Consider the following 56,077-nt stretch of genomic DNA (forward strand, 5'->3'; position numbering starts at 1 on the left):
GACGCTATGCGACGATCAACACGGCCGCGCCGTACTATGCGATCGCGTTTGCCGTGCAGGTTGGGCTGCTGCTGTGGCTGGCCAGCCGGCGGGCTGCGCCACGGCTGACGCAGCCCGTCGGCACCCTGGCTAAACTGGCGCTGGGCATCGCGCTGCTGGCGCTCGTCGTTTATCCGCTGCTGGCGCCGCTGGGCGGGCGTCCGTGGACACAGGCTGAGCTGTTCGGCCTGGCGCCCGACCCGACGGTCGCGTTCACGTTCGGCGCCTTGTTGCTGTGGCGCGCGGGTTGGATGTTGTGGATCGTGCCGCTGCTCTGGTGCGCGGTCACGGGCGCGACGCTGACGGAACTGGGTTCACGACAGGCGTGGGTGCTGCCTTTGACGGGCCTGATGGCGCTGGCCATTGGTCTTACAGCCAGCAGGCGCGCCCGCCTTGCCTCCCGTTAGGGATTACGAACTCAGCAGGTTCCCCGCCCGGAAAGCCGTCTCGCCCGCGATCTTGCACACATGCATGCCGCGCAGCAGGTGGCGGTGCGCGGTGCTGGCGAAGAACACGCCGGGACGTTGCGGCTGCACCGGCGTGACCGTCCCGGTGACCGGGTTGACGATCTCGGCCACCGTTTCCCCGGCCTCGACTCGGTCGCCGAGCTTTTTCAGGAAGACGAGCACGCCGGAATGGGGCGCCGACAGCGGTTCGACCGCTTCCAGCGGCGTCGGCGCGCACAGCGCCTGCGGCAGCGAGGCGAGCGGGATGTCGAGGACCCCTTCGCGCGCCAGGTATTGCAGCAGGGCGGCGGCGTCGGGCCGGGCCAGATCGTAGCGCACGTCGCTCTCGCCGCGCAGCTCGACCGTAATGGCGGCGCAGGCCGGCGGGATCGCCACATCGGGCCCGAAATGGTCCAGCAGGTCCCACCACAGGCGGCTGCAAGCTTCGTCGAAGGGCTCGCCGCCGGATTCGCGCGCCAGCAGCACCGCATGCGCCCCCATCAGGGTCGCCAACGGCTGCACGGCGTCGGCCAGCGGTTCGCCGGCATACATGTGCAGGACGGCTTCGTTGTCGCAATGCAGGTCGAGCATGATGTCGGCGTCGATCGCCATCGACAGCAGGATCTTTTTTAACAGTCCCCCGCTGGTCGTCGGCGCCCACTCGGCCAGCGAGGCACGCGCATGTTCGCGGATCAGCGCCACGTTGGCCTCGGCATCGAGGCCGAGCTTGCCCTCGAGCGACCTTTTCAGATCGTCGGCCACATGCTTGTAGGCGCGGTTGAAGTTCACCCCGGTCGACAGGTCGTAGCGCCCGAACGGGGTACCATGGATCGTCTGCGACAGCCCGATCGGGTTGGCCGCCGGCACCAGGATGATTTCGCCACGGATGCGTCCCTCGGCATCGAGCCGGTCCAGTTCCTGGCGCAGGAAGTGCGCGACCAGCATCGCCGGCACTTCGTCGGCGTGCAGCGACGCCTGAATATAGACCTTCTTGCCGGCGCCCGGCCTGCCGTAGTGGAAAGAGGTGAGCTGGAAGGTGGCGACGTTGTCTTCGATCGCGATCGGGTGTTTGGTGGAATGCACGGCGCTCTCGGGATGATGGGTACGCAAAACCCGATTATGGCGTAGATTGCCTTATTGACCACACTGATCACATTTCAATGCAGCGGCGCAACAGGCGGCCAGGCCGTGCAAAAGCCGTAGGCTATAATGTCCGCCGTTCTTTCCTCACTCTCATTTCCCATGTCCGAAGACACGACCAACAACGGCCCGGCCCGTACGATGCTGTACGACCCTACCGAACATCGCATCCGCAGTTTCGTCACCCGCGCCGGCCGCCTGTCGACGGGGCAGGCGCGCGCGCTCGAGGAATTCGGGCCGCAGTTCCTGGTCGCGTACAAGAAGGAAATGCTCGATTACGCCGCGGCCTTCGGGCGCCAGGCGCCGACGATCCTCGAGATCGGCTTCGGCATGGGCGACACCACGGCGCACATTGCGCGCCAGATGCCGGAAAAAGATTTCATCGGCGTCGAAGTGCACACGCCGGGCGTGGGCAGCCTGCTCAAGCAGATCGGCGAGCAGGGCATCACCAACCTGCGCCTGATCCAGCACGACGCCTTCGAAGTGCTGAACAACATGATCCCCGACGCTTCGCTCGCGGGCGTGCACATCTTCTTCCCCGACCCCTGGCACAAGGCGCGCCACAACAAACGCCGCCTGATCCAGGCGCCGTTCGTACAATTGCTGTGCCAGAAGCTGGCAGCCGGCGGCTACATCCACCTGGCGACGGACTGGGAAGATTACGCGGTGCAGATGCTCGAGGTGCTGGGGGCGGAGCCGCAGCTGGCCAATACCGCCGAGGGCTATGCGCCGCAGCCGGCGTACCGGCCGCTGACCAAGTTCGAGAACCGTGGCCTCAAACTCGGACACGGGGTGTGGGATTTGGTGTTTACCAAAAAGTAATACGTAGGGTGGACGGGGTAATTTCGGCCAATGGCCGGAATTACATCCACCCACGGTTCACATCATCTCGCTGATAATCCCGACAATCTCATCCCCATACGACACCAGCTTCTTCTCACCCACCCCGGTCACGCCGCGCAGCTGGTCGAGCGAAGTCGGCTTGACCTTGGCGATCTCGCGCAGCGTGGCGTCCTGGAAGACGACATACGCCGGCACGCCGTGCTCGCGCGCGCAGCCCATGCGCCAGGAGCGCAGGCGCTCGAAGATGGCCTGTTCCGACTTCGACAGTTCCATCTCTTCGTAGCCCTTGGACGACGTCACCGCGCGCTTCGGCTTGACCGGCTTCTGGTACTGGCGCAGCTGCACCTTCTGCCCGCCTTTTAATACCGGGCGCGCCGCGTCGGTCAGTTTCAGGGAGCTGTAGGACTCGTGGTCCACGGTGATCAGGCCGAGGGCGATGACCTGGCGCACGATGGCGCGCCATTCCTGCTCGCTGCGGTCGTTGCCGATGCCGTACACGGACAATGCATCGTGGTGCCACTGGCTGATGCGGTCGGTCTGCACGCCGCGCAGCACGTCGATCACGTGGCCGGCGGCGAAGCGCTGGTCGACCCGGTAGATGGTCGAGAGCAGCTTTTGCACGGGCACCGTGGCGTCGAAACTGACCGGCGGAATCAGGCAGGTGTCGCAATTGCCGCACGGCCCCGAACGCTCGCCGAAATAGTCGAGCAGGCGCATGCGGCGGCAGGACAGCGTCTCGCACAGGCCGAGCATGGCATCGAGCTTCACCCCCAGCACGCGCTTGAAGGTTTCGTCAGCCTCGGATTCGTCGATCATGCGCCGCTGCAGCACCACGTCCTGCAAGCCATACGCCATCCAGGCGGACGCCGGCATGCCGTCGCGTCCGGCACGGCCGGTCTCCTGGTAATAGCCCTCGATGCTTTTCGGCAGGTCGAGGTGGCAGACAAAGCGCACGTCCGGCTTGTCGATGCCCATGCCGAAGGCAATCGTCGCCACCATCACGATGTTTTCTTCGCGCAGGAATTTCGCCTGGTTGTCGGCACGTTTCGCGTACTCCATGCCGGCGTGGTATGCCATTGCACGGATGCCGTTTTCGTTGAGGAAATCGGCCGTTTCCTCGACCTTTTTGCGCGACAGGCAATACACGATGCCCGAGTCGCCCGGGTGCTCGGTGGTAATAAAATCGAGCAGCTGCTTGCGCCCGGTCGTCTTCTCGACGATCTGGTAGCGGATGTTCGGGCGGTCGAACGAGGACACGAACTTGCGCGCGTCGTCCAGCTGCAGGCGGTGCGCAATCTCGTCGCGCGTTTGCTGGTCGGCCGTCGCGGTGAGCGCAATGCGCGGCACGTCGGGAAATTGCTCGTGCAGGATCGACAGGCGGATGTATTCCGGGCGGAAGTCGTGGCCCCATTGCGAAACGCAGTGCGCCTCGTCGATCGCAAACAGGGAGATGCGCGAATCGTGGAACAGGTCGAGGCAGCGCTGCGTCATCAGCCGTTCCGGCGCGACATAGACCAGGTCGATTTCGCCGGTGCGCACCAGGCGCTCGATGCGCAGCGTTTCCTCGAAGGTCTGGGTCGAGTTCAAGAAGGCGGCGCGTACGCCGACTTCTTCCAGGGCATCGACCTGGTCCTGCATCAGCGCGATCAGCGGCGACACGACGACGCCGACGCCGTCGCGCAGCAGCGCGGGAATCTGGTAGCACAGCGACTTGCCGCCGCCGGTCGGCATCAGCACCAGCGCATCGCCGCCGCCGGCCACGTGATGGACGATGTCGGCCTGGTTCCCGCGGAACGCGGGATAGCCGAAAACGGTCTGCAGCAGGTGAAGTGCGCGCGCTTCCAGTTCGGTGTTCATTGAATTGCTTTCGGCCTCATTCCGTCCAGTTCACCAGCCCGTAATGGGCGGTGACGAGCACGATCACGCCGAACACGATACGGTACCAGGCGAAGATCGTGAAGTCGTGCGTGCTGATGTAGCGCAGTAACCAGCGCACGCACAGGAAAGCCGAGGCGAAAGCGGCCAGGCCGCCGAGGCCGAACATCGGTATATCGGCTGCGGACAGCAGCTCGCGTTGCTTGAAGACAGAGTAAGCGGTGGCGCCCAGCAAGGTCGGGATGGCCAGGAAGAACGAGAACTCGGTGGCGGCCTTGCGCGACAGGCCGAACAGCATGCCGCCGATGATGGTTGCGCCCGAGCGGCTGGTGCCCGGGATCAGGGCGAAGGACTGGGCGCAGCCGACCTTCAGCGCGTCGAGCATGGTCATGTCGTCCACGGTTTCGATACGGGCGGTAGCCGGCATGTTCTTGTGGCGGCGCTCCGCATACAGGATGATGAACGCGCCGATGATGAAGGCCATGGCCACTGGCACCGGCTTGAACAGTTCGGCGGTGATTGCCTTGCTGAACATCAGGGCGAGCACGACGGCCGGCAGGAAGCCAATAAGGACGTTGAGGGCGAATTTCTGCTGCTTGCGATCCGAAAACAGTCCAGTGAGCAGGCGCGCGATGCGCTCGCGGAATTCCCAGATCACGGCCAGCATGGCGCCGGCCTGGATCGCGATCGCGAAGACTTTAACTTTCTCGCCAGTAAAGTCGAGCAGGCTGCCTGCCAGGATCAGGTGGCCGGTGGAGGAAATCGGCAGGAACTCGGTAAAGCCCTCGACCAGGCCCATGATGATCGCCTTGACGGCCAGAAGAATATCCATGAATCGCTTGTTTTGTTAAAGAGGAGTGCGGTGTGGAAGAACTGCGCGGGGTCGAAGCTTACCATGAGCAAGCCGTCCCCCGTTGAGCCGGCTCTCTCGTATCAGGCAATTTTGTGGGCGATTTGTTGTGATTTGTTATCCTCGCCTGCGCCGCCGCGGCGCGGCACAATAGCGCAGGGAGGCCGTGCCAGACCGCGTTTCACGTGCTAGACTGGATCGCATGAGTAACGCTGCCGTACATCGATGAGTATTGTTGCAATCCTGATCTTGCTGGCGCTTGCATGGTCGGTCCTGTCGTCCGGACAGGTCGCCAATCCTTTCCGTACCCGCACATCCCAGCGGCGCCTCTGGCGCCGTGCCTTCCCCCGGGCTTCACAAAGGCAGATCCGTGAATTCCTCGCCGTGTGTGCCGAGGCTTTTGCGTTCCGCGACACCGAAAAGCTGAAGTTCCGTCCCGACGACCAGTTGCTCGGCATTTACAAGACCCTGCACCCATCGAAGTGGATGTCCGATGCCGCGGAAATCCGCAAGCTCGCCAGCGGGCTGCGCGCGCGCTACGGCGTCGCACTCGAGGAAATCTGGGACGAGCACATGACCCTGGGTGCCCTGTTCGCCCATGTGCAGGGGCGCAAAGAGGCTGCCGGGAAATAAGCGACAGCCTGGTCATGCTTTCAGGGTATTTACGCGCGCCTTCTTGAAAGGGCGCCGCCAATGCTCATCTGTTGGCAATGCTAAAACGCCAACTCAACTGGAAACGCCCGCTGTTCTTCCTGCTGCTGCCGGTCTTCCTCATCATGATTTTCCTCGGCTTCCCCATGCCCGTCGCGCCACCCCCGGCAACCAAACCGGCGCAGGAAATCTCGGTCATCGTGAAAAAGAAGAAAAAGGTAGGCCTGCGCACGGGGGCGCCGGAATAGCGGGACCACTCAGCCGGCGTCATCGCCCGTTCCGCTGTAATTGGTGTTGACAACCGGATATGATGGACGCTGCGTCAACTGACAGGGCGGGTGAGATGGAAGGGTTTCTTTGGATTCCGGGGGATGGTCTCGACCCCCTGGCCTTGGGGCGGCTGCGAGCACATTTTCCAAGGCCGGCCGAGCCGATGGGAGAGGCTTGGTTCATGGGAGATGAACGACGCATGTTCCATGAACTGCTGGGGAGCCTCGACGAGATGACAGCGGAGAACCTGCAGGAGCCTCTCGCGGAGATTGCCACCGGTACCCGTTCATTCGGTCCAATGGAGGAGTGGAGCACCTGGTACCTGCTTGGAGCGCTCCTCCCGCGTAGCCATGAGGCGTTCGTCTCGTATCTACTGGAATCATTGCTGACCGGGTTCATGGCCATCTATCCGAATGGCATTTACCGGGAACCATACAAGGGGTTTCGGGAAGACGTGCTTCTCACCCTGGGGCGGTGCATGATGGACAGCATGTGCTGGAACGGCTCGGACATCGCTATCGGGAAGGTTTTGCGCCAGTCGAACAACAACCCGAACCAGGTCTGGGTCTGGTGGGATGCAAGCGGGGATTTCACCGCGTCGATGTTCTTCTGCCTGAAGTACCTGCCTGAATCTTCAGTCGAGCCGTGGCTACGTTCCGTGTTCGATATTCCTTCACCGCACTGGCGCGCACAAGTCATCGTTTGGTTGGTGGGTGCGCATGGGATTCTGAATAACGTCATACGGTGGCCATCCGAATTTTCGATGGAGGCTCGGCCATACATTGGCTGGGAATGGTCGCATTGTCTCAAGGCCGAGATGGCCGCTGCGGACGACAGTGGCGCGCCGCCGGTGCCGACATTCATCCCGGAGGGTGCTCGAACCTCGGCATTGAACGTGGTCCGGTCGTATTTCAGCGAAAACCGATTCCCGGAATGGCTCGACTGCATTTCCATTTCCACTGTGCCGTATCTCGAGGCGGAACTGGCTGAGATTCCTTCGACGTTCGAGGCGCTCTACGTTCACTAGGCCATTCTGACCGCCGACCGGAAAGCGTAGCGCGAGGTCAAACACGGCTCATGGCCGAGTTTCGCGTTCCAAGGTCGCAAGCCATCTCATTGCCTGCTCGCGGCTGTCCCCGCACATTTCCATCGACGGCTGCAAGCCGCCGCAAAACGCCGGCCGCTCGGGTTTGCCGAAGACGCGGCAGCGGTTGTTCCCGTCCAGTTGCACGCAACGCACGCCGGCCGGCTTGCCGTTTGGCATGCCGGGAATCGGGCTGGTGATCGAAGGGGCGGTGCAGCAGGCACCACAGTTGTCGCGGCAGTTCATGAATGTCGGTTGCGGCTTGGCGGAGCGCGCAGTATAGCCGGAGGCGCGCGCTGCCGGCCTGGCCTCCCTGCTATGGTTGACGCATACCCACAACACGCAGAACGGAGCATCGCATGGCAGCGTCCCTGAAACCACTCGACCAGCAAATCATCGTCCTCACCGGCGCCTCCAGCGGCATTGGCCTGGCCACCGCGCAGGATGCGGCGCGCCGTGGCGCGAAGCTGGTGCTGGTGGCGCGCAGCGGCGACGTGCTGGAGGCCATCGTGCGCGGCCTGGCGGCAGCCGGGCACGAAGCCATCCACGTGGTGGCGGACGTCTCGGACCGCGAGCAGGTCGAGCACGTCGCGCGCCAGGCCGTGGCCCGCTTCGGACGCATCGACACCTGGGTCAATTGCGCTGGGAGCACGATCTACGGACGGCTGGATGAAGTGTCGGAAGCAGACAGCCGGCGCCTGTTCGACATCAATTTCTGGGGCATGGTCCACGGTTGCCTGACGGCGCTGCCGCACCTGCGCATGACGGGTGGCGCCCTGATCAACGTCGGCAGCGAGGCCTCGGAGCTGGCCATTCCCCTGCAGGGCATGTATTCGGCCAGCAAGCACGCGGTCAAGGGCTTTACGGACGCACTGCGCATCGAGATCGAGCATGTCGATGGCGCACCGGTATCGATTACCCTGATCGAGCCAACCGCCGTCGACACGCCGCTGCCCCAGCACGCGCGCAACTATCTGGCGCACGAACCGAAGCTGCCGGCGCCGCAGATCGACCCGCACCAGGTGGCCGAGGCGATCCTGAACGCGGCCACGACGCCGATGCGCGACGTGAAGGTCGGCGCCATGGCCAGCCTGGATGTGGCGATGGAAAAGCTGGTGCCGGGATTGGTGGACGTATTGTCGGTATTCCAGGTGCCACGCCAGCAGACCGATCAGCGGCCGGCCAACCCCGAAGGCTCGCTCTACAAGCCGCGCTCGGAAGGGCGTATTTACGGTTGCGGGAACGGCAAGGGGCGGTAGGTCGACAGACGGTATCGAACCGCCATGCGCTGACATGCACCGCAAGCGGGAGTACCGCTTGACTACCCCCGAGTCCGGGTCTATATTCGATGACTTATTACTAAGTTGTCGGACGGAAGCATGGAATGCTCACTTGACACCAAGCCGCGCTGGGAGCGCCGTAAGGATGCTCGTCCGCAAGAACTGCTGGCGGCGGCCATCGACCTGTTCGTCGAGCGGGGCTTTGCCTCGACCCGGCTGGAAGATGTCGCGCGCCGTGCCGGTGTCTCGAAAGGCACCCTGTACCTCTACTTCGAGAACAAGGAAGAGCTGTTCAAGGCGGTGGTGCGCAACAGCATCGTGCCCGTGATCGGGGACGCCGAGTCCTCGGTCGCCGAATTCGATGGCCACAGCGCCGAGCTGCTGCGCAGCGTGATGATGGGCTGGTGGGACCGCATCGGTGCCCACAAGGTGTCGGGCATCATCAAGCTCGTCACGGCCGAATCAGGCAATTTCCCCGAGCTGGCCGCGTTCTACCAGGAAGAAGTCATCAACCGCGGCACGCGCATGATCTCCAGCATGCTCGAGCGCGGCATCGCCAGGGGCGAATTCCGGCCGGTCAACGTCACCCAGGTTACCCAGGTGCTGATCGCGCCGATGCTCATGCTCGTCACCTGGAAGCACTCGGTCGGCCCCTGCGAGCAGGGCTCGCTCGAGCCGCTGGCCTTCCTCGACGCTTTCCTCGACATCGCCCTGCATGGGCTGCTGCCCGGCACCGGCGCTACGCAGTCCACGGCGGCCTGAGTCTTTTTGGGCGTTCAGCCCCCTCAAACTGCAGACTGTCGCAATTTCGCGCGATCTGGATGCTGTCCCGATAAGATGTGCGTGTTGAACCAGTTCAACGATAAAATATCGGATTATTTCTTTTCCACCGAGTATTAAGATGAATATCGAACAAGCCCGCTTTAACATGATCGAGCAGCAGATCCGTCCGTGGAATGTGCTGGACCAGGAGGTCCTCGATCTGCTGCACGTGGTCAAGCGCGAACAGTTCGTGCCGGCGGCCTACCAGAACCTGGCGTTTGCCGACGTCGAGATCCCGCTGCCGGGCGGCGAATCGATGCTCGACCCGAAAGTCGAAGCGCGCGTCCTGCAGGAACTGAACCTGAAAAAACACGAGAACGTGCTGGAAATCGGCGCCGGATCGGGCTACATGGCCGCCTTGATGGCGCACCGCGCGCGCCACGTGACCACCGTCGAGATTTCGCCGGAAATCAAGGCGCTGGCCGAGCAGAACCTCGCCCGTGCCGGCATCACCAACGTGACCGTGGTCGAAGGCAATGGCGCCGCCGGCTGGGAGCAGGGCGGACCGTTCGACGTGATCGTCATTTCGGGCGGCCTGGAAAGCATTCCGGAAGCCTTCCTGAAGCAGATCAAGGTCGGCGGACGCATCGCCGCCTTCGTCGGCCGTTCGCCGGCGATGAGCGCCGTGATCGTGACGCGCGTGTCGGAAACGGGCTATGACACGGTCAAGCTGTTCGAGACCAACGTCAAGCTGCTCTCCGGTGCACCGACCGTGTCGCGCTTCACCTTCTGAGAGGCAGGCGATGCAGCACATGACCGCGCCCCAACTGGCCGAACGCCTGGCCGACGACAGCCAGCCGCGCCCGCTGCTGCTGGACGTGCGCGAGAACTGGGAATTCGAGACCTGCCATATCGCGGGCTCGACCCAGATCCCGATGCACCTGATCCCGATCCGCGCCGGTGAAATCGACGACGGACAAGAGATTGTCTGCATCTGCCACCACGGCGCGCGCAGCATGCAGGTGGCCGCTTTCCTCGAGCGCAACGGGTTCGAGAACGTGACGAATTTGACGGGCGGAATACACGCCTGGGCCTTGCAGGTCGATCCGGCGATGCCGAAGTATTGACCTGATTCCTTAACTTTTGATGACTCCGACGGAGACCGCAATGCAGAAATCCCTCATCGCCATGCTGCTGGCCAGCGCTTTCGTGTCGCTCAATGCGCACGCGATCGACCTGGTCCAGGTTTACCAGCAGGCCCTGGCCAACGACGCCACCTTCGCCAGCGCGCGCGCAACGCTTGCCGCCGGGCGGGAACGTGTCACCCAGGGGCGGGCGGGATTGCTGCCGACGGTCGGCCTGTCGGGCGCGGTCACCCGCGATGACAGCGATTTTTCGCCCTTCAATGAAGGCGAGACCGTGGTCGTGGGCGGCGTGCCGACCCTGGTGCGCGCGGGCGGCTCAAACCTGACCACCAACGAATACACGCTGGCGCTGAGCCAGCCGCTGTTCCGCTGGGACCGCTGGCAGACCTATGAGCAAAGCAAGCTGGCGCAAGCCATTGCCGAAGCCCAGTTCGCCCAGGCCCAGCAGGACCTGATCACGCGCGTGGCGCAAGCCTATTTCGACGTGCTGTCGGCCCAGGACACGCTGGAATCGACGCGCGCCCAGAAGAGCGCCGTGACCGAGCAGCTGGCCTCGGCCAAGCGCAATTTCGAGGTCGGCACCCAGACCATCACCGATACCCACGAGGCGCAGGCCGCGTATGACCTGGTGGTGGCGCAGGAATTTGCCGCCGTGAACGACCTGGACAACAAGCGCAGCGCGCTGCAGGCGATCATCGGCACCGAACCGGGCGCGCTGGCGCCGCTGCAGTCGGGCGTGACGCTGGCGCCGCCGCAGCCGGCCCTGGTCGATCCGTGGGTGTCGTCGGCGGAGAGCCAGAACTATGGCGTGACGGTGTCGCAGCTGACGCTCGAGTCCGCCAAGCGCGACATCAAGCGCAACCGCGCCGGCCACCTGCCGACGCTCGACCTGGTCGCCGCCTCGTCGCGCCGCGACACCGGCGGGCGCGTCCAGAACTCGTCCGGCGACAGCCGCAGCAACTCGATCGGCGTGCAGTGGTCGGTGCCCATTTTCAACGGCTTTGCCGTGACCAGCCGTGTGCGCGAATCGATCGCCCTGGAAGACCGCGCCCGCAACGACCTGGAAGCGACGCGCCGCAACGCCGCGTTGCAGGCACGCCAGGCCTTCCTCGGCGTGAACAGCGGGCTGGCCCAGGTCAAGGCGCTGCAGGCCGCCGAAGTGTCGAGCCAGTCGGCGCTCGAATCGAACAAGCTGGGCTACCAGGTCGGCGTGCGCATCAACATCGACGTGCTCAACGCCCAGCGCCAGTTGTACTCGACCCGCACCGACCTGGCGCGCGCCCGCTACAACACCATCCTGAACGGCCTGCGCCTGAAGGCCGCGTCCGGTTCGCTGCGCGAGACCGACCTGCTGCCGGTGAACAACCTGCTGCAGAAGTGAACGCGCAAACAATGTTTGTACCCTGCACAGGGATGCAAATAAAAAACGGCGCCGGTTGTTCCGGCGCCGTTTTGCATTGCGCGGCAGTCTGCGTGACGGTCTTCAATTGCGCGGCCGCAGCACACCCAGTCCCTTGTTGGTCAGCACCGCGATGCCGCCGTCGTCGGCGACCGCCAGCGCGCTCACCAGGACGATTCCTGCAGGCAGGTTCCTGACCCGGGTATTCAGGTCGACCATGCCATAGCTGCTCGACCAGACCACGGCATGCTCGGCATTCGCAGCCGGGTTCACCGATGACCCTACCACCAGGCCCGCGCCGTTGATGGCGACCGCGGTCGACCGGCTGCTGCCGCCCAGGGTCCCGAGCTCGCGCAGCGTGGTGCCGTCGTGCAGGAAGGCGACCTGGCGCCCGTCCGGGTAGGTCATGTTGCCCACGATGAGCCCGGCGTCGTTGATGGCGCGCGCTTCGGCGCTACGCGCGCCCGGCAGCAGGCCAAGGTTGTGCATCGTGCCGGCCTCCCAGCAGAAAGCGTTGAGCACGCCGTCGGCGACGCGCGAGTTACCGACGATCTTGCCGGCGTCGTTGATGTCCACCGCCATCGACGTGTCACCCAGGGTACCGAGGTCCTGGATCGGCGCGCCGGTGCGGGCGTCGTAGAGGAAGGCGTGGTACCAGTTGTTGCCCGGGCCATAGGCGTAGCCGACCACCTGGCCGACCCCATTCATCGCCAGCGCGTACGAAGCATTGCCGCCCAGGGTGCCGAGGTCGCGCATGCCGGCATTGTCGTTGTAGAAGGCATGCGTTTCGCCCATGCTGGTGCGGGACCAGCCCGCGACCTTGCCACAGGTGCTGATCGCAAAGCCAAACGATTCGGTGCCGCCCAGCGTGCCCAGGTCGTTCAGCGTACCGTCGTAGTGGAAGGCATGCGCGAGGCCGTTCTTGTCCTGCGCCCAGCCCGCGATCTGGCCGCAGCGGTTGAGCGAGTAGGCTTGCGCATCGCGCCCGCCGAAGGTGCCGAGATCGATGGTTTCCTTGCCGTTGTAGTAGAAGGCACGCGCGTTGCCGGCGGCGTCGCGCCCGGTGCCCGTGACGCGCATGCTGGTGGCAATGCCGCGCCGGTCGACTTCACCGTAGGTCATGCCGGGCAGGCCGATCGGAGCGAAATCGTAGAGCGGGCCGAGTTCGACAGGCGGCGGAGGCGGAGGAGGAGGGGGGGGCGCCGGGTGTCCCCCTCCGCCCCCACATCCTGCCAAAAGGGCCGCGAGCGCGAACGCCACCGCCGATGCCGCGCAACGCGGCGTTGTTGGGAAATAAGCCAAACGGGATGTGAACATGGCGCGCCTCCGTGGAAGAGTTGACAGGTTCAGTCTAGAACCGGGGGCGCAAAACGTTCGCTTAAAGATGAGTTAGCTTGGCGGCGGTCAAATCCATCGTTGACCATCGGCAAGACAGGAAATTTTTTCTGAAAAGAAAAACGGCGCCGGAGCGCCGTTCGTGTCACCAATCACGCTGATTTTCAGCTGATTTTCAGTTGCTCAGGCCAGCACCCATTTCGCTGTCCTTGCGCTGGATGAACTCGATCTTGTAGCCGTCCGGATCGGTGACGAACGCGATCACGGTGGTGCCGCCCTTGACCGGGCCTGGCTCGCGCGTGATGTTGCCGCCGGCCTGGCGCACGGCGTCGCAGGTGGCGTAGATGTCTTCGGCCGACAGGGCGATGTGGCCGTAGGCGGTGCCCATGTCGTAGCTGTCGACACCGTAGTTGTAGGTCAGTTCGAGTTCGGCATGGTCGGGATTGCTGCCGTAGCCGAGGAAGGCCAGCTTGTACTTGTATTCGGGATTGTCGCTGGTGCGCAGCAGTGTCATGCCGAGCACCTTGGTGTAGAAGTCGATCGAGCGCTGCAGGTCGCCGACGCGAAGCATGGTGTGCAGGAGGCGCATGGGGTATCTTTCTGGTGAAATCGGGAAACGGCAATTTTATGCGCTTGGACGATTTCCTGCCGGGGCGGACGGCCAAGCCGTCCACCCTCAATACTCCGGCCTCAGTTTTCTAGGCGTGAGCTCAGCGTGATGTCGGCATTCAGCAGTTTCGACACCGGGCAGTTTTCCTTGGCCGTGTTGGCCGCCGTGTCAAAGGCTTCCTGGCTGGCGCCGGGGATCTTTGCCACCAGGTCGAGGTGGACGGCGGTGATCGTGAAGCCGTCGCCTTCCTTTTCCATCGACACCGTGGCGGTGGTGCGCAGTTCCTGGGCGGTCATGCCGGCCTTGCCGAGCTGGCCCGACAAGGCCATGGTGAAGCAGCCGGCGTGGGCCGCGCCGATCAGTTCTTCGGGATTGGTGCCGGGGCCGTCTTCGAAGCGGGTATTGAAACCGTACTGCGCATCCTTGAGCGCGCCGCTGCCGGTTGTCACCGCGCCCTTGCCGTCCTTGATGCCGCCGCTCCAGACGGCGCTGCCATTGCGTTTGATTGTCATGTCATTCCTCTCAGCGGTTGTCGTTCGGCAGGGGCTCGACCGAGTCGTGATCGCGCATCGAACGGTGGCGGTCGGGTTGCGGGTTGGCTTGGCCGGTGGCGCCGGGTGCGGGTTCGACCGCTTCGCTGATGCCCGGCGTGTTGCGCGCATCGGTATCGACCAGCCCCTGCGCCAGGTCTTCGGCGGCCTGCTTCATGATGCCGCGCGGCTCGGTGTCCTGGCCGTCGGGCGACTCGTCGCGCTCGTGCGGCTGGCGCTTGATGCCGTCGTTTTCGATCTTCGCATCGGTGTTGACGAAGCGATCTTTAGTTTCGGTAACCATAAACTTCTCCTGTGACTGTTGCATGAATCCTAACCGCTCGAACCATGCAGGGTCGCGCAATTGGATGATGCTTTTTTGCAATTAAATAGTTACTATGGTGTATTCGACATCTTGACCGGAAGTAAGCGTGAAAAACGACATCCAGCCGATCCATGGCGCCACCCATTGCCCGAACTGCGGCACGCGCATCGCCGGGGAGTTCTGCCAGGGCTGCGGACAGCCGGCGCACCTGCACGTGCCGAGCGCGCGCGAGTTCCTGCATGAATTCATCGCCCACTACGTGGCGCTCGAGGGCAAGCTGTGGAAGTCGGTGGCGCTGCTGCTGTTCAGGCCGGGCCGGCTGACGCGCGACTATATCGAAGGCAAGCGCGCGCGCTATGTCGAGCCGCTGCGCCTGTACCTCAGCTTCAGCATCATCTTCTTTGCGATCTTCAAGCTCGGCGGCGGCGGATTCAATGTCGGCAATAACCAACCAGAGTCCCGTCCAGCACAACGGGCACAGGCGCAAGCGCCGGGCAAGGCTCCTGCAAAGGAAGCGCTCTCCGCACCGCGGGCCGCCGTGGAGAGCGAAGCGCGGCCTGCGGCGAATGACCGGCCGCAAATGAAGAAACACGGCGGCCTGGTCACGCTCGACGAGGGCGATGACGTAAGGGCAATCAGAATTGCGACGTCGATCCATCCGATGCTGGGCAAGAAAGTGGAGAGCTTCAACGCACTTCCGGAGAAAGAGGCGACTGCCGCGGTGGTGCGCGCCCTGTCGAGCTACACCCCCTACGCGATCTTTGCGGTGATGCCGGTCTTCGCGGCACTGCTCAAGCTGCTTTATCTCGGCTCGGGCCGGCGTTATGGCGAACACCTGCTGTTCGCGCTCCACACGAATGCCTTCGCCTTCCTGACGCTGAGCCTGTGGCTGCTCATACCGGACTTTATCCCCCTGGTCGGGTTCGGTCTCGGGGTGTGGCTGGTGTTCTACCTGCCGACCGCGATGCGCAAGGTGTATGGCGGCAGCCGCCTCGTCACCGCACTGCGCTGGATCGTGCTGATGGCCATGCACCTCGGCTGTATCGTGCTGGCGATCCTTGCCGTTGCGGCCCTGGCCGTGGTCGCCTGATCTTGCCCTCCGGCCCCTCGGGCCTCTATACTGTGATTTTGTACAGTATTTGATGCGCGGCCGGGTGGCAGGCACGGGGATTATCGGTTAATCTCCAGCGTGTCCGCCCATCCATCCCCGAGAGACTTATGCCCCTGACACCCGCATCGCAATCGACCATCGCGCTCGTGGTGCGGCAAAACACGGCCGGCATCGAAGAACCCGTCACGAATATCCTGGCCTTCCTGCAGGAGGCCGGCCACCGCGTGGTGTTTGAAACCGACACGGCCGCCTACCTCGGCATCCCCGGCATCGAGGCGATGACGGCGAGCGAAATCGGCGAGCAGGCGTCGCGGGTCATCGTCATGGGCGGCGACGGCACCATGCTCGGCATCGCGCGCCAGCTGGCCAGGTACGACATCCCGCTGATCGGCATTAACCTGGGCCGGCTCGGCTTCATTACCGACATCCCGGTCGAGCGCATGCTGCCGGCGCTCGGCGAAATCTTGCAGGGCAAGGCCACCGTGGAAAAGCGTACGCTGCTCGAGGGGCGCGTGATGCGCGGCGGCGAAATGATTTACTGCGGCGCGGCCGTCAACGACGTCGTGGTGGCGCGCGGCAGCGGCGCCGGCATGGCCGAGCTGAAAGTCACGGTCGATGGCCACTTCATGTACAACCAGCGCTCCGACGGCCTGATCGTCTCGACGCCCACCGGTTCCACCGCCTACGCGCTGTCGGCCGGCGGCCCGCTGCTGCACCCGAGCCTGCAAGGCATCGTGCTGGTGCCGATTGCGCCGCACGCGCTGTCGAACCGGCCGATCGCGATTCCCGACACCAGCGAAATCGTGGTTGAGATCGTCAGCGGGCGCGACATCTCGGTGAACTTCGACATGCAGACCTTCGCCTGCCTGCAGCATGGCGACGAAATCGTCATCTCGCGTTCGCCGAACACCATCACCTTCCTGCATCCGGAGGGCTGGAGCTATTACCATACGCTGCGCGAAAAGCTGCACTGGCACGAGTACCCGTCGAACGACGGCAAGCTGAAGTAATACATCCATTTCGGGAGACCTGTTTTTTCATGCTGCGCACACTGACCATCCGCGACTTCGTCATCGTCGACGCCATCGAACTCGAATTCGCCCGTGGATTCTCGGTCCTCACCGGCGAGACCGGGGCCGGCAAGTCGATCCTGATCGATGCCTTGCAGCTGGCCCTGGGCGGGCGCGGCGACGCCAGCATGGTGCGCGAGGGTGCGACCAAGGCCGACATCACGGCCGACTTCGCCCTCACCGATGCGGCCCTCAGCTGGCTCGAGCAGCACGAGTTCGCCACTGAAGAGGGCGGGGCGCTGCTGCGCCGCGTGATCGACAACGCCGGCCGCTCGAAGGCCTATATCAACGGCATCGCCGCCACCGCCGGCCAGTTGCGCGAGCTGGGCGAGATGCTGGTCGACATCCACGGCCAGCACGCGCACCAGAGTTTATTGAAATCCGACGCCCAGCGCGCGCTGCTCGACAACCAGATCGCGGTGCGCGATCCGGCGGCCAGCGCCGAGGCCCAGGAAGTGGCCATCGCCTGGCGCGCCTGGCGCGCGCTGTCGCGCCAGCGCGAGGAATACGAAACCAACGCGAAAAACGTGCTGATCGAGCGCGAGCGCCTCGAGTGGCAGGTGAGCGAACTCGACAAGCTGGCGCCGAAAGCCGGCGAGTGGACCGAGATCACCAACGAGCACAGCCGCCTGTCGCATGCCGCCAGCCTGATCGAGGGCGCGCAGGAAGCCCTGAACGCGATTTCCGAGGCCGACCACCCGATCCTGTCGCAGCTGTCCTCGCTCAATACCAAGCTCGGCAAACTGGTCGACGTCGACGCCGAGCTGCAAACCGTGCTCGACTGCATGGAGCCGGCCCGCATCCAGTTGCAGGAGGCCGTGTATGCGCTCAACAGTTACATTGACAAGGTCGAGCTCGACCCCGCCCGCCTGCGCGAAGTCGATTCGCGCATGGACGCGCTGCACAGCGCCGCCCGCAAGTACCACGTCACGCCCGAAGAGCTGCACGAAGAGCACGCGGCGCTGGCCCTGAAACTGCGCCAGCTGGCCGACGCTTCCGATATGGAGGGCTTGAAGCGCCAGGAAGCGAAGGCGGAAAGCGCCTACCGCGAAGTGGCCGGGCGCCTGTCGAAGCGCCGCGCAGCCGCCGCCAAGGCGCTGGGCGAGCAGGTGACGAACGCGATGCAGGAACTGAGCATGGGCGGCGGGCGCTTCGAGATCGCGCTCAATCTCGGCGAACCGGGCGCGCATGGCCTTGAACAGGTCGAATTCCTGGTGGCCGGCCACGCCGGCGTGGCGCCACGTCCGCTGGCGAAGGTGGCCTCGGGCGGCGAGCTGGCGCGTATCTCGCTCGCCATTTCCGTCATCACCTCGAACGCCACCACCACGCCGACCCTGATTTTTGATGAGGTCGACAGCGGCATCGGCGGCGGCGTGGCCGAAGTGGTGGGACGCCTGTTGAAACGCCTCGGCCAGCAGCGGCAAGTGCTGTGCGTGACCCACCTGCCGCAGGTGGCGAGCCAGGCGAACCAGCACTTCCAGGTGGCCAAGGGCACAACCGGGGAAGGCCGCACGGTCTCGCGCATCGAAGTGCTCAACAACCGGGCGCGCGTGGAGGAAGTGGCGCGCATGCTGGGCGGTATCGAGATTACCGAGACGACACGCAAGCATGCGCGGGAGTTGCTCGCTTCCTGAGCACTGCCACCCCCTTGCTGACCCTTTGCCGTCAACGATACCGGCCTGGCAGCTCGATCGCCGGAGGCAGCAGGGATGCGGCTTCGTATGACAGGTCGATGCGGGCTTCCGCCACGTTGATCGTCTGGCCGGCGGGGGGATTGTCGCCGTTGACCCGTACCCAGGATAAGGACAAGTTGGACACGTCCTCGACCTTTTGCTGCAATAACAAACCGACCAGGTCGAATTCGAGCTTGGCCGGGCCATGGTGGGAAGCGGCCGCAATCTCGAACGCGCCCAGGGTGCCCAGGAAACACTTGTTATAGGTGCTGTCCGACTCAATGACGGGCGGCATGTTCAAATACAGCGCATAAAAGTAGCCTCCGCGACTCCCGACCTCGCTCAGCCGTGCGCGATCGACGACGAGTTTGATCGTTCCCACGCGTCCCTCGCCTGCGCCATCATCGCCCGCCCGTCGCGCGGCAAGGATGGCCGCGATTTCCGCCGCGTCCTTCTTGCTGAAATTCAGGCTTGTGGAATACGACTGTTCATCGAAATCGATCTGCGCGGCCCCGCCCAGCGAGCGGCGGGTTGCCGAGATCAGGCGCCCCGGCACGCGGGCGAACTGCTTGAACGGTGGCCGCCGATTCGACGAGCGGCCGAGCGACACCAGCTGCGTGGTCTTGGCAGCGGCCTGCATTGTGCTGCCCGCCTGCGTTCCGCCAGCCGGGGGCAGCGTGGTCGGCACAGTGTTATCGGCGTAGTCATAGCCAAGCCAGCCCGGGTAATAGGTCCGGTACCGTTCGATGCTCAATTGCGGTGCGTAGAGGTTGCTGCCAGCCCAATAGGCACTGCTGTTCGTCGACGAATAAGGGTTCGCCGTACCCGGAATGCCCTTGCCGTCCGGGAGTGCCCAGGCGTGCGTCAAGCGGTCGATATTTGCGTGATGCAAATAAAAGATCGGATCGAAAGGCGATTGCATCGTGCTCATGATGCCGCCAATCAGGTTATGCACGGGATTATGGGGAGCGCTTTCGAGCCTGGCCTCGAACGAATTGGTCGTCCCGCGCTGGAAGTTAAATACCTCGGGCGCAAATGGCGATAAGGTCAGCGCATTGTGAACATTCGCCCCGGAGCGCTGCAGATAAAGAGGATTGCCGGGCGTGGGATCGGTAAATTCGCTCGGCATTGTCGCGTAGGAATAATAGTCCCAATACGGAAGATTCAGGGTGGGGTCGCCCGAGGAAATGCGAAGCTGCTGCTCGAAATAATACAAATATCCCCGGTGCCAGGAAATGAAGTACGCGACATCGTGCGGGCAATACGTCTGGTGGGCCCTGACCCAATAGTGGAGCGAGCCTCTGTCGGAAGGATTCGTATTCTGGCGCATGGCGGCAATCGCATTCAGGAACGACTGATACTGACTGGTTTCCTTGAACTGCTGCCATTCCATGCGGATTCGAGGGCCGGTATTCGCGAAGGCAATATTGGGAAAGCCTTGTATGGCAGCGGCGCCTAAAATGCCCTTCATCAATTGCCTACGGTGCTGATCAGCGCGTTTCATATCATTTCCTTTAAGCGAACAATGATGAAAAATTTGTAGCTCAAGTGTAGGGTGATGCTGGCGCGCAGTGCCGAGCACGACTATGAAGATTGATAACGGTCAGTTAGGTAGGGTAATTATTGCTGCCTGCTATCAATTTACTTGAAACGGTGCAATTTATAGGTCTTCGTTTGATTGACTGAGAGAATTTCTGAAAAATGGATCTTCGAGAATATAACTATTTCAATCGGTTATTGAAGGAAGCCGGGTGAATTGGCATCCGGACACCGCCATTTACCAGGCGCTGCACCGCGTACGCATCTGTGCCAGAATCTCTGTCCAACCAAAACAAAGGAGGTTCGCATGAGCATCGAAAAAGTCCTGTACCGCGCCAAGGCCACGTCTCAGGGCGGCCGCGAGGGCACCTCGCGTAGCGACAATGGCGTGCTGGACGTGAAACTGACGACGCCGAAGGAACTGGGCGGCAACGGCGCCACTGGCACCAATCCCGAGCAACTGTTCGCGGCCGGCTATTCGGCCTGCTTCCTCGGCGCACTGAAATTCGTCGCCGGCCAGCAGAAAGTGACCCTGCCGCAAGACCTGACCGTGACCGGTGACGTCGGCATCGGCCAGATCCCGACCGGTTTCGGCATCGAAGTGGACCTCACCATTTACGGTCCTGGCATGGAGCAGCAGCAGCTGCAGGAACTGGTCGACAAGGCCCACATCGTCTGCCCGTATTCGAACGCGACCCGCAACAATATCGACGTGCGCCTCAAGGTGACGACCTGAGCGGGGAATGGGGTAACGCCGATGTAGCGCGGATGTAGCGCATGCCAGCGTGGCGGCGACGAGACGCCGCCACGGCCCCGGCATTGCCAAACGGCCCGGTTAACGCACCATTCGTAAATATCGGCGCGGGGCCGCATCCGGCACACATATAATGGAGACCCGCGCCGCCTCCCGTTTCCCCATGCCTTTTAGAAAAGAACCACCCCACACCCACGGTAGCATTGCCCAGAGCGCCATCGTCCTTGTCAACCTCGGTACGCCCGACGCGCCCACCCGTGCGGCGGTCAAGCGCTATCTGAAACAGTTTCTGTCTGATCCCCGTGTGGTCGAGATCCCGCGCCTGGTGTGGTGGTTCATCCTGAAGTGCATCATCCTGCCGTTCAGGTCCGGCGCCTCGGCGAAGAAATACCAGATGATCTGGACCCGCGAGGGCTCGCCGCTGAAGGTGCATACCGCGAAGCAGGCCAGCCTGCTGGCCGAGGCGCTGGAAGAGCGCGGGCACGAAGGCGTGCAGGTGCGCATGGCGATGCGCTACGGCTCGCCGTCGCTGCCGGAAGTGCTGGACGAACTGAAGGCCGCCAATTGCGACCGCATTGCGATCCTGCCGGCCTATCCGCAGTATTCCGGTACCACCACCGCCTCGATCTGGGACGCCGTCTTCGCCCATTACAAGGACGTGCGCAACGTGCCCGAACTGCGCCTGGTCAAGCACTACCACGACCATGACGGCTATATCGATGCCCTGCACGACATCGTGCAGGCGCACTGGGACGCCCACGGGCGCGGCGGCAAGCTGGTGATGAGTTTCCATGGCGTGCCCAAGCGCACGCTGCTGCTGGGCGACCCGTACTACTGCGAATGCCAGAAGACGGCGCGCCTGCTGGCAAGCCGCCTGCGCCTGGCGCCCGACGAATACGTCGTCACCTTCCAGTCGCGTTTCGGCAAGGCCGAGTGGCTCCAGCCATACACGGCGCCGACCGTGCAGGCGCTGGCGCGCGAGGGCGTGGCGCGCGTGGACGTGATCTGCCCGGGTTTCACCAGCGACTGCCTGGAAACCCTGGAAGAAATCTCGATGGAAGTGAAGCATGATTTCGAGGCCGCCGGCGGCAAGGAATTCCACTACATCCCCTGCCTGAACGAGTCGCCGACCTGGATCGTCGGCCTGGCCGAAATCGCCGAACAGCACCTGATCGGCTGGCCCACCATCATGAGCCCGTCCCAGAGGGACGCCGAGCGGCGCGATGCCCAACTCGGGCGCGACCACGCGCTGCGCCTCGGCGCCTGACGGACCGCTTTGCCCGGCCTGCTAGAATGGCCGGCTGTGGACAGCGGACTCTACAGTCCGGCGCAGCAGATGCATGCGGTGGCCAGTGCGGTGTACACCACGACGGCGCTGCTGATCAATTGCAATTTCATGATGCTCTCCCAGGGACGATTGTTCTTGTCACAACGCTGTCACGCGTCTGTAGAGCATGGTAAAGCTTCCCCTTTCGGAAAGAACTACCTCATCGGTAAGACTTGTAACGAATGTTGTCACTCTTTCTGCTCGCAGCGCTGCAATACCCCTTGAAGTTGTAGGAGAACGCCCCATATGGTCCGCTGTACGACAAGCAGCATCTGTCCAATCATTCAGCCAAGTACTTGATTTCAGGAGTTTTTCGATGCAAGACCAAGAAAATCCAGAGGTGATTTCCCAGCCAGAAGGCGAAGCCGCTTCCGCTGACCAGGCCACTCAGCCAGCAGGCGAACCGAGCCTCGAAGAACAGCTGAGCGCGACCGAAGCCAAGCTGGCTGAAATGCACGACGCTTTCATGCGCGCCAAGGCCGATGCCGAAAACATCCGCCGTCGCGCCCAGGAAGATGTCAGCAAGGCGCATAAATTCGCCATCGAAAGCTTCGCCGAAGCCATGGTGCCGGTGCGTGACAGCCTGGAAATGGCGCTGAAGGTGGAAAGCCCGACGGTTGACTCGATCAAGGAAGGCGTCGAAATGACGCTCAAGCAGCTGACCTCCGCCTTTGAAAAGAACCGCCTGGTCGAAGTGATGCCGCAGCAGGGCGACAAGCTCGATCCGAACAAGCACCAGGCCGTGGCCGTGGTGCCGGCCGACCAGGAAGCCAATACCGTGGTGACGGTGCTGCAGAAGGGCTACATGATCGCCGACCGCCTGCTGCGTCCGGCCATCGTGACCGCTGCTGCGCCCAAATAAGCGCCGAAACAAGAAAAATCCCGTGCTGAGCGGCAAGGCCCCTTGAAAGCACGCAGTTTTTCCCAATATTACAAAACATCCGAAACTTAGCATCTAAAGGAAAAAAATCATGGGCAGAATCATCGGTATCGACCTGGGCACCACCAACTCGTGCGTTGCGATCATGGAAAATGGCCAGCCTAAGGTCATCGAAAACGCGGAAGGCGCGCGTACCACGCCGTCGATCATCGCTTACCAGGAAGATGGCGAGATCCTGGTTGGTGCGCCTGCGAAGCGCCAGGCCGTCACCAACCCGAAGAACACCCTGTTCGCCGTCAAGCGCCTGATCGGCCGCAAGTACGAGGAAAAGGAAGTCCAGAAAGACATCGGCTTGATGCCGTACGCGATCGTCAAGGCCGACAACGGCGACGCCTGGATCAGCGTACGCGACAAGAAGCTGGCGCCGCAGCAGGTATCGGCTGAAACCCTGCGCAAGATGAAGAAGACCGCCGAAGACTACCTCGGCGAAGAAGTCACCGAAGCGGTCATCACCGTGCCGGCCTACTTCAACGACTCGCAGCGCCAGGCCACCAAGGACGCCGGCCGCATCGCGGGCCTGGACGTCAAGCGCATCATCAACGAGCCGACCGCGGCCGCGCTGGCTTTCGGCCTGGACAAGACCGACAAGGGCGACCGCAAGATCGCCGTGTATGACCTCGGCGGCGGCACCTTCGACGTGTCGATCATCGAGATCGCGGACGTCGACGGCGAGAAGCAGTTCGAAGTGCTGTCGACCAACGGCGACACCTTCCTCGGCGGCGAAGACTTCGACCAGCGCATCATCGATTACATCATCGACGAATTCAAGAAGATCAACGGCCTCGACCTGTCGAAAGACGCGATCGCCCTGCAGCGCATCAAGGCATCGGCCGAGCGCGCGAAGATCGAACTGTCGTCGTCGCAGCAGACCGAAATCAACGAGCCGTACATCGCCATGGCGAACGGCGCGCCGGTCCACCTGAACCTGAAGATGACCCGTGCCAAGCTCGAGTCGCTGGTCGAGGAACTGATCGCGAAAACGATCGAGCCATGCCGCATCGCGATCAAGGATGCGGGCGTGAAGGTCTCGGACATCGACGACATCATCCTGGTCGGCGGCATGACCCGCATGCCAAAGGTGCAGGAAAAAGTGAAAGAGTTCTTCGGCAAGGATGCACGCAAGGACGTGAATCCGGACGAAGCCGTCGCCGTCGGCGCCGCCATCCAGGGCTCGGTCCTGTCGGGCGAGCGCAAGGACTTGCTGCTGCTGGACGTGACCCCGCTGTCGCTGGGTATCGAAACCCTGGGCGGCGTGATGACCAAGATGATCCACAAGAACACCACGATCCCGACCAAGTTCTCGCAGGTGTTCTCGACCGCCGACGACAACCAGCCGGCCGTGACCATCAAGGTTTATCAGGGCGAGCGTGAAATCGCAGCGGGCAACAAGGGCCTGGGCGAATTCAACCTCGAGGGCATCCCGCCGGCACCACGCGGCACCCCGCAGGTTGAAGTGACCTTCGACATCGACGCCAACGGCATCCTGCACGTGGGCGCGAAGGACAAGGCCACTGGCAAGGAAAACAAGATCACCATCAAGGCGAACTCTGGCCTGACCGAAGCCGAAATCCAGAAGATGGTGAAGGACGCCGAGCTGAACGCCGAGGAAGACAAGAAGGTCAAGGAACTGGCCGAAGCGCGCAACCAGGCCGACGCCCTGGTCCACTCGACCCGCAAGTCGCTGACCGAATACGGCGACAAGCTGGAAGCGGGCGAGAAGGAAAAGATCGAGGCAGCTATCACCGACCTCGAAGGCTCGATCAAGTCGGGCGACAAGGCCGACATCGACAACAAGACGGCCGCCCTGTCGACCGCTGCGCAAAAGCTGGGCGAGAAGATGTACGTCGACATGCAGGCGCAGCAGGCTGGCGGTCCGGGCGCTGAAGGCGGCGCCCAGCAGGGCGGCGAATCATCGGCCCAGGCTGACGACGTCGTCGATGCCGACTTCAAGGAAGTGAAAGACGCGAAGTAATTCCTGCGTTGAAGGGGGCCCGATCAGGGTCCTGAAGGACCGAGCCGACGCTACTTTTCCTGCGCGGCTCGGTTTTTTTGCTCAGACAGTACTTAGTAGATAACAGCAAGGTGCCAAATGGCAAAGCGTGATTTTTACGAGATCCTTGGGGTCGCAAAGGGTGCTTCGGAAGAAGAGATCAAGAAGTCGTATCGCAAACTGGCGATGAAGTACCATCCTGACCGCAACCCTGACAACAAGGAAGCGGAAGAGAAGTTCAAGGAGGTCAAGGAAGCCTACGAGATGCTGACCAATCCGGAGAAACGCGAGGCGTATGACCGTTACGGTCATGCCGGCGTCGACCCGAACATGGGTGGTGGCGGCTTCGGTGGCGGCGCCGGCGGTTTCGGCGATGCCTTCGGCGACATCTTTGGCGACATCTTCGGCGGCGGCCGCGGCGGGCGTGGCGGCGGCGGACCGCAGGTGTACCGCGGCGCCGACCTGCGCTACAACCTCGAGATCTCGCTGGAACAGGCGGCCAACGGCTTCGACACGACGATTCGCGTGCCGAGCTGGGACAAGTGCGACACCTGCCACGGCAGCGGCGCCAAGCCGGGCACCCAGCCCGTCACCTGCACCACCTGCGCCGGCCACGGCCAGGTGCGCATGCAGCAGGGCTTCTTCAGCATCCAGCAGACCTGCCCGAAGTGCCACGGCAGCGGCAAGATGATCCCGGAACCATGCGCAGCCTGCAGCGGCGCCGGACGCATCAAGCGCAACAAGACGCTGGAAGTCAAGATTCCGGCCGGTATCGACAACGGCATGCGCATCCGCTCGACCGGCAACGGCGAGCCGGGCACGAATGGCGGCCCGTCGGGCGACCTGTATGTGGAAATCCACATCAAGCCGCATGCCGTGTTCCAGCGCGAAGGCGACGACCTGCATTGCGAAATGCCGATCTCGTTCTCGAAAGCGGCCCTGGGCGGCGAAATCGAAGTGCCGACGCTCACCGGCAAGGTCTCGTTCACCGTGCCTGAAGGCACCCAGACCGGCAAGACCTTCCGCCTGAAGGGCAAGGGCATCAAGGGCGTGCGTTCCGGCTACGCGGGCGACCTGTTCTGCCACGTGATCGTCGAGACGCCGGTCAAGCTGACCGAGAAGCAGAAAGACCTGCTGCGCGAGTTCGAACGCTCGACCAACGAAGGCGGCGCCAAGCACAGCCCACAAAGCAAGGGCTGGATGGACAAGGTGAAGGACTTCTTCGAATAAGAAGGTCCGCATGAACCGCTGACGGCGCGAGCCCTCGGCGGTTTTTTTTCGCCGGTGCGGTCCAGTGTTGCGTTTACAATACAGGATTCTCACCAAACGTCACGGCGATGCAGATGTCGTGGCACGCACCAGATAGGGGAAAGCATTGGAAAACAAAACGACTGGCCTGACTGCGGCCGATCTGTTCGAACGCAACCGCCATTGGGCGGCTTCGATGGTCGACAAAGACCCGAACTTCTTCAAAGCGCTCGCTGCCCAGCAGGCGCCGGAATACCTGTGGATCGGCTGCTCCGATAGCCGCGTACCCGCCAACGAACTGCTCGGCATGGCGCCGGGCGAACTGTTCGTGCACCGGAACATCGCCAACGTGATTGTGCATTCCGACCTGAATGCGCTCAGCGTGCTGCAGTTCGCCATCGACGTGCTCAAGGTGAAGCACGTCATCATTTGCGGCCACTATGGCTGCTCGGGCGTACATGCGGCCTTGACCAATGGCCGGGTCGGCCTCGCCGACAACTGGCTCGGCCATGTGCGCGACGTACGCGAAAAGCACGGCCAATACCTCGGCAACGTGGCAGGCCCGGCGGCGACGAACCGCCTGGTCGAACTGAACGTGGCCGAGCAGGTCATCAACGTGGCGCAGACGACGATCGTGCGCGACGCCTGGGAACGGGGACAGCCACTGACGATTCACAGCTGGGTCTATGGCGTGCATGACGGCCTGCTGCGCGACCTCGGCATCACGGTCAGCAGCCACGCCGAGATCGCGCCGAAGCTCGAGGTGGTGCTGCAGGGCTACCGCGACGGGGAAGCAAAGTGAATCCCGAAGCGGCTGCGGGCGCAGGGCAGGGCGACCTGGCGCGCCTGCGTGCACTCGTCCGCCAGTTCGTGGACGAGCGCGACTGGGACCAGTTCCATACGCCGAAGAACCTGTCGTCGGCGCTGGCGGTCGAAGCGGCCGAGCTGCTGGAGCACTTCCAGTGGCTGCACCATGGCCGCATCGATGAGCTGGGGGCGGACAAGCTGGTGCAGGTGCGTCATGAGATGGCCGACGTGCTGGTCTACCTGGTGCGCCTGGCGGATAAACTCGACGTCGACCTGATGGCGGCAGTCGAGGAAAAGATGGTGCTCAACCGCGCGAAGTACCCGGCCGATAAAGTGCGCGGCGATGCGCGCAAGTATCACGAGTACAAGGACGCTTGAGGGGGCTGTCTTCGTAGTCGTCGTAGGGTGGGCACTCCGTGCCCACCCTACAGTTCTACCGAAAATCCTCGCCCAGCGCACCGTCCGCGCTGGCAATCCCGAGAATATCCATCAGCCTCTCGAGTTCGACACGAACCTGTCCCCGCGCGGCCGGTTCCAGGTCCCCGACCGCGTCGAGCGTCTTGCGGAGCTGTTTCAGCACCCAGGATTTGGTGGGGTGTCCTTCGATGCCCGTGAGCAGGCGCTCCTGCAAGCCGTCGATTTCCGCCGTAAGCCGCGCAGCATCGTTACCAGGCAAGCCGGCAAAGGTCGCCCGGTAGGCGCGCAAACCGTCCAGCACGCGCGGCACGACGAACAGCGGCGCGTCCCGCACCGCCGCCCATGGATCGCGCGCCATCAGATTCCGCCCATGCAGATGTATTTGATGACGAGGTAATCGTCCATTCCGTAGCTGGAACCTTCTCGTCCCAGGCCCGACTGCTTGACGCCGCCGAACGGGGCCACCTCGGTGGAAATCAGGCCCGTGTTCACGCCGACCATGCCCGTTTCGATCTGCTCGGCCACCCGCCACACGCGCCCGATGTCGCGCGAATAGAAGTAGGAGGCCAGCCCGAACTCGGTGTCGTTGGCCAGCGCAATCACCTCGTCCTCGGTCTGGAAGCGGAACAGTGGCGCCAGCGGCCCAAAAGTTTCTTCGCGCGCGAGCGCCATCTCCGCGGTCACGTCGGCCAGCACGGTCGGCTGGAAGAAGCTGTGGCCGAGCGCATGCCGCTTGCCCCCAAGCAGCAGGCGCGCACCCTTGGACAGGGCGTCGGCGATGTGCTGCTCGACCTTGACCACTGCCTTTTCCTCGATCAGCGGGCCCTGGTTGACGCCGGCATCGACACCATTGCCCACTTTGAGCTTGCCGACCGCCGCCACCAGCTTGTGCGCAAATTCTTCATAAATGCCGTCCTGCACATAGATCCGGTTGGCGCAGACGCAGGTCTGGCCGGTGTTGCGGTATTTCGAGGCGATCGCACCCTCGACCGCCGCATCGACGTCGGCATCGTCGAACACGATGAAGGCGGCATTGCCGCCCAGTTCCAGCGACAGTTTCTTGATTGTCGGCGCGCACTGCTCCATCAGGAGGCGGCCTACGGCGGTCGAGCCCGTGAAACTGAGTTTGCGCACGAGCGGGTTGCTTGTCATCTCGCCGCCGATCGCCTTCGAGTCGCCGCTAAGGACGCTGAACACGCCTTTCGGCACTCCCGCGCGTTCGGCCAGCACGGCCAGGGCGAGCGCCGAGAACGGGGTCAGTTCCGCCGGTTTCAAGACGATCGGGCAGCCGGCTGCCAGCGCGGGCGCGACTTTGCGCGTGATCATCGCGGCCGGGAAGTTCCATGGCGTGATGGCGGCGCACACGCCGATCGGTTCTTTGGTCACCACGATGCGCCGGTCCGGCCATGGCGACTGCAGCGTGTCACCGGCAATGCGCTTGGCTTCCTCGCCGAACCACTCGAAGAACGAGGCCGCGTAAGCCACTTCTCCTTTCGACTCCGTCAAGGGCTTGCCCTGTTCGGCCGTCATCAGGAGTGCCAGGTCGTCGGCGTTTTCCAGCATCAGGTCGTTCCACTTGCGCAGGATCAGGCTGCGCTCGCGCGCGCTCTTCCTGCGCCACGCCGGCCAGGCGGCAGCGGCTGCCTCGATGGCACGGCGCGTTTCGGCCGCACCCATGTGCGGCACGCTGCCGAGCTTGTCGCCGGTGGCCGGGTTGATCACGTCGACGCTGCCGCCTTCCTGCGCGTCGCACCATTCTCCGTCGATGTACGCCTGCTGGCGCAGCAGGGCGGGGTCTTTCAGGTTCAGCATCGCATCCTCGTCATTCGGTCGGTGGCCAAACTGACATGCTAGACCTTTTTTTCGACTCGCCGCGCCGCCTCAGTTGCCTCGGTAGGTCGAGTAGCCGTAAGGGCTCAGCAGCAAGGGAATGTGGTAATGCTGGGCCGTGTTCTCGACCTTGAATTCGACCGGGATCTGGTCGAAGAAGGTCGGCTGGCGCAGGCGCGCATAGTGCTCGCCGGTCTTGAACACGATCCGGTAGGCGCCGCTGGCGAGCGCCTTGCCGGCAGGGTAGAGGGCGCGCACGCGGCCCTGGGCATCGGTGACGCCGTTGCCGAGCGCGCGCCATTGCTGGCCGTCGCGCTGCTCGAGCGTGACGGCCACGCCGGAAGTCGGCTGGCCGCTCTGCAAATCGAGGATGTGGACGCTGAGCGGATTGTCGGCGGCGGCGGCCTGCAGGCAGGTGAGGGCAAAAGCGGCGGCGAGGAGGGGGCGGGCAATGATGTTCATGGGTCGGTTCCTGTGGGTGATGGATCAGTTGGTACGAGCTTGTTCGAATTCGGGATGGGCGGCGATGGCGGCGAGGGCGCAGGCATGGTCGTTGACCGCGCCGCCGCCGCCGGCGACGCCGATGGCGCCGACGACCTCGCCCTGCGCGCGCAGCGGCACGCCGCCGCCGAGCAGCAGCAGTTCCGGCAGCGTCGCCAGGTTGCGGACGTCCGGAGCGGCGGCGGTATTGCGGGCCAGCTCGAGCGTCGCGCTGCGGGTCGACAGCGAGGTATACGCCTTGCGCCGGCTGGCTTCCGTGTTATGGGGGCCGACGCCGTCGGCGCGCTGGACCGCCACCAGGTTGCCGCCGCGGTCGACGATCGCGACGACGATGGCACGGCCCTGGGTGCGGCAGGCTGCGATGGCCGCGCCGGCGAGACCGTTGGCGGCGTCCAGCGTGAGGTCGGCGCTGCGCGGCAGCGCGGCGGCCGCCGGTTGCGCCAGCAGGACGGCGCACAGGGCGAGGAGGCTTCGGGTCATGATGCCCTTTCGGTAAAGTGAAGCCGCCACTCTACGGAGCCGATGCCGACGCCAGCCTGACGCGCAGATGACAATCCTGTCATGTTGGGAGCGATGCGCGCGGCTTAGAATGCGCCATGCACATCCTGATCATCGAAGACGAGCCGAAGACCGGCGACTACCTGCAGCGCGGCTTGCGCGAATGCGGCTTTACGGCCAGCCTCGCGCGCAACGGACGCGACGGCCTGCACCTGGCCTGCGAGGAAGACGTCGACCTGGTTGTGCTCGATGTCATGCTGCCGCGCATGGATGGCTGGGAGGTGCTGGCCTCCCTGCGCGCGCAGGCGTCGACGGCGCAGTTGCCGGTGCTGTTCCTGACCGCGCGCGACGAAGTGCAGGACCGCGTCAGGGGACTCGAATTGGGCGCCGACGATTACCTCGTCAAGCCCTTCGCTTTCGTGGAACTGGTGGCGCGCATCCGCACCCTGCTGCGGCGCGGCCCGGTGCGCGAGGATGATGTGCTGCGCATCGGCGACATGGAGATCGACGTGATTGGCCGCAAGGTCAGGCGCCAGGGAAGGGCGGTGCTGTTGACGGCGCAGGAATTCAACCTGCTGCACCTGCTGGCGCGGCGCGAGGGGCAGGTGCTGTCGCGTGCGCTGATCGCCTCGCAGGTGTGGGACATGAACTTCGACAGCGACACCAATGTCATCGACGCCGCCATCCGCCGCCTGCGCCGCAAGCTCGACGATCCGTTCGACCTGAAGCTGATCCATACCCGGCGCGGCATGGGCTATGTGTGCGAAGCGGCGCCCGGGGAGCCGCAGCCGGAGTCGCTGCGGTGAAAGGTTCGCTGACCCTGCGCGTGAGCCTCGCCTTCGTGCTGATCGTCGCGCTCAGCGCGGCCGGCCTGGGCTGGTATCTGTACCGCTCTTTTGTCGACGAGATCGTGCGCCGCGACGACCATGCCCTGCTCGGCAAGCTGCGCCAGGTACAGCAGCTGCTCGGCAGCCCGGGCGCGCAGCAGCTCGTGCACGAGCGTCCGCAATACTTCCGCGACACGATGAGCGGCCAGGAGAATTCCCTGGTCCGCATTACCGCTGACTCCGGGCAGGTACTGCTCGACATCAATGCGCCGGGCGAGCGCTATCCGGTGCCGCCGCCCGTGCCGGCGCCCACGCTGTCCCGCGCCGACGTCAAGGCCTGGACCAGCAGCGCCGGCTATCCCGCGCAGGTCGTTTCCGGCAGTGCGCGCCTCGGTGGGGAGCGCCCGGTGCACATCACGGTGGCGCGGGTATATGCCGACCGCACCGCCATGTTCGACCGTTACCGCCAGCAGATCGTGATCGCCGGCACGCTGGGCGCGGCGTTGGCCGGCCTGCTGGCGGCGCTGATGCTGGCCCATGGCCTGCGGCCCCTGCATGCCATCGCCGCGCATGCCGCGCTGGTGCGGCCAGGCAGGTTTGAGGCGCAAATCGACAGCAGCTCCGTGCCGCGCGAACTGCAGCCCCTGGTCACGGCGCTCAACGCCATGCTGGCCCGCCTGCACGATGGCTACACGCGGCTGTCGGGCTTTTCGGCCGACCTGGCCCACGAATTCCGGACCCCGGTGAATAACCTGCTGGGCCAGACCCAGGTGGCGCTGGCGCACCCGCGCAGCGCCCGCGAGTACGAGGACTTGCTGGCGTCGAATGTCGAGGAACTGGAACGTCTGTCGGGCATGGTCGACAGCATGCTGTTCCTTGCCCGGGCCCAGCAGGAAGACGTGGTGCCGGTACGCACGCGCCTGTCGGTCGGCGAGGAGTTCGCGCGCATGGCGGCGTTTTTCGAAGGCATGGCCGAGGAACGCGACCTGACCCTGCAGCATGCCGGAGCGGGCGAAGTGCAGGCCGACGCCCAGTTGCTGCGCCGGGCCCTGGCCAATTTGTTGTCGAATGCGATCCGGCACGCGCATCCGGGTAGCGTGGTCAGGCTGGCGGCCGCGGCGCACGGCGGCTGGATCGAACTGGCGGTCACGAATGCGGGCGACGCCATCGGCGAGCACGACCTGCCGCATCTGTTCGAGCGGTTCTACCGCGCCAACACGGCGCGCGGCGAGGGCGCCAGGTCGACCGGCCTCGGTTTGTCGATCGTCGGCGCAATCATGGCGCTGCATGGTGGCCGCGCCGAGGTGCGTCCGGGGCCGGGCACGAACACCTTCGTGCTCCTGTTCCCGGCCGCTTGAGCCCTGCGGCGGCGGTGCCGGGACCGCCTGCCGGCCGTTCGTGTTGGCATCGTTCTTCAGTTGCCGTTAAGCTTTTGCTATGGAATTGAGAATTCACTAGCAGATCGGCGTGACGTGTGCCGTGCACCCGCACGGTGTTTGATCTGGATTAATGGCCCCTCGCGCTCGGACCAGATTGCTCGTATGATGGTCTTCAGTGCGCCCACACAAGGTAACTACCATGCGCCCCATCGTAATCGTTCCTGCATGCACGCGTGATTTTGGCGAACACCCGTACCACGCGGCCCAGCACAAGTATGTCGACGCCATCGTCCTGGGCGCCGACTGCGCGCCCATGATCCTGCCCTCGCTGGGCAAGGCGCTCGACCTGGAAACGATGCTGCAGCTGTGCGATGGGATCATGCTCACCGGTTCGGCATCGAACGTCCATCCCAGCTATTACTCCGAAGAAGTGCTTGACCCCTCGTTGCCGCAAGATCCGGCGCGCGACGAAACGACGCTGCCGCTGATCCGGGCGGCGGTCGGGCGGGGCATTCCGATCATTGCGATCTGCCGTGGTTTCCAGGAGATGAACGTGGCGCTCGGCGGCAGCCTGCACCAGGCAGTGCAACTGGTGGAAGGCAAGTTCGACCACCGCGAAAACCCCGAGCTCGGCATGGACGAGCAATACGGCGACGCCCATAAAATCACCTTGACCCAGGGCGGCATGCTGCACGGAATCGTCGGCGCCGACGAAATCCCGGTCAATTCGCTGCACGGCCAGGGCGTCAACGAAATGGCGCCGGGGCTGGTGGTGGAAGCGGTCGCCGAGGATGGCCTGGTGGAGGCCTTCTCGGTCGGCGCCGCCCCCGGCTTCACGCTGGCGGTGCAATGGCACCCCGAGTGGCGCATCACGCAGAACCCGTACTCGATGAAGATGTTCGGCGCCTTTGGCCAGGCCTGCCGCGACTACCGTGCAAAAAAACTGGGGCTGACATGACCGCCTGCAAGCGATTGATCGTTCGCTACGGTGCGGCTGGCGCCGTCCCGTAGCTCCCTCGTTCTCTCCACCTGCGTGCAGGGCGCGTTGTTGCGCCCCTGCAAAGATAAACATTGACTGAGCGAACACTGGCTGAGCGAATACTGACTGAGGCAATCATGGCAATCCGCGAGAATTTTTCTTATACCGACATGGACGAGTGGCTCAATGCCAAGCGCGTCACCGAAATCGAATGCCTGGTTCCCGACCTGACCGGCGTTGCTCGAGGCAAGATTTTGCCCCGGGTGAAATTTACCGAAGAGCGGGGCATGCGCCTGCCGGAAGCGGTGCTCGGCATGACCGTCACCGGCAACTCCCCGATCAACGACGAGGCCTACGACCGTGCCATTTCCGCCACCGACCGCGACATGATCCTGAAGGCCGACCCGACCACCATCACGATGGTGCCGTGGGCGGTCGACCAGACCGCGCAGGTCATCCATGACTGCTACTTCGCCAACGGCGAACTGGTCGATTTCGCCCCGCGCACGGTGCTGCGCCGGGTGCTCAAGCTGTACGAGGAAAAAGGCTGGAAGCCGCTGGTCGCGCCGGAACTCGAGTTCTACCTGACGGCCAAGAACATCGACCCCGACCTGCCGCTGGCCGCGCCGATCGGCCGCAGCGGCCGCGCCGAGACCAGCCGCCAGGTGTACAGCATTGACGCCGTCAACGAATTCGACCCGCTGTTCGAGGACATCTACGATTACTGCGACCTGATGAACCTCGACGTCGACACCCTGATCCACGAGATCGGCGCCGGCCAGATGGAAATCAACTTCCAGCATGGCGACCCGCTGGGCCTGGCCGACAAGGTGTTCTACTTCAAGCGCACGCTGAGGGAAGCCGCGCTCAAGCACGACATGTACGCCACCTTCATGGCCAAGCCGATGGCGGGTGAGCCGGGTTCGGCGATGCACGTGCACCAGAGCGTGGTCGATGCCAAAACCGGGCGCAACATCTTCAGCAATGCCGAGGGCGGTGAATCAAAACTCTTCCACCAGTACATCGGCGGACTGCAGCGCTACATGCCGTCGGCGATGGCGATCGTCGCGCCCTACGTCAATTCCTACCGCCGCATCGTGCGCCACACGGCCGCACCGATCAACCTGCAGTGGGGCATCGACAACCGCACCGTGGGCTTCCGCGTGCCGGTGTCGGGCGCGCAGGACCGGCGCATCGAAAACCGCATCATCGGTGCCGACGCCAATCCCTACCTGGCACTGGCCGTCACCCTGGCCTGCGGCTACCTGGGCATGGTCGATGCGCTGGAGCCGACCGCGATCGTCGAGGGCAGCGCCTACAAGATGCCGGTCGAACTGCCGCAGGGCCTGCCGGAAGCGCTGCACCACCTGCGCGGCGAGGCCCGCCTGCGCGAAGTGCTGGGCGACCGCTTCATCGATGTGTATTCCGCGATCAAGGAACTCGAGCACCAGGAGTTCATGACCGTGATCAGTCCGTGGGAGCGCGAACACCTGTTGTTGCACGTGTAAACAGCCTTGGGGGCGTCAAGCGCCCTCGGGCTTCATAACCAGAACTAGGGTTTCCAACTAAATACAACGAGGTGCCATCATGGCAACCGACGATACGGTGGTGATTGCCGCCAGCCTGGCCTCCCTGCGCACGCCGAAGGTGGAAACCTTCGACACGCGCGCCCTGCAGCAACTCGATTCCGCCCATTTCCTGCACCCGTTCACCGACCACGCCGCGCTGCGCGACAAGGGCGCGCGCGTGATCGTGCGCGGCCAGGGCGTGTACCTGTGGGACTCGGACGGCCACCAGATCATCGACGGCATGTCGGGACTGTGGTGCGTGAACGCCGGCTACGGGCGCACCTCGATTTCGGAGGCCGTGTACCGGCAGATGGAAACGCTGCCCTTCTATAACAGCTTCTTCAACACCACCAACGTGCCGGCAGTGCGCCTCGCCGCCGAGCTGGTGGCGCTGGCGCCGCCACAGTTCAGCCATGTGTTCTTCACTGGTTCCGGCTCGGAAGCGAACGACACGGTCGTGCGCATGGTGCGGCGCTACTGGGACATCCTGGGGCAGCCCGAACGCCAGGTCATCATCAGCCGGCGCAACGCCTACCACGGCAGCACGATGGCCGGGGCCTCGCTGGGCGGCATGCCCGGCATGCATGCGCAGGGCGGCCTGCCGATTCCCGGCATTCGCCACATCGGCCAGCCGAACTATCTCGAGGCCGGCCAGGGCATGAGCGAGAATGCGTTCGGGCTGGTCGCGGCCGGCTGGCTGGAGGAGGAAATCCTGGCCGTCGGGCCCGATAAAGTGGCCGCCTTCATCGGCGAACCGGTGCAGGGCGCGGGCGGTGTCGTCATCCCGCCCGCGACCTACTGGCCGGAAGTGCAGCGCATCTGCGACAAGTACGACATCCTCTTGATCGCCGACGAAGTCATTTGCGGCTTCGGGCGCCTCGGCACCTGGTTCGGCTGCGAGCTGATGGGGTTCAAGCCCGACCTGATCAGCTTTGCCAAGGGCGTGACCTCCGGCTATGTGCCGCTCGGCGGCGTGCTGATCGGGAAACGGGTGGCGCATGCGCTGCTCGAGAAGGGCGGCGACTTCAACCACGGGTTCACCTATTCGGGCCATCCGGTGGCCTGCGCCGCGGCCCTGGAAAACCTGCGCATCCTGGTTGACGAGCGGCTGGTGGAAAAGGTGGCGCTGGACACGGGGCCGCACCTGAAGGCCGCGTTCAACGAACTGGCGACGCATCCGCTGGTCGGACACGCCGAAAGCTGCGGCATGGTGGCCGGGCTGAACCTGGTGCGGGTCAAGGGCGCCTCGATGCACGAGTGCGTGCCTTTCGAGCGCGCGCTGCAGGTCGGCATGCTGTGCCGCGGGCACATGTTCGAGCTGGGCGTGATCATGCGCGCCGTGGGCGACCGCATGATCGTGGCGCCGCCGCTGGTCATGACGCGTGCGGAGATCGACGAGATGGCGGCGCGGATCTGGGATTGCCTGGATTTGACGCTGGAGGATGTGCGAAGCCGAGGGTGGTTGTAAACGTAGGGTGGACGGGGGATTTCAGTCTGGGGGACTGAAATCCCGTCCACCCAACAGGTGTGAGCAGCTCAAGCGTTCGTCTGGATATGCTTCGACGCCAGCGTCTGGTTCTTCAGCACCTGCGGCGCCAGCGAGCCGATGAACATGCCCGCGAACGCCGCCAGCAGCCCGGCCAGTTGCCCCGGGAACGCTTCGCCCAGGTTCGACACCTGCGGGAAGAACAGGAGCCACACGAACAGCCCGGCGGCGATCGAGACGATGGCGCCCTGGGTCGTGGCGCGCTTCCAGTACAGGCCCATCACCAGCGGCACGAAGGCGGCCACCAGGGTCACCTGGTAGGCGGAGGACACCAGTTCGTAGATCGAGGTGCCTTCCATCATGATTGCATACGCCAGCACCAGGGCCGCGAAGATGACGATGGTGACGCGCATCGCGAGCAGTTGCTGGCGGTCGTTCAGGCCTGGGCGCAGGTTTTTGAGGATGTTTTCGGTAAAGCTGGTCGACGGCGCCAGCAGCGTGGCCGACGAGGTGCTCTTGATGGCCGAGAGCAGGGCGCCGAAGAACACGATCTGCATGATCACCGGCATCTTGGTCATCACGAAGACTGGCAGCAGGCGCTGGTAGTCGTTGCGCGCGATGTCCATCGCGCTGTCGCCCATCACCACCACGGCGGCGGCGACGATGAACATCGGCACGAAAGCGAACAGGATGTAGCTGGCGCCGCCGATCACGGCGCCGGTGCGCGCGGTCGGTGCGTCCTTCGCCGACATTACGCGCTGGAACACGTCCTGCTGCGGAATGCTGCCGAACATCATCGTGACGGCCGCGCCGATGAAGAAGGCGATGTCGGTGAAGGTCGGCTCCGGCCAGATGCGCCACAGGTCGGCGCTTTGCGCCATGTCGAACACGCGATCGGCCCCGCCGGCCAGGTCGGCCGCGAAGAAGGCGATGATCGACATGCCGATCACCAGCACGATCATCTGGATGAAGTCGGTCAGGGCGACGGCCAGGAAGCCGCCGACCACCACGTAGATCAGCACGGCGAGGGTGCCGATCACCATGCCCATTGCCGGGCTCATTGCGCCCCAGGTCAGCACCGAGAACACCAGGCCGAGCGCCGTGATCTGGGCCGCGACCCAGCCGAGGTAGCTGAGGATGATCGCGACCGAGCAAAAGATCTCGATACCCTTGCCGTAGCGCTGGCGATAGTAGTCGCCGATGGTGAGCAGGTTGAGCTTATACAGCTTGGTCGCGAAGAACAGGCCGACCAGGATCAGGCAGGTGCCGGCGCCGAACGGGTCTTCGATGATGGCGTTCAGGCCGCCCTGCACGAACTTGGCGGGCACCCCCATCACGGTCTCGGCGCCGAACCAGGTGGCGAAGGTTGTTGTAATCACCATGATCAGCGGCAGGCTGCGCCCTGCTACGGCAAAGTCGCTGGTATTCTTGATGCGCGAGCCGGCCCACACTCCCAGCGCCAGGGTGCCCAGCAGATAGAGCACGACGCAAGTAATCAAGGTGTAGTTCATCATGGTGGCGGCTGCTCCGGGAGGAATAATTATCGGGCGGAAAATTCGCGATTATAGCGGCAGAAGTTCGCCGTGAGATGCAGTCTGCGCCGTTTTTCGTTGGGTTTTCTTCACTTTAGGAGGAACACTGGCATGCCGACAACAACCTGGCACGATCGTGCCGCCGAACTGCGGATGGATGGACGCGCTTTCATCGATGGCGAACGGGTCGATGCCCGCACGGAGGCGCGCTTTGACTGCATCTCGCCGATCGACGGGCGCAAGCTGGCCGAGGTCGCGCGCTGCGACGCTCTGGACGTCGATGCGGCAGTGAGCAGCGCGCGGGCGGCCTTCGAAGACCGGCGCTGGGCGGGCAAGGCTCCCGCCGAGCGCAAGCGCATCCTGATCCGCTTTGCCGACCTGATGCTGGCCAATCGCGACGAACTGGCGCTGCTGGAAACGCTCGACATGGGCAAACCGATCCGCTACAGCCGCAGCGTCGACGTGCAGCTGGCGCAGAACTGCATCCGCTGGTATGGCGAAGCGATCGACAAGCTCTACGACCAGGTGGCGCCGACCTCCGACGCCAGCCTGGCACTCATCACCCGCGAGCCGGTCGGCGTGGTGGCGGCGATCATCCCCTGGAATTATCCGATGCTGATGGCGGCCTGGAAGATCGGCCCGGCGCTGGCCGCCGGCAATAGCCTGGTGCTGAAACCCTCGGAAAAGGCGCCGCTCAGCGCGCTGCGCCTGGCCGAACTGGCGCTGGAAGCCGGCGTGCCGCCCGGCGTGTTCAACGTCGTGCCGGGCTTCGGCAACGAAGCGGGCAGTGCCCTCGGGCTGCACATGGATGTCGACTGCATCGCCTTTACCGGTTCGACCCGGGTCGGCAAGCAGATCGTCCAGATGGCGGGCCAGTCAAATCTAAAACGCGCCTGGACCGAGCTGGGCGGCAAATCCGCGAACATTGTCTGCGCCGATTGCCCAGACCTCGACGCGGCGGTGTCCGCCGCGATCGGCTCGATCTATTTCAACCAGGGCGAAAGCTGCAACGCGCCCTCGCGCTTGTTTGTGGAAGCCTCGATCAAGGATGCCTTCCTGGACAAGGCACTGGCGATGCTCCCGCAGTTCGCGCCGGGCGACCCGCTCGATGAAGCCACCGTGATGGGCGCCATCGTCGACCCGATCCAGATGAAGACCGTGCTCGGCTACATCGAAGCGGGCAAGGAGGAGGGCGCGCGCCTGCTCGCAGGCGGCGCGGCGGCGCGTGTCGAGTCGGGCGGCCTGTACATCGAGCCGACCCTGTTCGATGGCGTCGACGCCACAATGCGCATCGCCCGCGAGGAAATCTTCGGGCCGGTGCTGTCGGTGCTCTCGTTCACCGATCTCGACGACGCAGTGCGCCAGGCCAACGCCACGCCCTACGGCCTGGCGGCGGCGGTGTGGACGGCGGACATCAGCAAGGCGGTCCGCACCGCACGCGCGCTACGGGCGGGCACGGTGCACGTGAACCAGTACGACAACGACGACATCACGGTGCCTTTCGGGGGGTATAAACAGTCGGGCAACGGCCGCGACAAGTCGCTGCATGCCTTCGACAAGTACACCGAGCTGAAGACGACCTGGATCCAGGTCGGGTAAGGACGTGGCAACCGGCCTCGCCGGGCGGAGGACAGGATGAACGAGGCAATGCGCGATTTTCTGCGCGACCATAACATTCACGAAGTCGAATGCGTCATTGCCGACATGACCGGGATTGCACGCGGCAAGATCCTGCCCAAGGACCTGTTCCTCGGCGGCGGCGACATGCGCCTGCCGAAAAGCGTGCTGTTGAATACCGTCAACGGCGAGCAGCCGGACAACCTGCCGTATGTCGGCGCGACCGATCCCGACATGGTGTGCGTGCCGGATCCGGCGACGATCCGCGTCGTGCCCTGGGCATCGGAAGCGGTGGCGCTGGTCATCCATGACTGCCAGAATTTCGACGGCACCCCAGTCGAGCTGGCGCCGCGCGCGGTGCTGCGGCGCGTGCTGGGCCTGTATGCCGAGCGCGGCTGGAAACCGGTGGTGGCGCCGGAAATGGAGTTTTATCTCGTCGCGCGCAACGTCGACCCCCACGTGCCGCTGGTGCCGCCGATGGGCCGCAGCGGCCTGACGGAACTGGGCCGACAGTCGTATTCGATCGACGCCGTCAACGATTTCGACCCGTTCTTCCTCGAACTGTCGAGCTTCTGCAAGCTGCATGAGCTGGGCGTGGAAACCCTGATCCACGAAGCCGGCGCGGGCCAGATGGAGATCAACTTCGCCCACGGCGACGCGCTCGAGCTGGCCGACCGGGTATTCCTGTTCAAGCGCGCGGTGCGCGAAACGGCGCTGCGCCACGGCATCTTCGCCACATTCATGGCCAAGCCGATGGAAACCGAACCGGGCAGCGCCATGCACGTGCACCAGAGCGTGGTCGATGCGGCTACCGGCAGCAACATTTTTACGCAGCCCGACGGCGGGCCGAGCGAGCTGTTCTTCCATTTCATCGGGGGACTGCAGAAATACGTGCCGCCCGCCTTGTTGATGTTCGCGCCGCACGTCAATTCCTACCGGCGCCTGTCGCGCTTCCAGTCGGCGCCGACCAACGTGCGCTGGGGCTACGACAACCGCACCTGCGGCATCCGCATACCGAATGCCTCGCCCGACAACCGCCGCGTCGAGAACCGGGTGCCGGGCGTCGACGTGAACCCCTACCTGGCGATGGCGGCCACACTCAGTTGCGGTTACCTCGGCATGGTGGAAGGCATCTACCCGGCCGAGCCGACCGCTGACAGCGCCGAGCACGTCCACGGCGACCTGCCGCGCAACCTGGAAGACGCCATCCTGCGCATGCGCCAGTGTCCCGCCTTGTCGAACATGCTGGGTGAATTGTTCGTGCAGGCGTTCTGCGAAGTGAAGGAACTCGAGTTTGCGACCTTCAGCCGCGTGATCAGCTCGTGGGAGCGCGAGCATTTGATGTTGCTGGTGTGAGGCACGCGTTCAACAAACGCATGAACGACCGGGGCACGCGCTACGACCTTACATCGGCTGGTTGAACGCGTGGACGGACAAGCCGTCCACCCTACGGGCGGCGTTAGCGGTATTCCTGCAGCACAGTGTAGCCCCCGCCATTGCCCGGCTTCGACTCCACCAGCGCATAACCGGCGATGTCCCAGGCCAGCTTGTCCGCTTCAGGCGGCACGACGGCATTGGTGGCACGCCGTGCCAGGGTCACGTGCGGGCGGAAGGTGCGTGCTTCCGGCTCGAGGCCGAGCGCCACGAGGGCCTCGGACAGGTTCGCGTGCAGCGCCAACAGTTCGGGTGGCTCGACATGCGGTTCAAGCACGGCGATGCCGTGCGACCACAGTTTGGGGATGCCGATCGACAACGAAAACGGCGTGAACGGCACCGCCAGGCCGGCTTGCAGCTCGGCCACGCGCTCGGTCGGAATGCCGCCGAGGAAGTGCAGCGTCATGTGCAGCTTGCTCGTGTCCACCGGGCTGGCGCCGCGTGGCCAGTCCCAGCAATCGCGCCGTTCGCGCAAGGCGTGGCGGATCGCGGGATCGGGCCACAGGGCGACGAACAGGCGGGAGGTGGGAACACCGAGTGGAACACTGCTCATCGCCGCTCTCCTGTTAAAAACAGTGTTCCTGCGCGGGGAAGCTGCCATCCTTCACGCCGCCGACGTAGGCGCGCACCGCGCCCTCGATGCTGGCCTGGCCCTCCATGAAATTCTTGACGAATTTCGCCTTGTGGCCGGGGAAGACGCCCAGCATGTCGTGCATCACCAGCACCTGGCCTGAGCAGTCCGGGCCGGCGCCGATGCCGATGGTCGGCACCGCCAGCAGTTCGGTCGTTTCCTTGCCAAGCTGGGCCGGCACCGCTTCGAGCAGCACGATGGCCGCGCCCGCGGCCTGCAGCGCCAGCGCATCGTTTTTCAGGCGCTCGGCGCCTTCCTGGGTCTTGCCCTGCACCTTGAAGCCGCCGAGCTGGTGCACGAACTGCGGGGTCAGGCCGATGTGGGCGCACACCGGGATGCCGCGCTCGGCGAGGAAAGCGACGGTCTCGGCGAGCCAGGCGCCGCCTTCGATCTTGACCATCTGGGCGCCGGCGCGCATCAGCGCGGCCGCGCTCTCGAAGGCCGTTTCCTTGGTCGCGTAGCTGCCGAAGGGCACGTCCGCGACCAGCAGGGCGTTCTTGTTGCCGCGTGCAACCGAGGCCGTGTGGTAGACCATGTCGGCCAGCGTCACCGGCAGCGTCGACGAATGGCCGGCGCAGACCATGCCGAGCGAGTCGCCGACCAGCAGCATGTCGACGCCACAGCGGTCCATCAGGGACGCGAAACTGGCGTCATAGCAGGTCAGCATGGTGATCTTGTTGCCGGCGGCGCGCATCGCATGCAGCGCGGGAATAGTTACCGCCTTGGCGACGGCCTTCTCGGCTGGCTTGGGCTGCGCAGGCGCCTCGCCGCCTGTCATGTCCTTGCCCTGCAAATAAGCGCTCATAGTGATCCTTTGAAAACGAAATAGTCCAACGCGGTAGTGTAATGCGGCGACGGAAATCGTGCCGGAATGACCACGTCCAGGCACGGCTACGCTGTATACAGGTCAGTCGAGGCGGGCGATCGTCTGGCTTGCGACGGCCGGCAGGAAATCCGCGGCGCGGCCGCGGCCGGGAATCACGGCATCCGGTGCGATGTCGAGCAGCGGCGCCAGCACGAAGGCGCGCTCATGCATGCGCGGATGCGGCACGGCCAGGTCAGCTGTTTGAATCGTGTCGTCGCCGTACAGCAGCAGGTCGAGGTCGAGCGTGCGCGGGGCATTGCGGTAGGGCCGCTCGCGGCCGTGGGCTGTCTCGATCGCCTGCAATGCTTTCAGCAAATCATGGGCGTCGAGACTGGTATCGAGCTGCGCCACCGCATTGATATAGTCGTCGCCCGAGGAGTCGACCGGCGCCGTGCGCCACAGGCTGGAAGCTGCCGTCAGCCGGCAGCCGGGCTGGGCGTCGAGGCGGGCGAGGGCGTCGAGCACGTTCCCACGCGCATCGCCCAGGTTGGCGCCGATGCCGACGAAAGCGATCATGCGTCAGCCGACTTCGCGCTTGTAGGAAGCCGAGCTGTAGTCCGAGTCGGAACTGGAAGCGGAACGCGACGCCGCATCGACTGAATTGGTGCCTGAATCCGCGGCTGAATCCGCGCCCGTGCCTGCGTCTTCGCCAGCGCGGTTGCGCGGTGCGCGGCGCGGCGGGCGCTTCTTTTTCTCGCCGGTGGCCGGCCGTGCATTGGCCTGGGTGACCAGGCGCTCGCGCTCGCCGGCTTCCGCTTCATAGAAGGCGGTCCACCATTCGCCGATTTCCATGTCGAGTTCGCCCGAGGCGCAGCGCAGCAGCAGGAAGTCGTAGCCGGCGCGGAAACGCGGGTTTTCCAGCAATTTATAGGGCGCGCGGCCGGTGCGGCGCTCGAAGCGCGGCTGCATGGCCCAGATGTCGCGCATGTCGGTGGCGATGCGGCGCTGCAGGGCCAGGTTGTCGGTCTGGGTGTCGAGCACGGCGTCGGCGGCCAGGTGCAGCGCCGGAATCGGTGCTTCGCCGGCGGCGCGGTAGGCGGTCCATTTTTCCAGCACCTGGTGCCACAGGAGCGAGGCGAACAGGAAGCCGGGCGAAACACCCTTGCCGGCCTTTACCCGCGCATCCGTGGATTCGAGTGCCAGCGTCACGAACTTCATGCCGATCGGCTGTTCCAGTACCACGTCGAGCAGCGGCAGCAGGCCGTGGTGCAGGCCGGCCGAGCGCAGTTCCTTCAGGCAGGCCAGCGCGTGGCCCGACAGCAGGAGCTTGAGCATCTCGTCGAACACGCGCGCGGCCGGCACGTTGTCGATCAGCGGCGCCATCACGGGAATCGGGGCACGGGTGGCCGGCTCGATGGTAAAACCCAGCTTGGCAGCGAAACGCACCACGCGCAGCATGCGGATCGGGTCTTCGCGGTAGCGCGCTTCGGGCATGCCGATGATGCGCAGGGTTTTTTCGCGGATGTCGGCGATGCCGCCGTGGTAGTCCAGCACCGTCTGGTTAGCCGGGTCGTAGTACATTGCGTTGATGGTGAAGTCGCGCCGCTCGGCGTCCTCGTGCTGGGGGCCGAAGCTGTTGTCGCGCAGGACGCGGCCATGCTCGTCCTTCGGCGCATTGTCGCTGCCCTTGCCGCGGAAGGTGGTCACCTCCAGCAGCTCCTGGCCGAACATCACGTGCACGATCTGGAAGCGGCGGCCGATGATGAAGGCGCGCCGGAACAGTTTTTTCACCTGCTCGGGCGTGGCGTCGGTGGCAATGTCGAAGTCTTTCGGTTTCACGCCCAGCAGCAGGTCGCGCACGGCGCCGCCGACGACGAAGGCCTTGAAGCCGGCTTCCTGCAGGGTTTGCGTGAGGCGGATTGCGTTTGGCGACACCAGTTTCAGGTCGATGCCGTGCTCCGCCTGGCCGAGGATGATGGGTTCGGCCGGGTTGCGCTCGTCTTTCACGCCAAGGATTTTACGAATGAATTTTTTAATCATTGAAGAGATGGAGTAAAGGCCAGCCTTGGGCGTGTGCGTGGCTGGCGAGCGCGGCGCTCGGGTTGGTCGCGACCGGATGGGACACGACTGAGAGCAGCGGGATGTCGTTGTGCGAGTCGCTGTAAAAGTGGCTGGTGTCAAAACCGGCGAACGGCAGCCCGAGCCTGTCCAGCCAGGCATGCATGTGCACGACCTTGCCCGGGCCCGAGGTCGGCGTGCCGGCCAGCCTGCCGGTCAGGCGGCCATCGGCATCGAACTCGGGCATCGCCGCGATATGGTGCTCGACGCCAAACAGCCGGGCGATCGGCGCGGTGATGACATGGTTGGTGGCGGTGATGATCGCCACCAGGTCGCCGGCGTCGAGGTGGCGCCGCACCAGGGCCAGCGCCTGCGGGCGGATCGCCGGTGCGATCACTTCCGCCATGTACTGCGCATAGAGTGCTTCGAACTGGTCGCGCGGGAAGCTGGCCAGCGTGCCGAGGGCGAACTCGAGGTATTCGACCGGATCGAGCACGCCCGCCTGGTACTGGACGAAGAATGCTTCGTTGCGGCGCTGGTAGCCGGCGGCGTCGACCGCGCCGACACGCACCAGGAACTGGCCCCACTCGAAATCCGAGTCGATCGGCAGCAGGGTATGGTCGAGGTCAAAGAGGGCGAGTTTCATGGTGTGATTTTCGACTGCGTGGTTTCCGGCTGCGTGGATTCCGACTGCGGATGTGCCAGGAGCAGGTCGCGCAGCAGCGGCAGCGTGACGGGACGCTGGGTTTCGAGCGAATACTGGTCGAGGGCGTCGAGCATGGTCGCGAGCGACCGCATGTCGCGCTTGAAATGGGACAGCAGGTAGGGTAACACGCTGGCCGACAGGGTCAGGCCGCGCGCCTCGGCCGCCTGCGTCAGGGCCGCGATCTTCTGGTCGTCCGACAGGCCGTGGATCAGGTAGATCAGGCCCCAGCCCATGCGCGTGCGCAGGTCTTCCCGCACCGGCAGCACGGCCGGCGGCACCGTGCCGGTCGAGACCATGTAGGCGCCGTGCTCGCGGATCTGGTTGAACAGGGCAAAGGCGTCGATCTGGGCGCTCGGGGCGAGGCGGTCGCAATCGTCCAGCAGGTACAGCGTGATCTCCGGCGCGAACACGAAGTCGGCGGCCGGGGCGTCGCAGGCGATGTAGCGCGAATGCGGGGTGGCGGCCAGGGCTTGCAGCAGGTGGGTCTTGCCGGCGCCGGTGTCGCCCCACAGGTAGGCGAAATGCTCGCGCGATGCACGCTGCGCGAACTGGTGCATCAAATGCGCCAGTTCGGCATTTTCCCCGACCTGGAAGGTATCGAGGCTGTGCGCCGGGTCGGCGCCTAAATCGAGCACCAGCTGTTTCATGGCGTCGGGATCATCCTGGAAGTGTCATACATAGCCGGCAAGCCGGAATAGTCAAACCCATGCGGCATTATAGAAGCTGCCGGGCAGACATTGAAAACGCATGCGCGCGAGGGGCGGATGACCGGCCTGGCCTGGCTGCCGGTGCCGTCTGGAGCGCCGGCGCGATGCGCGGCAACGTAAGCTCCGGATGGCGGGAATGAGGGCATGTTTTTGTTGTTATCTCGGTTGGCGCTTAGTTGGCGCTTAGTTGGCAAGTCGGGGCCGGGCCGTTTTGTTAGAATAGCGGATTGACCAGAATCAGTGATTGATCTGGTCCACGCCTTCTATTTTACCGCCTCCGCTGCCAAATACCATGAGCCAACCATCTAATGTTTCTCTCTCCTACCGCGACGCGGGTGTCGACATCGATGCCGGCGACGCCCTGGTCGAAGCGATCAAGCCGTTTGCCAAGCGCACCATGCGCGAAGGCGTGCTCGGCGGTATCGGCGGTTTCGGCGGGCTGTTCGAGATCAGCAAGAAGTTCAAGGAACCGGTGCTGGTCTCCGGCACGGACGGCGTGGGCACCAAGTTGAAGCTCGCATTTGAATTGAACCGCCACGACACGGTCGGCATCGACCTGGTCGCCATGAGCGTCAACGACATCCTGGTGCAGGGCGCGGAACCGCTGTTCTTCCTCGACTACTTTGCCTGCGGCAAGCTCGACGTGGCAACCGCCACCGCCGTGGTCAAGGGCATCGCCCTGGGCTGCGAACAGTCCGGCTGCGCGCTGCTCGGCGGCGAGACCGCCGAAATGCCGGGCATGTACCCGGATGGCGAATACGACCTGGCCGGCTTCGCCGTCGGCGCCGTGGAAAAGTCGCAGATTATCGACGGCAGCAAGATCGCCCCGGGCGACGTGGTGCTGGGCCTGGCCTCGTCGGGCATCCACTCGAACGGCTACTCGCTGGTGCGCAAGATCATCGAAGTGGCGAAACCGGACCTGGAAGCGGACTTCCACGGGCGCAAGCTGTCGGACGTGCTGATGGCGCCGACGCGCCTCTACGTGAAGCCGCTGCTGGCGCTGATGGCGGCGATGGAAGTGAAGGGCCTGGTGCACATCACCGGCGGCGGCCTGGTCGAGAACATCCCGCGCGTGCTGCAGGATAAGCTGACCGCCGTGCTCGATGCGAAATCGTGGACCATGCCGCCGCTGTTCCAGTGGCTGCAGCAGCACGGCGGCGTGGCTGACGCCGAGATGCACCGCGTGTTCAACTGCGGCATCGGTATGACCGTGATCGTGTCCGCGGAGAATGCGGATGCGGCGATGGCCCAGTTGCAGGCGGCCGGCGAAACCGTGTACCGCATCGGCGAAATCCGCGCCCGCGAAGAAGGACAAGCCCAGACCGTGGTGCTGTAAGGCGCCCCAGGCGGACACGCTTGTCGCGGAAAAAGAATCGGGCGCCCTTGAGGCGCCCGATTCTTTTTCCGACGCCCGCTACCGAGTCATGCGCCGGTAACTTCATTGCAGCTACCGGGTCTAATGTAGCAGGAGCCAGATTGAATGGCGGCCCGTTCGCCATTGTTCTTATTCATTGCTGCAGCTTACCTCCAGGACGTGAACGACACGAGAGGACAATATCCCTTGTCGTGGGTGCCATGCCTCTCGTCCGCGCTCCCTTCGCGAATCCGTCGCGCACCATCGGTGACGTGACGTTACAGCTTCGTCGATCTATTCAAGGAGAGCAAAAATGGCACGGAAATCGAAGACCTGGTGCGTGACAGGGGCAATCGCCATACTCGGCGCCACTGCGCTGCCAGTACTAGCAACGGACAAGACAAATTCTGTCAAGCGGGGGAAAAGCTACATCGAGACAACGGTCGACGCCCGCGACCAGGACGAATACCGGGTTCGCTTCGGTGTCGGGCAAACCGCAAACGTCAGGGTGGACGGCGATAACAGCTCCGACCTCGACCTGTTTGTTCTGAACGGAGACGGCGACACCGTCTGCTCCGATGAAGACCTTACCGATAACATGGTGTGCAACTGGGTGGCACAGGGGGGCACCTACACCATTCAGATCGTCAACCTCGGCGAGGATAACCACTACCGGATGGAATACTATTGAGCGCGAATGGACAAGGGGCATCCCGCGGCCGCCCCTTATCCTTGCCCGGCGGGCCGGACCCTGCCGGCCCGCTCCGGATCGCTTGCGACCGGTGCAGCTTAGTGCGCCGCCCCCTTGCCAATGTGTTTATCGAGGAACTTCTCGACCCGCCCCCAGAAATCGACGCGGTTTTTCGGCACGCGCCAGCCGTGGCCTTCGTCCTCGTACTCGATCCATTCCACCTGCGTGTTGTGCGGCTTGACGGCCTCCAGGAACTTGCGGCCGTGGTACATCGGCACGCGCTTGTCGGCGCCGCCGTAGGCCAGCATCAGCGGCGCCTTGATGCGCGCCGCCTGCTCGATCGGCGAGGTGGCTTTCAGCTGGGCCGCATCCTTGACCTGGTCGCCGATCATGTCGGGCATGCCGTACACCTTCCATTCTTCCGACAGGTCGGACGTGAAGCTCCAGTGACCGTCGTAGAGCAGGTTGATGTCGGTAACGCCGACCCAGTTGATCCCGCACTTGTACAGGTCGGGGTCGTTCGCCAGCCCCATCAGGGTGGCGTAACCGCCGTAGCTGGCGCCTGCGATGCAGATGCGCTTCGGATCGGCGAAGCCCTGCGCCACAGCCCAGCGCGCGCCGTCGGCAATGTCGTTCTGCATCGCCAGGCCCCATTGCTTCCAGCCGGCGCGGAAGTGCTTGATGCCATAACCGGTGCTGCCGCGGAAATCGGGTTCGAGCACCGCATAGCCGCGCGAGGCCAGGAACTGCGTTTCAGGGTCCCAGCCCCATTTGTTGCCGCGCACGTAGGGACCGCCATGCACCAGCACGACCAGCGGGGCGTTCTTGGCGCCGCCGGCCGGGAGGGTCAGCAGCGCGGGAATCTCCATGCCGTCGCGCGCCTTGTAGCGCACCGGCTCTTGCTGGCCCATGCGCGCCGGATCGATGCCGGGATAGGTCTCGCTCACCAGCTCGGCCGCGCCGGTCCTGATGTTGTAGAGGTACCAGGTGAGCGGCTTGACGTCCGAAAACGACCTGACCAGCGCCCAGTCGGACTGGTTCCCGGAGGGGAAGGACATCAGGTTCACGGCGCCGGGGAGGGCTGCGTCGAGTTTCTCCTGGACCGCCTTCATGGCCGGGTCGAACCAGACGGTGCTGTCGGCATCGGTGCGGATCCGTACGCCCAGTACCTTGTCGCCGCCGCGCACGAGGGCGCCCGTGAAGTCATAACCTGGGGCGGTGACGAGCGGCTGCGGATTCGGCTTGCCGGTGGCGAGGTTGATGGTGAACAGGCTGGTGGTGTCGCCGCTGCTGCCACTGCCACCGCCACCGTAGGCGGTCGCATACAGGGTGCCGTCGCTGCCGAAGCCGAGCGGGCTGAAGGTGTCCTGGCGGCCCTTGTAGGTCGGGTAGCTGCTCAGCACGCGCCACTGTCCACTGGCCGGATCGAGATAATGAATGGTGGTGACGCCGTTTTCGCTGGCGACGGTCAGGCGCGGCTCGCCCTTGTGGTCGAGCATCCAGCGGTCCACCTTGCCCGGGCGCGGCACGACCTTGTGGGTGCCGTTGACCGTGTTCAGGCGCAGCAGGTTCACGGTACGCACTTCGCGACGGGCCACGTCGACGATGTCGGGGCTCGTGACATAGATGAACTCCGAATTCTGCGCGCCACGCCCGTCCATCATGAAGGTATGCCATGGCAGCACCCTGCGCATACGGTGCGGACTGCCCCAGCGGCTCGCCAGCTGGAGCTGGTTGCCGCCGTCGCGATCGACCGCGAACAGCCCTGCCGCCCTGTTGACCTCGCCTGGCCCGACCTGTTTGTCGGCCAGGTTGAAGACCAGGCGGTCGTCGTTGACCCAGTCGAAGTGCAGGATGTCGGCGTCCTGGTAGCCGGCCACCAGCTTGGGGGTTTTGGTTTGCAGGTCGATCACCACCAGGTAATCGCGCCGGCCTGGCGCACCGGAAACGGCGGCCAGGTAGCGCGCGTTCGGGGACAGTTTGGCATCGGTCATCACCGGGTTGATGAAGAAGCGTTCGATCGGCGGTGGCGCGGACGCGGGCGGGATGGAACCAGGAGCGGCGTGCAGGGGCGCGCCAGCGCACAGCAGCAGCGCCAGCGCGCAGCCGAGGCGGGTGAAAGTGCGAAGGGCCATGTGTTCTCGTTCAGGTTTTTTTATGGGCGCCGCGGCACTGCGGCGGCGGCAGCATAGCAGGCCGCGGCGCCCGGAAACCTATCGAAATGTCACAGGGCCGCGGGAATCATTCTGGCGCGCGGTCCAGCACCTTCGGCACCCGCGCCCCGCGCAGGCGGAACGCGTCCGGCATGCGCGAGCCGAGCAGGGGGCGCAGGTAGAGGCGGAAGGCGTCGGTCACATCCGTGCCGGACTCGCTGATGAATTCGTCTTCCATGGTGCGGGTTTTGCCCGCGACCTGGTCAAGTGGCTGGAGTTCGTAGTCGACCGAATAGAAGCCGGTGCGGCGGATCGCCACCGAGCCGTCGGCATCGCCCCACATCGCGAACTGCACCGCCTTTTCGCCAACCTCGCGCGCCTCGCGCTGGTCGACGTCCGACACGCAGCCGATGAACGAGCGCTGCAGGTAGCCGAAGGTGTCGCCGCGCACCCGCTTGATGCCGAGCCTGGCCTTGATTTCCTCGCACAGCAGGTCGGCCAGCGCGCCGGTGCCCGACAGTTGCACGTTGCCGTGAGCATCCTTCTCGATTTCCTTCGCCAGCAGGGTGACGACCGGTTCGCCGGACGCATCGTGGATGCCTTCCGATACCGCGATCACGCAGCGCCCGTGGCGTTCATACATGGCCTTGACGTCGGCGAGAAAACGCTCCAGCTCGAACACGCGCTCGGGCAGGTAGATCAGGTGCGGGCCGTCGTCCGGGAATTTCTTGCCGAGTGCCGACGCGGCGGTGAGAAAGCCCGCGTGGCGGCCCATCACCACGCCGACATACACCCCGGGCAGGGCGGCGTTGTCGAGGTTGGCGCCGGCAAAGGCCTGGGCGACAAAACGCGCGGCCGACGGGAAGCCCGGCGTGTGGTCGTTGCCGACCAGGTCGTTGTCAATCGTTTTCGGGATGTGGATGGAGCGCAGCGGGTAGCCGGCGGCGCGCGCCTGCTCGCTGACGATTTTCACGGTATCGGCCGAATCGTTGCCGCCGATGTAGAAGAAATGTTCGATCTCGTGCGCGCGCAGGACATCGAAGATGCGCGTGCAGTAGGCCGTATCCGGCTTGTCGCGCGTCGAGCCCAGCGCCGACGAGGGCGTGGCGGCGACCAGTTCCAGGTTGTGGCTGGTTTCCTGGGTCAGGTCGAGGAAGTCTTCGTTGACGATGCCGCGCACACCGTGCAGGGCGCCGTAGACGCGCGTGACATGCTGGAAGCGGCGCGCCTCGAGCGCCACCCCCACCATCGACTGGTTGATGACGGCGGTCGGACCGCCTCCTTGTGCAACGAGGATTCTGCCGGACGACATAAAAACCTCCCTTGATCAAAGCGACGGATGACCGACTGCCGGTTTAGTGCTTACATTACTGCTGAACCGCTCCCTGGCCGATATGCTTGTCCAGGAACTTCTCGACCCGGGTCCAGAAGTCGAGCCGGTTCTTCGGCAGGTAGAAACCGTGGCCTTCGGCCGGGTATTCGACCCACTCGACGTTCGGGTTGGTGCGCTTCACGGCCGAATGAAACTTGGTGCCATGGTCAATCGGCACGCGCCGGTCGACGCCGCCATAGGCCAGCAGCAGCGGCGCCTTGATGCGCGCGGCCTGCTCGATCGGCGAGGTGGCCTTCAGCTGGGCGGCGTCCTTGACGCGGTCGCCGATCATTTCCGGCATGCCGTAGCGCTTCCATTCGTCCGACATGTCGTTCGTATGGTTCGCGCTGGAGTACATCAGGTTGATGTCGCTCACCCCGACCCAATTGACGCCGCATTTATAAAGGTCGGGATCGTTCACCAGTCCCATCAGCGTGGCATAGCCGCCATAGCTGGCGCCGGCAATGCAGACGCGCTTCGGGTCCACGTAGCCCTTCTCGACCGCCCAGCGCACGCCGTCGGCCACGTCGTTCTGCATGGACAGGCCCCACTGCTTGAAGCCGGCCTTGTAGTGGGCGGCGCCAAAGCCGGTGCTGCCGCGGAATTCGGGTTCCAGTACTGCATAGCCGCGCGAGGCGAGGAACTGCGTGTCCGGGCTCCAGCCCCAGCTGCTGCCGCGCACCCAGGGGCCGCCGTGCACCAGCACCACCAGCGGCAGGCCGCTGCGCTTGGCGCCGGCCGGCATCGTCAGCAGGGCGGGGATGTTCAGGCCGTCGCGCGCCTTGTAGTTGACTGCCTGCTGGCGGCCCATCTGCTTCGGGTCGATGCCGGGATAGGTTTCGCCGACCTTGTTGAGCAGTTTCGTGTCGCGGTTGAACAGGTAATAGGTGGCGGGGATGGTGTCGGAATAGGCGCGCACCAGCAGCCAAGGCGTTTTCGCGTGCTGGGGAGGTGCCGACACCAGGTTGACAGTCGCCGGCAGCAGCCTGTCGACCGTTTCCTGGACCGCTTTCATGGCCGGATCGAACCATTCGACGGAGGTGGCGTCGGTCGTGAAGATCATGCCCAGCACTTTCTCACGGCTGGTCAGGATGTTGCCGCTGAAGTCGTAGCCCTTGGTGCTCACCAGCGGCTCCGGATTCAGTTTACCGGTGGCGATATCGAAGGTGTGGACGGCGCTCGTGTCCCTGCCCTGGCGTGTGCTGACATACAGTTTGCCGTCGGGGCCGAAGGCCAGTGGCGTGATGGCGTCTTCGTTGTTGCCATACAGCTTGTAAGTAATCAGCTTGCGCCATTCCTTCGTCGCCGGGTCGAGGTAATGGACGATGCCGACGTCTTCGTCGGAACCGAAGGCAATGCGCGGCTCGCCCTTATGGTCGAGCATCCAGCCGGTAACGTCTTCTTTCGGACGCGAAACTTCCTGCGCCTGCCCGGTCACCGTGTTCAGGCGCAGCAGGCCATACCTGTACTTTTTGTAGCCAGGCTTCCAGGCCAGGTCACGCACGTAGACATATTCAGAATCCTGGGCGCCGCGCTCGGAGAGCATGAAGGTGTGCCACGGCAGCAGGCGGCGTCCGGTCCTTTGTCCCGTCCGTTGGCTGCTGCGGCTGAATCCGGTCTCGGCCAGCTGGACCAGGTTGCTGCCGTCGCGGTTGACGGCGAACAGGCCCGGTGCATTGTAGTCGTCGCCTTGCGCCACCGTGCTGTCGTTGACGTTGAATATCAGGCGTTCACTGTTGACCCACTGGAAGCTGCCGATGTCGGAGTCGTTATATGCGGCCACGACCTTGCCGCTGTTGGTCTGCAGGTCGACCACGACCAGGAAGTCGCGCTGTCCCGGCGCGCTGGAACGCGCGGCAATCGAGCGGCCATCGGGCGATAGCACGCCGCCATTGAAGACGGGACGATTGAAGAAACGCTCGATCGACGGCAGGGCGGGGGTGGCCTGCGCCTGGACGCCGGGGGCGGTGCACAGCGAGAGCGCGAGCACGGCGGCATGGAAGAGTGAAGCACGGGTAAGCGACATGCAGAATTCCTGGTTCGAGAAAAGGCCGCCCGCAGGCGGAAAAGTTATTTCTCAAGAATAACATTCAAGCATGTCAAAAAACCATGCTCCATGGATATTATCAGCCAGTGTTGCGCAGTTGCCCCATGCTGTCAGCCTTATTCGGGCGCCCGGATATGGTCGACCAGCGCATCGCTGGAACGCGCCGGTGCTGGACTCAGCAGGCTGGCGATGGCGATGGCCGCCATCCCCACCGGCACCCCGAAAATCCCGGCCGACATTGGCGCGATGTCGAACCAGGCCGCATCGAGCCGCCCGCCCAGGATCGGATTGACCCGGAACATGTAGTAGAGGCAGACCATGAAGCCGGCGCTCATCCCGGCGATGGCGCCGACGTGGTTGGCGCGCTTCCAGAACACGCCCAGCACCAGCGCCGGGAACAGCGTCGACGCCGCCAGCGAGAATGCGGCGCCGACCAGCGACAGGATGTCGGCCGGCTTTTGCGAGGCGGCGTAGGCGGCGATGAAGGCCACCGCCAGCAGCAGCAGCTTGGAAATCGTCACCCGCTTCTGGGTCGAGGCGCCCGGATCGACGATCTTGTAATACACGTCGTGCGACAGCGCGTTCGAGATCGCCAGCAGCAGGCCGTCGGCCGTCGACAGCGCCGCCGCCAGGCCGCCGGCCGCCACCAGGCCCGAGATCACATACGGCAGGCCGGCGATTTCCGGTGTGGCCAGCACCAGGAGGTCGCCGTCGATGGCGATTTCCGCCAGCTGCACCAGGCCGTCGCCGTTGATGTCGGTGACCTGAATCAGGGGACTGATCTTGTCGATGTTCGCCCAGTAGGCAATCCAGGTCGGCAAGGAGTGGAAATCGCTGCCGACCAGGCTGGTATAGATATCGTATTTCGCCAGTACCGCCAGCGCCGGGATGCTCAGGTAAATCAGGAGGATGAAGAACAGGGTCCAGAACACCGAGACCCGGGTTTCCGCCACCGAAGGCGTGGTGTACGAGCGCATCAGGATGTGGGGCAGGGCGGCGGTGCCGAACATCAAGCAGAACACGAGCGCGAGGAAATTGTTGCGGCGCGCGTTCGACTCGGCCTCGGTGGCGCCGGGGAAGGGCGTGGCATGCGGCTGCGGCGGCTGGGCCCGCGCCAGCAGGCGCGCGCGCTGGGCTTGCCAGAGCCGCTCGGCGTCTTCCGGCGTTTTCGGGTAGGCCGCCAGCGCCCGTTCGGCGCTGCGCACGTCGGCCAGCGACACATTGCGCTGGCGCGCCGTGTCGAGGCGCTGCTGGGCGGCAAGCCTTCCCGCTTCCCATGAAGCGGGAAGGCGCGCCAACCGTTCTTCATACCCGTCGGCCTCGCGCTGGAAGCGGGCGCGCACTTCCTGCTCGCGCGGGTCCTGCGCCAGTTGCGTTTCGCGCTGGGCCAGCTTCGGCAGCACCGAACCGTAGGCCAGCTGCGGCACCGGGTTGTCGGCGTGCTTGACCGACAGCCACATCGTCGGGATCAGGAAGGCGACCAGGATGATGATGTACTGCGCCACCTGGGTCCAGGTAATGCCGCGCATGCCGCCCAGGAAGGAACAGACGAGGATGCTGGCCAGCCCGAGAAAAATGCCGACCGAAAAATCGACGCCGGTGAAGCGCGAGGCGATCAGGCCCACCGCATAGATCTGCGCCACCACGTACACGAACGAGACGATGATGGTCGCGCCGACCGCCAGCAGCCGCACCGGCCCGCCGCGTCCGCCCGCGCCGCCGCCGTAGCGCACCGCCAGGTAGTCCGGAATCGTGTACTGGGCGAACTTGCGCAGGTAGGGGGCGATCAGCAGCGCGACCAGGCAATAGCCGCCGGTCCAGCCCATGATGTAGGCCAGGGCGTCGAAGCCGTAGACGTACAGGCCCCCGGCCAGGCTGATGAAGCTGGCCGCCGAAATCCAGTCGGCGGCGGTGGCCATGCCGTTGAACAGGGCCGGCACGCGCCGCCCCGCGACATAGTATTCGGTGACGTTCGAGGTGCGGCTGACCACGCCAATAGTGGCGTACAGCACGATGGTGGCGAGCATGAACAGGTGCCCGATCCACAGCCGCGGCATGCCCTCGTTTTCGAGGACCGTCAGGGCCAGCAGGAAGCCGGCGAAGCAGATGCAGAACCAGGCGTAGTAGTTGGACAAGCGCCGGAAGTAACGGGACTGCGGGCTGGACTGCGACCCGGACTGCGGGAGCGGGTCCGGGCTCAAGGGGCGTCTCCACTCGCATCCGCCATCGCGCGCCCGTAATCGCGGTCGTAGCGGCGCATGCGCCAGGCATAGGCGCCGATGATCGCCAGGCACACCAGCGAGGCGCCCTGCGCGGCCATGTAGAACGACAGGGGCCAGCCGAACACGGTGAGGCTGGAGAGCTCGCGCGCGAAAAACACGGTGCAAAAGCCCGTGCCCAGCCACAAAGCCATCAGGACGATGGTGAGGCGGCGCGTGCGGC

General features: G+C 64.4%; 54 protein-coding genes (2 of these 54 only partly in view). 29 read left to right on the plus strand and 25 right to left on the minus strand.

The window, feature by feature from the left end; all coding sequences use genetic code 11:
• Positions 1-446: the 3' portion of a DUF6064 family protein gene (locus ACFPN5_RS06545; protein WP_379781358.1), read on the plus strand. Its footprint begins 232 nt before the window's first position; the window shows 446 of its 678 coding nt (coding positions 233-678); its start codon lies off the left edge, out of view; it ends in the stop codon at positions 444-446.
• A gap of 3 nt (positions 447-449) precedes the next feature.
• Here the strand turns inward: ACFPN5_RS06545 and ACFPN5_RS06550 are convergent, their stop codons facing one another.
• On the minus strand, positions 450-1,568 hold the full coding sequence (locus ACFPN5_RS06550) for a succinylglutamate desuccinylase/aspartoacylase family protein (RefSeq protein ID WP_379781360.1): 1,119 nt from the start codon (positions 1,566-1,568) through the stop codon (positions 450-452).
• A 198-nt stretch (positions 1,569-1,766) separates the two neighbouring features.
• On the opposite strand from ACFPN5_RS06550, the gene trmB reads away from it, so the two are divergent.
• Positions 1,767-2,447, plus strand: a complete 681-nt coding sequence (gene trmB / locus ACFPN5_RS06555; protein ID WP_379781478.1) for a tRNA (guanosine(46)-N7)-methyltransferase TrmB — start codon at positions 1,767-1,769, stop codon at positions 2,445-2,447.
• Positions 2,448-2,504: 57 nt separating this feature from the next.
• On the opposite strand, the gene recQ is transcribed toward trmB, so the two are convergent.
• Together recQ and ACFPN5_RS06565 are read right to left on the minus strand one after the other, a co-directional pair.
• Positions 2,505-4,325, minus strand: a complete 1,821-nt coding sequence (recQ, locus tag ACFPN5_RS06560; protein WP_379781362.1) for a DNA helicase RecQ — start codon at positions 4,323-4,325, stop codon at positions 2,505-2,507.
• 16 nt (positions 4,326-4,341) lie between these two features.
• Complete coding sequence (locus ACFPN5_RS06565; protein ID WP_379781364.1) at positions 4,342-5,175, minus strand: undecaprenyl-diphosphate phosphatase; 834 nt, start codon at positions 5,173-5,175, stop codon at positions 4,342-4,344.
• A gap of 243 nt (positions 5,176-5,418) precedes the next feature.
• Between ACFPN5_RS06565 and ACFPN5_RS06570 the strand changes: the two genes are divergently transcribed.
• The 3 genes from ACFPN5_RS06570 (at position 5,419) to ACFPN5_RS06580 (ending at position 7,141) form a co-directional block, all read left to right on the plus strand.
• Entirely contained in the window at positions 5,419-5,826 is a 408-nt protein-coding gene (locus tag ACFPN5_RS06570) for a hypothetical protein (protein WP_379781366.1), read from the plus strand.
• 77 nt (positions 5,827-5,903) lie between these two features.
• The gene (locus ACFPN5_RS06575) at positions 5,904-6,092 is read left to right on the plus strand and encodes a hypothetical protein (protein ID WP_379781368.1); all 189 of its coding nucleotides are present in this window, start codon (positions 5,904-5,906) and stop codon (positions 6,090-6,092) included.
• Between the two features lie 221 nt (positions 6,093-6,313).
• Positions 6,314-7,141: a hypothetical protein gene (locus ACFPN5_RS06580; protein WP_379781370.1), complete on the plus strand. Its 828-nt coding sequence runs from the start codon at positions 6,314-6,316 to the stop codon at positions 7,139-7,141.
• A gap of 48 nt (positions 7,142-7,189) precedes the next feature.
• Here ACFPN5_RS06580 and ACFPN5_RS06585 read toward each other — a convergent pair whose 3' ends face one another.
• Complete coding sequence (locus tag ACFPN5_RS06585; protein ID WP_379781372.1) at positions 7,190-7,444, minus strand: YkgJ family cysteine cluster protein; 255 nt, start codon at positions 7,442-7,444, stop codon at positions 7,190-7,192.
• A 113-nt stretch (positions 7,445-7,557) separates the two neighbouring features.
• On the opposite strand from ACFPN5_RS06585, the gene ACFPN5_RS06590 reads away from it, so the two are divergent.
• The 5 genes from ACFPN5_RS06590 to ACFPN5_RS06610 all read left to right on the plus strand — a co-directional run bounded on the left by ACFPN5_RS06590 (position 7,558) and on the right by ACFPN5_RS06610 (position 11,766).
• Complete coding sequence (locus tag ACFPN5_RS06590; protein WP_379781374.1) at positions 7,558-8,457, plus strand: SDR family oxidoreductase; 900 nt, start codon at positions 7,558-7,560, stop codon at positions 8,455-8,457.
• Between the two features lie 120 nt (positions 8,458-8,577).
• Positions 8,578-9,240, plus strand: coding sequence for a TetR/AcrR family transcriptional regulator (locus ACFPN5_RS06595; RefSeq protein WP_379781376.1), 663 nt, complete (start codon positions 8,578-8,580; stop codon positions 9,238-9,240).
• A gap of 139 nt (positions 9,241-9,379) precedes the next feature.
• Positions 9,380-10,033 carry a protein-L-isoaspartate O-methyltransferase family protein gene (locus ACFPN5_RS06600; RefSeq protein ID WP_379781378.1) on the plus strand — a complete coding sequence of 218 codons (654 nt, stop codon included), beginning with the start codon at positions 9,380-9,382 and terminating at the stop codon, positions 10,031-10,033.
• 10 nt (positions 10,034-10,043) lie between these two features.
• Entirely contained in the window at positions 10,044-10,367 is a 324-nt protein-coding gene (locus ACFPN5_RS06605) for a rhodanese-like domain-containing protein (protein WP_379781380.1), read from the plus strand.
• A gap of 40 nt (positions 10,368-10,407) precedes the next feature.
• On the plus strand, positions 10,408-11,766 hold the full coding sequence (locus tag ACFPN5_RS06610) for a TolC family outer membrane protein (RefSeq protein WP_379781382.1): 1,359 nt from the start codon (positions 10,408-10,410) through the stop codon (positions 11,764-11,766).
• Between the two features lie 102 nt (positions 11,767-11,868).
• On the opposite strand, the gene ACFPN5_RS06615 is transcribed toward ACFPN5_RS06610, so the two are convergent.
• From ACFPN5_RS06615 to ACFPN5_RS06630, 4 genes are all read right to left on the minus strand, one after another.
• Positions 11,869-12,906 (minus strand): HAF repeat-containing protein, encoded by a 1,038-nt coding sequence (locus ACFPN5_RS06615; RefSeq protein WP_379781384.1) that lies wholly within the window; start codon positions 12,904-12,906, stop codon positions 11,869-11,871.
• A gap of 388 nt (positions 12,907-13,294) precedes the next feature.
• The gene (gene gloA, locus ACFPN5_RS06620) at positions 13,295-13,708 is read right to left on the minus strand and encodes a lactoylglutathione lyase (protein WP_379781386.1); all 414 of its coding nucleotides are present in this window, start codon (positions 13,706-13,708) and stop codon (positions 13,295-13,297) included.
• 101 nt (positions 13,709-13,809) lie between these two features.
• Positions 13,810-14,241 (minus strand): OsmC family protein, encoded by a 432-nt coding sequence (locus ACFPN5_RS06625; RefSeq protein WP_379781388.1) that lies wholly within the window; start codon positions 14,239-14,241, stop codon positions 13,810-13,812.
• A gap of 10 nt (positions 14,242-14,251) precedes the next feature.
• Positions 14,252-14,563: a hypothetical protein gene (locus ACFPN5_RS06630; RefSeq protein ID WP_379781390.1), complete on the minus strand. Its 312-nt coding sequence runs from the start codon at positions 14,561-14,563 to the stop codon at positions 14,252-14,254.
• Positions 14,564-14,690: 127 nt separating this feature from the next.
• Here ACFPN5_RS06630 and ACFPN5_RS06635 point away from each other — a divergent pair, with 127 nt between their 5' ends.
• From ACFPN5_RS06635 to recN, 3 genes are all read left to right on the plus strand, one after another.
• Positions 14,691-15,674: a DUF3667 domain-containing protein gene (locus ACFPN5_RS06635; protein WP_379781392.1), complete on the plus strand. Its 984-nt coding sequence runs from the start codon at positions 14,691-14,693 to the stop codon at positions 15,672-15,674.
• Positions 15,675-15,802: 128 nt separating this feature from the next.
• Positions 15,803-16,705, plus strand: coding sequence for an NAD kinase (locus ACFPN5_RS06640; protein ID WP_379781394.1), 903 nt, complete (start codon positions 15,803-15,805; stop codon positions 16,703-16,705).
• Between the two features lie 29 nt (positions 16,706-16,734).
• The gene (gene recN, locus ACFPN5_RS06645; protein WP_379781396.1) at positions 16,735-18,399 is read left to right on the plus strand and encodes a DNA repair protein RecN; all 1,665 of its coding nucleotides are present in this window, start codon (positions 16,735-16,737) and stop codon (positions 18,397-18,399) included.
• A 31-nt stretch (positions 18,400-18,430) separates the two neighbouring features.
• Here recN and ACFPN5_RS06650 read toward each other — a convergent pair whose 3' ends face one another.
• Complete coding sequence (locus ACFPN5_RS06650; RefSeq protein ID WP_379781398.1) at positions 18,431-19,942, minus strand: tyrosinase family protein; 1,512 nt, start codon at positions 19,940-19,942, stop codon at positions 18,431-18,433.
• Positions 19,943-20,284: 342 nt separating this feature from the next.
• On the opposite strand from ACFPN5_RS06650, the gene ACFPN5_RS06655 reads away from it, so the two are divergent.
• The 7 genes from ACFPN5_RS06655 (at position 20,285) to ACFPN5_RS06685 (ending at position 27,421) form a co-directional block, all read left to right on the plus strand.
• Positions 20,285-20,713, plus strand: a complete 429-nt coding sequence (locus tag ACFPN5_RS06655; RefSeq protein WP_379781400.1) for an organic hydroperoxide resistance protein — start codon at positions 20,285-20,287, stop codon at positions 20,711-20,713.
• 181 nt (positions 20,714-20,894) lie between these two features.
• The gene (gene hemH / locus ACFPN5_RS06660; RefSeq protein WP_379781402.1) at positions 20,895-21,998 is read left to right on the plus strand and encodes a ferrochelatase; all 1,104 of its coding nucleotides are present in this window, start codon (positions 20,895-20,897) and stop codon (positions 21,996-21,998) included.
• A gap of 376 nt (positions 21,999-22,374) precedes the next feature.
• Complete coding sequence (grpE, locus tag ACFPN5_RS06665; RefSeq protein ID WP_379781405.1) at positions 22,375-22,920, plus strand: nucleotide exchange factor GrpE; 546 nt, start codon at positions 22,375-22,377, stop codon at positions 22,918-22,920.
• A gap of 109 nt (positions 22,921-23,029) precedes the next feature.
• Positions 23,030-24,970 carry a molecular chaperone DnaK gene (gene dnaK / locus ACFPN5_RS06670; protein WP_379781407.1) on the plus strand — a complete coding sequence of 647 codons (1,941 nt, stop codon included), beginning with the start codon at positions 23,030-23,032 and terminating at the stop codon, positions 24,968-24,970.
• A 117-nt stretch (positions 24,971-25,087) separates the two neighbouring features.
• On the plus strand, positions 25,088-26,218 hold the full coding sequence (gene dnaJ, locus ACFPN5_RS06675; RefSeq protein ID WP_379781409.1) for a molecular chaperone DnaJ: 1,131 nt from the start codon (positions 25,088-25,090) through the stop codon (positions 26,216-26,218).
• Between the two features lie 214 nt (positions 26,219-26,432).
• Positions 26,433-27,038 (plus strand): carbonate dehydratase, encoded by a 606-nt coding sequence (gene can / locus ACFPN5_RS06680; protein WP_379781480.1) that lies wholly within the window; start codon positions 26,433-26,435, stop codon positions 27,036-27,038.
• Positions 27,035-27,421 (plus strand): nucleotide pyrophosphohydrolase, encoded by a 387-nt coding sequence (locus ACFPN5_RS06685; protein WP_379781411.1) that lies wholly within the window; start codon positions 27,035-27,037, stop codon positions 27,419-27,421. The genes can and ACFPN5_RS06685 overlap by 4 nt, the downstream gene beginning before the upstream one ends.
• Before the next feature lie 55 nt (positions 27,422-27,476).
• Here ACFPN5_RS06685 and ACFPN5_RS06690 read toward each other — a convergent pair whose 3' ends face one another.
• From ACFPN5_RS06690 to ACFPN5_RS06705, 4 genes are all read right to left on the minus strand, one after another.
• On the minus strand, positions 27,477-27,818 hold the full coding sequence (locus tag ACFPN5_RS06690; RefSeq protein WP_379781413.1) for a DUF4844 domain-containing protein: 342 nt from the start codon (positions 27,816-27,818) through the stop codon (positions 27,477-27,479).
• Entirely contained in the window at positions 27,818-29,272 is a 1,455-nt protein-coding gene (locus tag ACFPN5_RS06695) for an NAD-dependent succinate-semialdehyde dehydrogenase (protein ID WP_379781415.1), read from the minus strand. Before ACFPN5_RS06695 ends, ACFPN5_RS06690 begins: the two co-directional genes overlap by 1 nt.
• Before the next feature lie 69 nt (positions 29,273-29,341).
• Positions 29,342-29,752, minus strand: a complete 411-nt coding sequence (gene uraH, locus ACFPN5_RS06700; RefSeq protein WP_379781417.1) for a hydroxyisourate hydrolase — start codon at positions 29,750-29,752, stop codon at positions 29,342-29,344.
• A gap of 24 nt (positions 29,753-29,776) precedes the next feature.
• On the minus strand, positions 29,777-30,271 hold the full coding sequence (locus tag ACFPN5_RS06705; protein WP_379781419.1) for a GlcG/HbpS family heme-binding protein: 495 nt from the start codon (positions 30,269-30,271) through the stop codon (positions 29,777-29,779).
• A 116-nt stretch (positions 30,272-30,387) separates the two neighbouring features.
• On the opposite strand from ACFPN5_RS06705, the gene ACFPN5_RS06710 reads away from it, so the two are divergent.
• The 5 genes from ACFPN5_RS06710 (at position 30,388) to ACFPN5_RS06730 (ending at position 36,510) form a co-directional block, all read left to right on the plus strand.
• The gene (locus ACFPN5_RS06710; protein WP_379781421.1) at positions 30,388-31,095 is read left to right on the plus strand and encodes a heavy metal response regulator transcription factor; all 708 of its coding nucleotides are present in this window, start codon (positions 30,388-30,390) and stop codon (positions 31,093-31,095) included.
• Positions 31,092-32,474 carry a heavy metal sensor histidine kinase gene (locus ACFPN5_RS06715; RefSeq protein ID WP_379781423.1) on the plus strand — a complete coding sequence of 461 codons (1,383 nt, stop codon included), beginning with the start codon at positions 31,092-31,094 and terminating at the stop codon, positions 32,472-32,474. The genes ACFPN5_RS06710 and ACFPN5_RS06715 overlap by 4 nt, the downstream gene beginning before the upstream one ends.
• Before the next feature lie 220 nt (positions 32,475-32,694).
• A complete protein-coding gene (locus tag ACFPN5_RS06720) occupies positions 32,695-33,453 on the plus strand; it encodes a gamma-glutamyl-gamma-aminobutyrate hydrolase family protein (RefSeq protein ID WP_379781425.1) in 759 nt (252 codons plus the stop codon).
• A 158-nt stretch (positions 33,454-33,611) separates the two neighbouring features.
• Positions 33,612-34,982, plus strand: coding sequence for a glutamine synthetase family protein (locus ACFPN5_RS06725; protein ID WP_379781427.1), 1,371 nt, complete (start codon positions 33,612-33,614; stop codon positions 34,980-34,982).
• A 79-nt stretch (positions 34,983-35,061) separates the two neighbouring features.
• The gene (locus ACFPN5_RS06730) at positions 35,062-36,510 is read left to right on the plus strand and encodes an aspartate aminotransferase family protein (protein WP_379781429.1); all 1,449 of its coding nucleotides are present in this window, start codon (positions 35,062-35,064) and stop codon (positions 36,508-36,510) included.
• Positions 36,511-36,578: 68 nt separating this feature from the next.
• Here the strand turns inward: ACFPN5_RS06730 and ACFPN5_RS06735 are convergent, their stop codons facing one another.
• A complete protein-coding gene (locus ACFPN5_RS06735) occupies positions 36,579-38,039 on the minus strand; it encodes a high affinity choline transporter 1 (protein ID WP_379781482.1) in 1,461 nt (486 codons plus the stop codon).
• Positions 38,040-38,171: 132 nt separating this feature from the next.
• Here ACFPN5_RS06735 and ACFPN5_RS06740 point away from each other — a divergent pair, with 132 nt between their 5' ends.
• A complete protein-coding gene (locus ACFPN5_RS06740) occupies positions 38,172-39,659 on the plus strand; it encodes an aldehyde dehydrogenase (protein WP_379781431.1) in 1,488 nt (495 codons plus the stop codon).
• 36 nt (positions 39,660-39,695) lie between these two features.
• Positions 39,696-41,033: a glutamine synthetase family protein gene (locus ACFPN5_RS06745; RefSeq protein WP_379781433.1), complete on the plus strand. Its 1,338-nt coding sequence runs from the start codon at positions 39,696-39,698 to the stop codon at positions 41,031-41,033.
• Positions 41,034-41,136: 103 nt separating this feature from the next.
• Here ACFPN5_RS06745 and thpR read toward each other — a convergent pair whose 3' ends face one another.
• The 6 genes from thpR to hda all read right to left on the minus strand — a co-directional run bounded on the left by thpR (position 41,137) and on the right by hda (position 45,958).
• Positions 41,137-41,664, minus strand: coding sequence for an RNA 2',3'-cyclic phosphodiesterase (gene thpR, locus ACFPN5_RS06750; protein WP_379781435.1), 528 nt, complete (start codon positions 41,662-41,664; stop codon positions 41,137-41,139).
• Between the two features lie 13 nt (positions 41,665-41,677).
• Complete coding sequence (gene panB / locus ACFPN5_RS06755; protein ID WP_379781437.1) at positions 41,678-42,547, minus strand: 3-methyl-2-oxobutanoate hydroxymethyltransferase; 870 nt, start codon at positions 42,545-42,547, stop codon at positions 41,678-41,680.
• 102 nt (positions 42,548-42,649) lie between these two features.
• Positions 42,650-43,123, minus strand: coding sequence for a 2-amino-4-hydroxy-6-hydroxymethyldihydropteridine diphosphokinase (gene folK, locus ACFPN5_RS06760; protein ID WP_379781439.1), 474 nt, complete (start codon positions 43,121-43,123; stop codon positions 42,650-42,652).
• 3 nt (positions 43,124-43,126) lie between these two features.
• Positions 43,127-44,587: a polynucleotide adenylyltransferase PcnB gene (pcnB, locus tag ACFPN5_RS06765; protein ID WP_379781441.1), complete on the minus strand. Its 1,461-nt coding sequence runs from the start codon at positions 44,585-44,587 to the stop codon at positions 43,127-43,129.
• A complete protein-coding gene (locus ACFPN5_RS06770; protein ID WP_379781443.1) occupies positions 44,580-45,251 on the minus strand; it encodes an HAD family hydrolase in 672 nt (223 codons plus the stop codon). Before ACFPN5_RS06770 ends, pcnB begins: the two co-directional genes overlap by 8 nt.
• Entirely contained in the window at positions 45,248-45,958 is a 711-nt protein-coding gene (gene hda / locus ACFPN5_RS06775; protein WP_379781445.1) for a DnaA regulatory inactivator Hda, read from the minus strand. Before hda ends, ACFPN5_RS06770 begins: the two co-directional genes overlap by 4 nt.
• A gap of 352 nt (positions 45,959-46,310) precedes the next feature.
• Between hda and purM the strand changes: the two genes are divergently transcribed.
• Both purM and ACFPN5_RS06785 read left to right on the plus strand, forming a co-directional pair.
• Positions 46,311-47,354 carry a phosphoribosylformylglycinamidine cyclo-ligase gene (purM, locus tag ACFPN5_RS06780; RefSeq protein WP_379781447.1) on the plus strand — a complete coding sequence of 348 codons (1,044 nt, stop codon included), beginning with the start codon at positions 46,311-46,313 and terminating at the stop codon, positions 47,352-47,354.
• 331 nt (positions 47,355-47,685) lie between these two features.
• Positions 47,686-48,063, plus strand: coding sequence for a hypothetical protein (locus ACFPN5_RS06785; RefSeq protein ID WP_379781449.1), 378 nt, complete (start codon positions 47,686-47,688; stop codon positions 48,061-48,063).
• Positions 48,064-48,161: 98 nt separating this feature from the next.
• Here ACFPN5_RS06785 and ACFPN5_RS06790 read toward each other — a convergent pair whose 3' ends face one another.
• The 5 genes from ACFPN5_RS06790 to ACFPN5_RS06810 form a co-directional block, all read right to left on the minus strand.
• Entirely contained in the window at positions 48,162-50,198 is a 2,037-nt protein-coding gene (locus ACFPN5_RS06790) for an alpha/beta hydrolase family protein (RefSeq protein WP_379781451.1), read from the minus strand.
• A 106-nt stretch (positions 50,199-50,304) separates the two neighbouring features.
• The gene (locus ACFPN5_RS06795; RefSeq protein ID WP_379781452.1) at positions 50,305-51,528 is read right to left on the minus strand and encodes a 6-phosphofructokinase; all 1,224 of its coding nucleotides are present in this window, start codon (positions 51,526-51,528) and stop codon (positions 50,305-50,307) included.
• 55 nt (positions 51,529-51,583) lie between these two features.
• On the minus strand, positions 51,584-53,614 hold the full coding sequence (locus ACFPN5_RS06800) for an alpha/beta hydrolase family protein (protein WP_379781454.1): 2,031 nt from the start codon (positions 53,612-53,614) through the stop codon (positions 51,584-51,586).
• A 137-nt stretch (positions 53,615-53,751) separates the two neighbouring features.
• Positions 53,752-55,836 carry a VC_2705 family sodium/solute symporter gene (locus tag ACFPN5_RS06805; RefSeq protein ID WP_379781456.1) on the minus strand — a complete coding sequence of 695 codons (2,085 nt, stop codon included), beginning with the start codon at positions 55,834-55,836 and terminating at the stop codon, positions 53,752-53,754.
• Positions 55,833-56,077 carry the 3' portion of a DUF4212 domain-containing protein gene (locus ACFPN5_RS06810; protein ID WP_379781458.1) on the minus strand. It continues 100 nt past the right edge of the window, so the window shows 245 of its 345 coding nt (coding positions 101-345); its start codon lies off the right edge, out of view; it ends in the stop codon at positions 55,833-55,835. Before ACFPN5_RS06810 ends, ACFPN5_RS06805 begins: the two co-directional genes overlap by 4 nt.

The organism is Massilia niabensis (assembly GCF_042655085.1).
GTDB classification, from domain to species: domain Bacteria; phylum Pseudomonadota; class Gammaproteobacteria; order Burkholderiales; family Burkholderiaceae_D; genus Telluria; species Telluria niabensis.

Excerpts from the sequence above, each read along its gene's own strand:
- ACFPN5_RS06735 (WP_379781482.1), bottom strand. The coding sequence starts at position 38,039 with ATGAACTACACCTTGATTACTTGCGTCGTGCTCTATCTGCTGGGCACC.
- ACFPN5_RS06695 (WP_379781415.1), bottom strand. The coding sequence starts at position 29,272 with ATGCTGAACCTGAAAGACCCCGCCCTGCTGCGCCAGCAGGCGTACATC.
- ACFPN5_RS06795 (WP_379781452.1), bottom strand. The coding sequence starts at position 51,528 with ATGTCGTCCGGCAGAATCCTCGTTGCACAAGGAGGCGGTCCGACCGCC.
- ACFPN5_RS06725 (WP_379781427.1), top strand. The coding sequence starts at position 33,612 with ATGGCAATCCGCGAGAATTTTTCTTATACCGACATGGACGAGTGGCTC.
- panB (WP_379781437.1), bottom strand. The coding sequence starts at position 42,547 with ATGAGCGCTTATTTGCAGGGCAAGGACATGACAGGCGGCGAGGCGCCT.
- ACFPN5_RS06710 (WP_379781421.1), top strand. The coding sequence starts at position 30,388 with ATGCACATCCTGATCATCGAAGACGAGCCGAAGACCGGCGACTACCTG.
- ACFPN5_RS06785 (WP_379781449.1), top strand. The coding sequence starts at position 47,686 with ATGGCACGGAAATCGAAGACCTGGTGCGTGACAGGGGCAATCGCCATA.
- recQ (WP_379781362.1), bottom strand. The coding sequence starts at position 4,325 with ATGAACACCGAACTGGAAGCGCGCGCACTTCACCTGCTGCAGACCGTT.
- grpE (WP_379781405.1), top strand. The coding sequence starts at position 22,375 with ATGCAAGACCAAGAAAATCCAGAGGTGATTTCCCAGCCAGAAGGCGAA.
- ACFPN5_RS06745 (WP_379781433.1), top strand. The coding sequence starts at position 39,696 with ATGAACGAGGCAATGCGCGATTTTCTGCGCGACCATAACATTCACGAA.
- ACFPN5_RS06690 (WP_379781413.1), bottom strand. The coding sequence starts at position 27,818 with ATGGCGCGCGATCCATGGGCGGCGGTGCGGGACGCGCCGCTGTTCGTC.
- ACFPN5_RS06770 (WP_379781443.1), bottom strand. The coding sequence starts at position 45,251 with ATGAAACTCGCCCTCTTTGACCTCGACCATACCCTGCTGCCGATCGAC.
- can (WP_379781480.1), top strand. The coding sequence starts at position 26,433 with ATGGTCGACAAAGACCCGAACTTCTTCAAAGCGCTCGCTGCCCAGCAG.
- folK (WP_379781439.1), bottom strand. The coding sequence starts at position 43,123 with ATGATCGCTTTCGTCGGCATCGGCGCCAACCTGGGCGATGCGCGTGGG.
- ACFPN5_RS06580 (WP_379781370.1), top strand. The coding sequence starts at position 6,314 with ATGTTCCATGAACTGCTGGGGAGCCTCGACGAGATGACAGCGGAGAAC.
- ACFPN5_RS06655 (WP_379781400.1), top strand. The coding sequence starts at position 20,285 with ATGAGCATCGAAAAAGTCCTGTACCGCGCCAAGGCCACGTCTCAGGGC.
- ACFPN5_RS06720 (WP_379781425.1), top strand. The coding sequence starts at position 32,695 with ATGCGCCCCATCGTAATCGTTCCTGCATGCACGCGTGATTTTGGCGAA.
- dnaK (WP_379781407.1), top strand. The coding sequence starts at position 23,030 with ATGGGCAGAATCATCGGTATCGACCTGGGCACCACCAACTCGTGCGTT.
- ACFPN5_RS06595 (WP_379781376.1), top strand. The coding sequence starts at position 8,578 with ATGGAATGCTCACTTGACACCAAGCCGCGCTGGGAGCGCCGTAAGGAT.
- ACFPN5_RS06790 (WP_379781451.1), bottom strand. The coding sequence starts at position 50,198 with ATGGCCCTTCGCACTTTCACCCGCCTCGGCTGCGCGCTGGCGCTGCTG.
- gloA (WP_379781386.1), bottom strand. The coding sequence starts at position 13,708 with ATGCGCCTCCTGCACACCATGCTTCGCGTCGGCGACCTGCAGCGCTCG.
- ACFPN5_RS06625 (WP_379781388.1), bottom strand. The coding sequence starts at position 14,241 with ATGACAATCAAACGCAATGGCAGCGCCGTCTGGAGCGGCGGCATCAAG.
- hda (WP_379781445.1), bottom strand. The coding sequence starts at position 45,958 with ATGAAACAGCTGGTGCTCGATTTAGGCGCCGACCCGGCGCACAGCCTC.
- ACFPN5_RS06800 (WP_379781454.1), bottom strand. The coding sequence starts at position 53,614 with ATGTCGCTTACCCGTGCTTCACTCTTCCATGCCGCCGTGCTCGCGCTC.
- thpR (WP_379781435.1), bottom strand. The coding sequence starts at position 41,664 with ATGAGCAGTGTTCCACTCGGTGTTCCCACCTCCCGCCTGTTCGTCGCC.
- hemH (WP_379781402.1), top strand. The coding sequence starts at position 20,895 with ATGCCTTTTAGAAAAGAACCACCCCACACCCACGGTAGCATTGCCCAG.
- pcnB (WP_379781441.1), bottom strand. The coding sequence starts at position 44,587 with ATGATTAAAAAATTCATTCGTAAAATCCTTGGCGTGAAAGACGAGCGC.
- ACFPN5_RS06630 (WP_379781390.1), bottom strand. The coding sequence starts at position 14,563 with ATGGTTACCGAAACTAAAGATCGCTTCGTCAACACCGATGCGAAGATC.
- uraH (WP_379781417.1), bottom strand. The coding sequence starts at position 29,752 with ATGAACATCATTGCCCGCCCCCTCCTCGCCGCCGCTTTTGCCCTCACC.
- purM (WP_379781447.1), top strand. The coding sequence starts at position 46,311 with ATGAGCCAACCATCTAATGTTTCTCTCTCCTACCGCGACGCGGGTGTC.
- ACFPN5_RS06575 (WP_379781368.1), top strand. The coding sequence starts at position 5,904 with ATGCTAAAACGCCAACTCAACTGGAAACGCCCGCTGTTCTTCCTGCTG.
- ACFPN5_RS06740 (WP_379781431.1), top strand. The coding sequence starts at position 38,172 with ATGCCGACAACAACCTGGCACGATCGTGCCGCCGAACTGCGGATGGAT.
- ACFPN5_RS06565 (WP_379781364.1), bottom strand. The coding sequence starts at position 5,175 with ATGGATATTCTTCTGGCCGTCAAGGCGATCATCATGGGCCTGGTCGAG.
- ACFPN5_RS06610 (WP_379781382.1), top strand. The coding sequence starts at position 10,408 with ATGCAGAAATCCCTCATCGCCATGCTGCTGGCCAGCGCTTTCGTGTCG.
- ACFPN5_RS06590 (WP_379781374.1), top strand. The coding sequence starts at position 7,558 with ATGGCAGCGTCCCTGAAACCACTCGACCAGCAAATCATCGTCCTCACC.
- ACFPN5_RS06585 (WP_379781372.1), bottom strand. The coding sequence starts at position 7,444 with ATGAACTGCCGCGACAACTGTGGTGCCTGCTGCACCGCCCCTTCGATC.
- ACFPN5_RS06615 (WP_379781384.1), bottom strand. The coding sequence starts at position 12,906 with ATGACCTACGGTGAAGTCGACCGGCGCGGCATTGCCACCAGCATGCGC.
- trmB (WP_379781478.1), top strand. The coding sequence starts at position 1,767 with ATGCTGTACGACCCTACCGAACATCGCATCCGCAGTTTCGTCACCCGC.
- ACFPN5_RS06705 (WP_379781419.1), bottom strand. The coding sequence starts at position 30,271 with ATGACCCGAAGCCTCCTCGCCCTGTGCGCCGTCCTGCTGGCGCAACCG.
- ACFPN5_RS06650 (WP_379781398.1), bottom strand. The coding sequence starts at position 19,942 with ATGAAACGCGCTGATCAGCACCGTAGGCAATTGATGAAGGGCATTTTA.
- recN (WP_379781396.1), top strand. The coding sequence starts at position 16,735 with ATGCTGCGCACACTGACCATCCGCGACTTCGTCATCGTCGACGCCATC.
- dnaJ (WP_379781409.1), top strand. The coding sequence starts at position 25,088 with ATGGCAAAGCGTGATTTTTACGAGATCCTTGGGGTCGCAAAGGGTGCT.
- ACFPN5_RS06640 (WP_379781394.1), top strand. The coding sequence starts at position 15,803 with ATGCCCCTGACACCCGCATCGCAATCGACCATCGCGCTCGTGGTGCGG.
- ACFPN5_RS06605 (WP_379781380.1), top strand. The coding sequence starts at position 10,044 with ATGCAGCACATGACCGCGCCCCAACTGGCCGAACGCCTGGCCGACGAC.
- ACFPN5_RS06570 (WP_379781366.1), top strand. The coding sequence starts at position 5,419 with ATGAGTATTGTTGCAATCCTGATCTTGCTGGCGCTTGCATGGTCGGTC.
- ACFPN5_RS06730 (WP_379781429.1), top strand. The coding sequence starts at position 35,062 with ATGGCAACCGACGATACGGTGGTGATTGCCGCCAGCCTGGCCTCCCTG.
- ACFPN5_RS06600 (WP_379781378.1), top strand. The coding sequence starts at position 9,380 with ATGAATATCGAACAAGCCCGCTTTAACATGATCGAGCAGCAGATCCGT.